We start from the raw sequence: 57,671 nt of genomic DNA on the forward strand, positions 1-57,671 counted from the left end.
CTCCAGCCCTTACCTCACGATAAGTACCTTGCGCTTCCTTAGTGGTTAGTCGATGTGTACCCCCACAGCGGACTTTCACCGCCTAGATAGTTGCCATGCCTGGCACACTAACAAAAAAGAGCTGTTCACAGCCCTTTGTATCAAAGTAAAGCTCCTGATAGAGAAAATACATTGAATCATCACTTAAGTAATATCCAATCTTCGAAGACCGCATTATCTTCTAAATCAAAATGATACTTCGCAAACCGGACAAATCCTTCTGAATCCACTTCTTTATATTGATAATACTCATAATAAAGGTCTGCCTTATCCTCGAATCCATGGGTGTTGTTTTTATAATTGACAAAAATCGCCCAAATGACCACCATTCTTTTCCCTAAAATTTCACAGTTGAAAAACTATATAATCCCTTCGTATTATAGATACGGAAATTAAATAATAAATATAAATCGTACTAGAAGGTGATAAAAATAGTATGAAAAAAACTAAACATTTGTGCTTGAATACGAAGTTTGACAAAAGCATTAAACTAAAGTCTTCATTAATCATTATAATATCTATTTTACTTATTACATTTACATATGGTATATTAGGCGACTTTTATTTATACTCACTAGAAAATCAAATGAAAAAATCTGTTACTAATATACTAATAGACATTGAAAATAATTATAGCTCTTTAGAAGAAATAAGATATTGGACAGAGAGGAATTTGAACTTAAATATTTATACTCTTGATAGCATAGAAACTCTGCTAGATAAGATACCGCCAAGTATAAATAAAAATAAAGTTCTCTCCACTAGTGATTTAGAGATGTTGAATAGTGGTAATACGGTCATCAATAAAGTAGATTCTTTAGATCAATCTCAATATCTTAAATTATTTATATTTATTCACCCAATCATAAAAAATGATCAACTGGAAAATCTTTTATTTGTTCATGTTCCGTACAGCTATTTGGAAAGAGAAAAAGTTATTTTTACAAGGGTGAAATTCCTTTTTGCTATTTTAGCTGTCGGAATAACGATTCTTACATTCTGGATGATATTCGGAAAGTCATATCGGCAATTACAAGACATTAAGTTGGCAGTCATTGAAGTTTCAAAAGGGAACTTTGACGCAAAGATTATAGGAAACAGCAGAGATGAAGTTGGTGAAATTTCGGAAGCGTTTAATGTGATGTCCACAAAATTAAAAGGTGAACAAAATCGAACAAAGGAGTTCATGGAGGACTTCTCCCATGAAATAAAATCCCCCCTCACTCTTGTTAAAAGCTACAATCAAGCTTTGATGGATAATATGATGCAAGACCCAGAAGAACTACAAAAATGCTATCAGTTGATCGACCGAGAGATGAACAGAATGCAGAAACTACTCCAGAACTTTTTGGATTTTACAAAGCTAGATGCACAGTCAATAGAGTTGGTAAAACACCCAATTGTCTTTGCACAAACCATAGAAGATATCATGTCGATATACGAGCTTGGCTTCAAAGACAATAATGTTAAGCTGGATATGAAGTTAGATTACGATGTCATTATTTCTGCTGATGAAGATAGACTAGAACAAATCATCCAGAATATCATTAATAATGCCATTAAATATTCAAAGGAAGCTCCTCATATTCAAATGACATTGGAACGTAACGAAACCTCTTGTATATTAACGATTTCTGATAATGGTGTAGGCATAAGTGAAGAGCACTTAGCCATAATTACTAATCGATTTGTACGTGTGAATAAAGTACGTTCACGCCAAGAAGGCGGGACTGGTTTAGGCTTGTCTATTGTCGAGAAACTAATGGAATTACATGAAGGAAAGATGATTATTGAAAGTCAATTAGGCGTAGGAACGACAGTTAAATTAGAGTTTCCTATTTTAATTGATTAACAAAACAAATGCGCAAAAGTCCATGCTTTCTTGTCATTCTGTCCATTCCTATGTATATAAACAAGTGATAAAATAACTAACAGAAATGATAATCATTATCAATTATATTTTAGGAGTGGAATACATGAAGAAACATTGGGGATTTGCTGCAGCAGCTCTTTTAACATTTGCTTTAACAGGCTGCGGTTCAACGAAAGAGACAGAAAAAGCGGACGTTAAAGAGCAGACAGCTTCCGAGACCGAAACAAAAAATGAAACACAAACAATTTCTTACTTAGGTGTTGATTATACAGTACCAGGTGAAGTAAACAACATCGTAGCGGCAAGCTTGGAGGCAATGGAAGACGCAGCAATGCTAGGCATTAAACCAGTCGGTGCTCTAGCAATAGCCGGTGCCCTGCCTGAATACTTGGCAAAAGACTTAGAAGGCGCTGCATTAATCGGCGACAAAAAAGAACCGAATGCCGAGGCGATTTTAGCGCTTAATCCGGATGTAATTGTCGGCACATCTAAATGGGATGAAGTAACAATGGAAAAACTGAACAAAATCCAAACAACAATACCATACTCCCACATCTCAACAAACTGGAAAGACAATCTGATTGCACTTGGACAGCTTGCAGACAAAGAAGTGGATGCTGAAAAAATCATCGCTGACTACGAAGCGAAAGTGGCTGAATCGCAAGTCAAAGCGGCCGAACAATTAAAAGATAAAACCATTTTAATTATCCGTGTTCGTGGTGGCTTGATGAACATCTATCCTGCCGGAGTTTACTTAAACCCTGTCCTATATGAAGATTTAGGCGCTCCTGTACCAGATGTGGTGGCAAAAGCAGAAGCTCAAGCAGAACTTTCACTAGAAGCATTAGCTGAAGTTAATCCTGATGCCATCTTCCTACAATTCGAAACATCTGAAAATGCCGATGCTCCAAAAGCTTTAGAGGAACTGCAAAACAATGCAATTTTCCAAAGTTTAAATGCTGTGAAAAACAATCAAGTATTCATCAATGCCATAGACCCGCTTGCCCAAGGCGGTACAGCTTGGTCTAAAGTTAAGTTCTTAGATGCAGCAGCTGAACAATTATTGAAGTAATGACCCTTAGGGCTTTCTCCACATGGAGGAGCCCTTCTCTTTTGTGAGGTGGAACTTTTGAAAAATTCAGTCTGGATACCGTCTGCTATTTTGACGCTATCTCCTTTTTTTATCTTGGCTATTGCGTTTCTTTCTATTTTATATGGCGCAAAGGACATTCATTGGCTGACGATTTGGGAAGCAATCAGCACTTTTGAAAAAACTAATGTCGACCATCAAATCATCTGGACATCACGGATTCCTCGCATCGCCGCTGTTCTGCTTGTCGGCGCCTTTTTAGCAGTTGCGGGAGCCATCATGCAAGGGATTACCCGCAACTATTTGGCTTCCCCATCCTTGATGGGCGTCAATGATGGTTCGGCATTCGTCATTACCATTGCGCTCGTATTTTTCCCGGGATTGCCGAATTATCAATTGATATTACTGTCAATGCTCGGCTCAGCACTTGGAGCAGGCATCGTGTTCGGCTTCGGCTCCTTGATCAAAAATGGTCTTTCACCAGTGCGTCTTGCCATTATCGGTACTGTCATCGGTACGTTCTTAAGCAGTATCGCTACCGCCATTGCGATGTATTTTCAAGTATCACAAACAGTCAGCGCTTGGTATAACACGAAGGTGCACACCGTTGATCCGGACATGCTGATGCTCTCCATCCCATTCGGCATTATAGGGCTTGTGCTCGCCCTTCTATCAGCACGCGCGATAACGATTACTTCGCTCGGTGAGGATATCGCAATCGGTCTCGGACAGAAAACAAAAGCAGTGCGTATCACCAGCATGCTCTCCGTTGTCTGCCTAACCGGAACAGCAGTCGCGCTCGTCGGGAAAATTGCCTTTGTCGGCTTAGTCATTCCGCATATTACCCGGATGATTGTCGGAGCGGATTATCGCTTTATCATTCCGTGCGCTGCGGTCATCGGCGCCTTTTTCTTAGCGTTGTGCGATGTTATCAGCCGGTTCATCAACTTTCCGTTTGAAACACCGATTGGCGTCGTGACTGCTTTGATTGGCGTGCCGTTCTTCTTATATTTGATTCGCAAGCATGGAGGTGAAAAGCATGCGTAACGTGACTCGAATGAGCGTCATTATGCTGTCGCTTTTCCTGTTATTACTCATTGCCGCCTATTTGCATCTAACGAATGGCATGTTTGATATCAAGGTGCCAGACGTTGTGAAAACGTTGCTGCGAATGGATGTAAATGAACAGTTTGACCTTGTCATCTTTGAATTCCGTCTTCCTAGGATTGTCATTGCCGCTCTTGTCGGAATCGGACTTGCGATGGCAGGTGTTGTGCTTCAGGGCATTACCCGCAACGGTCTCGCTGACCCAGGCATTTTAGGCATCAACTCCGGTGCCGGAGCAGCAATCGTATTGTTTATGTTCATTTTCCATATGCAAATCATGAATGCTGACCTTTCTAGCTGGGCTTCGATTTTAATGATGCCGCTCTTCGGTTTTGTCGGAGGCACGATTGCCGCAGCGCTGATTTTCTTTTTTGCGATGAAAAATGGCCACCTTGACATGCAGCGCCTTATTTTAACCGGTATTGCCATTAACAGTGGTTTCGGTGCCCTATCAATGTACATATCGTTAAAGATGAACGAAAAAGATTTCGAATCGGCTGCCGTTTGGATGAACGGCTCGATCTATAACGCCAACTGGATTTTTATACTGGCGATGCTCCCTTGGCTTCTTACGCTCGGCTTTTATGTATATAAAAAAGCCTATTTGCTCGATTATTTCCAGCTCGAGGAGTCAAGCATCACAAGTCTTGGCATTGCGGTAGAAAAAGAGAAAATCAAGTTGTTGCTCGCAAGCGTCGGCTTGGTCAGCGCCTGCGTATCCGTATCCGGCAGCATCGGTTTCATCGGATTGATGGCGCCGCACATTGCCCGCCAGCTAGTCGGCATACAGCACCGGCTCATCATGCCTGTCAGTGCCCTCATCGGTGCTGCTTTGCTCGTATTTTCGGACTTCATCGCCAAATCGATTTTTGCTCCGTCCGAGTTGTCCGTCGGTATTGTCGTTTCAATTATCGGCATCCCTTATTTCTTATATTTGCTCGTCAAATCGAAAGTATAGGAGGAACATTACATGACAACCGCATTCCGCGTGGAAAACTTAACAGCCGGTTATGAAAAGGTGACAATTTTTGAAAATTTAAACATCGCGATTCCGAAGGGGAAAATTACAACCATCATCGGTCCGAACGGCTGCGGCAAATCAACCTTACTGAAAACGATTGGCCGCATTTTAAAGAAGGAGCACGGTGACATTTACTTGCAGGAACAAAATATGCAAAACATGTCGACTAAAGAAATTGCCAAACATCTCGCTATTCTTTCACAGTCGCCTTCTGCCCCACTTCAGCTCAAAGTGGAAGAACTGATTTCTTACGGACGCTACCCGCACCGTAAAAACGTCACGCGACTTTCTCCAAAGGATCAGGAAATGATTGAATGGGCGATGGAAGTCACACATACAACTGAATTCCGCAGCCGAGAACTCGCACAGCTATCCGGCGGTCAACGCCAACGTGTCTGGCTCGCCATGGCACTCGCCCAGGAAACCGACATGCTCCTGCTCGATGAACCGACTACTTATTTGGACATGGCTCATCAGCTTGAGGTGCTTCACATCGTCCGCGACCTGAACGAGAATCACGGCTGCACCATCGTCATGGTACTGCACGATATCAACCACGCCGCTCGCTTCTCCCACGAACTCATCGCGATGCGAGCTGGCAAAGTTGTCGAATGCGGTACCCCTTTGGAAATCATCACGCCAAGCATTCTAAAGGCTGTCTTCCAAATCGACGCCAAAATTTTGCATGACGAGGAACTGGAATCGCCTGTTTGTTATACGTATGATGTGTTTTAAGCGGGGCAGGTTTTCTGTCCCGCTTCTTTTTCTTTTACAACCAAGTTCGCAAATGAGGTAATATATGTAATATCAAGAGATTAAGAGGAGAATCTGATGTCTAAAGTCACCTTAACAAACATGTGCATGATTTATAATGAAGAAACGAATCAAGTATTAGTTCAAAACAGATTGAAATCTTGGAAAGGCATCGCATTTCCCGGAGGAAAAGTCGAGGATGGTGAAAGCTTAATAGATTCGGCAATCCGAGAAATAAAAGAAGAAACCGGTTTAACCGTATCACATTTAGAACCATGCGGTGTAATAAACTGGTTTAACAATGAAACCGGTGAAAGATATTTTGTGTTCAACTATAGAACGGATGTATATAGCGGAGAGCTGCTCGAGCATACCGATGAAGGCACTGTATTTTGGGTAAATAGAGAGGATCTGCCGAAACTTAATCTCGCCGAAGGAATGCAGGAAAGATTGCCGATGTTCCTAGATAAAGCTTATTCGGAAGGCTTCGCTGTCTGGAACAATCATGAACCTGGTCATATAAAATGGCAATAAAACTTTGTCTTCAAAAGAAAACCTATCCGCGGATTAGCGAATAGGTATATAAGTTGCGATTCTCTACATCTACTTATTATCTCGGGCCGCTTACTTTTCTGTTATCGGTCCGACATGCGTTACATACAACCCTCGAAGAATATACGTCCTAAACGACTCCAGCTTGCGGCCTTCGTGCTTAATATAGCCCACCTCTTTCAACTTCGAAACATACCAACCTTTAGAATGAGCAAATGCCATAACAAATCCCCCCAAAGTTATAGTTGTATTCTTTGAAAGAATTCTAGATTTATTGACAAAATCCTCCAAACCTTTAAAAATATTTAAACCAAACCCGCCACACAATATTCATCCTCCCCACTCAATAAAGCAGTACAATATAATTGCGTGAATATTAAAAAAAGAATGGGAGTTGACGAAATGAAAACAAGTGAAACTGTCTTTGTAAATGAGTTTACGAATGGTATTTTAGATCCCGCGAAGCCAATGCTCGGACCTGTGAAAAACGGCAGCCATATCGTTGCTAACACAACGCCAGGTTGCTGGGGACCGATGATTACACCTTGTCTAAAGGGCGGCCATGAAGTGACAAAGCCAGTTATGGTAGAAGGAGCGGAAATCGGCGATGCCATCGCAATTCGCATTAAATCAATTCAAGTCACATCAATTGCGACAGCTTCCGGTAACGATAAGCCGATGGAAGGTCGTTTTCTAGGCGATCCTTTTGTGGCGCCAGTTTGCCCGAACTGCGGTACGATAAATGAAAATACCATCATTGAAGGCATCGGACCGACAGCCGTGCGCTGTGCCAACTGTGGTGCTGACGTTACGCCATTTACGTTTACGAATGGTTACTCGATTACTTTCGATCATCACCATCAAGTCGGTGTCACATTACATAAAGAAGCGGCCGAAACGATTGCGCGTGACGGCCGCTCCTATATGAATACACCAGAACATTCAATTCAAAATCCGATTGTGACGTTTGCTCCGCATGACTTGGTGGGTACTGTTGCCCGCATGCGTCCGTTCCTTGGCCAGCTCGGCACAACACCATCAAGACCTTTGCCTGATTCGCATAATGCCGGCGACTTCGGTCAATTTCTGATTGGCGCACCGCACGATTACAGTGTGACAAAAGAACAACTGAACGAAGCAAAAACAGATGGCCATATGGACATTAACCGCGCTCGTGCTGGAGCAGTTGTCATTTGCCCGGTAAAAGTGCCTGGCGGCGGCGTCTACTTAGGCGACATGCACGCTATGCAAGGCAACGGTGAAATTGCCGGCCACACAACTGATGTTTCTGGTATTGCGACACTGCAGGTAAGCGTCATTAAAGGACTGAAGCTCGACGGCCCGATTATCCTGCCGGTTCCGGAAGATCTGCCTTATTTGGCTAAACCGTTATCTGCCGCTGAAAAACAAGCCGCTCTTCAGCTTGCGGAACAATGGGGTGTAAGTACGCTCGAGGAATCACTGCCACTTTCCTTCGTTGGAACAGGAGCGAACTTGAACGAAGCAACCGACAATGGCTTGCAGCGTGCTGCTGACGTGCTCGGCATCACCGTTCCGGAAGTGATGAACAGAGCAACTATCACCGGCTCCATCGACATTGGACGTAATCCGGGTGTCATCACCGTGACGATCCTTGTGCCAGTCAATTACTTGGAAAAAGCGGGTCTGTTGGAGCTAGCCAAAGAGCAGTATTTATAGAACTATTTGATGAGCGCTCCCATTTTGGATGAGCGCTCATTTTTTATTTCAATCGATCATAGAAAAGTCGGGAACGCTCTTAAATATGTTGCGACGACTCTCAAATATTCCGCCACCGCTCTCAAATTTCACGCGACGACTCTCAAATGTTCTCCCACCGCTCTCAAATTTCGCGCGACGACTCTCAAATCTCTTGCCACCGCTCTCAAACTCCGCGCGACGACTCTCAAATTCCAAATCACCCACATTCCAACCCACAAAACCCCCTCTATTTAACAAAAAGCCAACCTATTTACAAAAAAACTCCTAAATTTAGAAGGAATTCGCCATTAAATGTGGAATTTTTCTGTAGCAAAAACAGAAGAGGTGAAAAAATGAATTTCAAAGAACCAAATTATCCAATCAGGGCAAAAAAGCTGGAGGCCATAAGGCGAAGACTCACTCCCAATCATGAAAAAACCCTCAAAATTGAACAAGAATATATGAGAGTAATAGCCGGTTATAGAGGAGAAACCTCTCTCAAATATCACTTGTCCTTCCTATCTGAAAAGCAATATCACATTCTACACGGAATGCGGCTACCCTCCGCACAAAACGAGTACTTTTTCCAAATAGACATGATGATCCTTTCGAAATACTTCTTTCTATTAATAGAAGTAAAAAACTTATCCGGCTCCATTACCTACGACCCGACATTCCAGCAAATCATCCAACTGAACAACGGTAAAGAAAAAATTTATCAAGATCCTATTCTCCAAGTCGAGAGGCAGAAATCACAATTCCTATTGTGGCTGACCAAACATAAAATTACCGCTCTCCCCCCAATTCATACACTCGTCATTTTAAGCAACTCTCAAGCACATATAAAAGCAACCTCTTCACATAAAGATACAGCAAAAATTATACGTCCCGAAAAGCTCCCCATTAAAATTTCCGAATATGAAAACATGTACAGGCGCCAAGTAATAACCGACAGAGAACTGAACAAATTAAACCGTTTAATCCATAAGAACCATACTCCCTAAGAATATGATGCCATACAACATTTCGAATTAACACCGGCCGACCTCATCGCTGGCGTGCATTGCCCGCGATGCGAGTACTTGCCTATGTTAAAAAATCGATATACTTGGTGCTGCCCAAATTGCCATTTTTCCGGTAAAGATGCATATATCCACAGTTTGCATGATTACTATTACTTATTCGGCCCGTTCATCTCCAATTCCCAACTCCGAAACTTCCTCGGAATTCCTTCCCGCCATTCCGCACAACGATTACTTCACTATATTGAGACCGGCAGAACCGGCAATCGCAAAAGCACACAATACCGTTTACCATTCACCGACTAAAAAACAGAGCATGAATTCGTGCCCACCAAAAAAGGTGCCTGACTTCAATGAAATCAAGCACCTTTAACATCTAATTATCCAATAATCATCCCTGCAATAGCTGCACTTAAGCAAGAAGCTAAGGCACCGGCAATGATTGCTTTCACACCTAAACGAGCGATGTCCGGTCTGCGTTTTGGCGATAACTTTCCAAGTCCTCCAAGCAAGATACCTAAAGAAGAAATGTTCGCAAAGCCGCATAACGCAAAGCTGATGATCACAACCGCTTTTTCAGATAAAGCCTCAATGTATGGAGCGAAGTTACTGTATGCAACAAACTCATTGATGACTAGCTTTTGTCCGATAAAACTTCCTGCCTGTAACGCTTCGTCCCAAGGAACACCGATTGCAAATGCTAATGGAGCAAAAATGTAGCTTAAAATTAATTCAATAGACAGTTGATCGAACCCGAATAAACCGCCGACAAAACCTAAAATACCATTTAATAATGCGATTAAGGCAATAAACGCAAGTAGCATTGCTCCTACATTAAGCGCTAATTGAAGACCTGTTGACGCACCATTTGCCGCTGCATCAATTACGTTTGTAGATTCTTCATCTTTTGCCATCTCGAAGTTTTCCGCATCTTCTTGGCTTTGTTCCGTCTCAGGAATCATAATTTTAGCAAGTACCAGTCCTGCCGGTGCCGACATAACACTTGCAGCAAGTAAATACTCCAACGGAACACCCATTAAAGAATAACCTACCAAAACACTACCCGATACAGAAGCTAAACCACAAACCATAACAGCGAATAACTCTGAGTGAGTCAACTTATCTATGTACGGTTTGATCACTAGAGGAGCTTCCGTTAAACCGACGAAGATATTTGCAGTTGCAGAAAAGGATTCAGCCCTCTTCGTACCTAATAGCTTTGCAAGGCCACCGCCGACATATTTAATGACAATCTGCATAATCCCTAAGTAGTATAAAACAGAAATTAATGCAGAAAAGAATACAATAATAAGTAAAACATTAAAGATGAAAACATGGGTTATACCTGATTCTGGTGTATAAATACCCCCAACAAGGAAGTTAATTCCTTCGTTCGCATAACCAATTACAGCGTTAACACCATCAGTTATCTTTTGAAAAGCGGCACGTCCCAACGGCCACTTTAAAACAATAAAAGCAAATGAAATTTGAATTGCCAGTGCCACCAACACAGTACGAATGTTGATTTTCCGCCTATTATTAGAGAACAGAAAGGCAATACCTAAAACACATATAATACCTAATAAACCCCATAAATAATTCATTATGTCACCTCATGATATTATTTCACACATAAGCAGTCTATATTCTGCTCTATATGGAAAATTAATATATCAATATAATTTTAAAATAACAAGATAATAACACAAAAAAGACATACAATCTTCACATTCACCCTATTATTATTCGTTTTTTTACCACTTCAGTTGTAATAAAGACAGAAAAAAACAGCCCTTCGATAACTCTATTTCAGAAAAATAAATTATCGGAATGATTTAGACAATTCACCAAAATAACACATAAATGTCGAATTTTTTTCGTATAAATCTCTTGAAAGTCAAATAAGGTCAAACTATAATAAAGTTAAGGTCAAATATAGTCAAAGTCAAAAGACAAATGATCTGGTATGGGGAAATTAAAGGAGGAGTATTATATGTTATGTGAAAAATGTAGACAAAGAGAAGCTAACATTCAATTACAACTTCGTGTAAATGGTCAACAAGAAAATCACTTTCTATGCTCTTCTTGCTATAAAGAAGAGAAAAATAAATTAGGGGCATTAAGCGGACAATTAGGCGGATTGGGACAATTCTCGCCGCAATCCTTTTTCGGCGGAGGAAACATCCCTCCATTCATGCCGGAGCAAGCGATGAATCCGCAGCAAATGACAACAACACGCGAACCGGAGCAAAAAGGATTGCTTGACCAATTCGGCCGCAACCTGACTAACAATGCGAAAGCCGGCTTGATTGATCCGGTCATCGGACGCGAAAATGAAGTGAAACGTGTAATTGAAATTTTAAATAGAAGAACAAAAAATAACCCGGTATTAATCGGGGAACCTGGTGTCGGTAAAACGGCAATTGCAGAAGGCTTAGCGTTGAAAATTGCGGAAGGCAGCGTACCTGCAAAACTGCAAACGAAAGAAGTCTACTTGCTGGATGTCGCTTCCCTCGTTGCCAACACTGGTATCCGTGGACAATTCGAAGAACGTATGAAACAATTAATCGCTGAATTACAAGCGCGCAAAAACGTCATCCTGTTCATCGATGAAATCCATCAACTAGTCGGTGCCGGTTCAGCAGAAGGCTCTATGGATGCCGGCAACATTTTGAAACCGGCATTAGCGCGCGGCGAGCTGCAATTAATCGGGGCTACAACGCTTACTGAATACCGTCAAATCGAAAAAGACGGAGCGCTTGAACGACGTTTCCAACCGGTTATCGTCAACGAGCCGACAACTGAAGAAACATTAGCTATTTTAAAAGGACTAAAGGATCGCTACGAGGGCTATCACAACGTATCCTACAGAGACGATGCACTTGTCGCAGCCGTTGAGTTATCACACCGTTACGTCCAAGATCGATTCCTGCCAGATAAAGCGATTGACTTAATGGACGAAGCTGGTTCTAAACTAAATTTGACCATCGAAACAAAAGGCGAAAAAGAAATTCAAGCACAATTAGTGCAAATTCATAAAGATAAAGAAGCCGCTCTTAAAAACGAAGAGTATGAAAAAGCGGCAAAATTGCGAGACGAAGAACAAAAACTAGAAAAAATGCTTGAATCAGGCGCTCCTGAAGACAAACCAGTCGTCACTGTGGCGCACATTCAAGAAATCATCTCTACGAAAACTGGTATCCCAGTCGGCAAGATGCAAGAAGACGAAGCAACCCGCATGAGAAACATCCAAGCCGAACTTGAGAAAAAAGTCATCGGCCAAGATGAAGCGGTGAAAAAAGTTGCGAAAGCGATCCGTCGTAGTCGTGCCGGTCTGAAAGCCAAAAACCGCCCTATCGGATCCTTCCTATTCGTCGGACCTACCGGTGTCGGTAAAACTGAGTTATCTAAAGCATTAGCTGAAGAATTATTCGGCACAAAAGATTCAATGGTCCGCCTAGACATGAGTGAGTACATGGAAAAACATAGCGTCTCTAAATTAATCGGTTCACCTCCTGGCTACATCGGTCATGACGAAGCCGGTCAATTGACTGAAAAAGTGCGCCGCAACCCTTATTGCATCGTATTGCTTGATGAAATCGAAAAAGCGCACCCGGACGTTATGCACATGTTCTTGCAAATCATGGAGGACGGCCGTTTAACAGACAGCCAAGGTCACACAGTCAACTTCAAAAACACTGTATTGATCATGACAAGCAACGCCGGCACTGGCGACAAACGTGCAACAGTCGGCTTCAACAAAGAAGGATTCCAACAAGAAGTGTCCATCCTGCAAGCTCTTAGCGACTACTTCAAACCGGAATTCCTGAACCGTTTCGACAGCATCATCGAATTCAACAGCTTAACAGAAGAAAATCTAATTAAGATTGTCGACATTATGCTTGTTGAACTGCACGACATGCTTGCCGAAGAAGGCATCACTCTTGAAGTGCCGACAGAGGTAAAAGAAAAACTAGCTGCAATCGGCTACGACCCTAAATTCGGTGCCCGCCCATTGCGCAGAGCCATCCAAGAGCATTTAGAAGACAACATCGCCGACCACATGTACGAAGAACCGGAAGCAAAAGAGCTGAAAGCCGTACTGGAAGACGATACTATCAAAATCACAAAGAAGTAAGATAACACGGGGAGCAGAATTTCTGCTCCCTTTTTTTAGGTGTCTAACCTTATACCTGCCATGCTCGGAGGCCAACAGGATGTTGGTCATATCGGCGTTGCCACAGGACGTGGCGGTTTTAGCCGATGTTCCCCTCCTGCCTCCCACAAGAAACCAAAGGCAGGTTTCTTGTCGCCCCGTCTTAGTCCTCCCGCATGGCTCCTTTTGATTTGTAATATTTCATAAGATGGTAGTCATCTGAAGTTTGCTGTAAATCTTGAGTACGTGTCTCACCATAAAGGACCGGTAACGGTTTTTCTTGTTACAAACTAATACTATAATGAGATTTGCTTCATAAGCATAAGTAAGAAAGGAGTGATCATCATTCAACTTCAAAAATCCAATCCAATTGTGCGCCTTATTTTAGTCATCATCTTTTATTTTTTTATCATGTATTGCTTTCTCGGCATTCTTCTATTAGCAGGCGGTGTCGAAAAAACACGGACAGATTATGCTTTTCTAGCATCTATGAATATACTGATTGGCCTTCTTTTAACAGCCGGTACCCTACTCTTTTATAAATTTGTCGATCGAGGCAATCCATATAAGCTCGTCTTCACGTTTCGTTTCAAAGACTTAATATTCTCCTTCTTTGTCTGCCTAATATCCTTGTTAATCATCATGATTTTCTTAGCGGTAAAAAGTAATGATAATAGCATCGGAATGACGCTTCATCTTGAAAAGCTTACGAGCATGTCTTATTTGTCATTGTTGGCATTCGCTTGCATCGCTTGGATGTTCGGTGTTTTGCAGGAAGAAGTTTTAGCAAGAGGCTATTTTTTCGCGAACTTGCATCGTATTGGAATCATCGGCATGCTCATTGTCTCCGGCATTCTATTTTCTTTAATTCATATCCCTACAAAAGGCTTTCATCCTAGCGAACTGCTGATTCACTTTATCGGTGGACTGGCCTACGGCTATATTTATTTAAAAAGCGGCTCGCTATTCTTATCTGCCATTGTCCATGGATTTCATAATTTTTTGCTTGATATTCTCTTCAATGCCGATTATGACGCAACATTAATCACTCTTAATAATGCCTTTACCGATATCGATAAGCTCCTACTACAGACTGCAACCATGGTGTTTTTATTAATAGCCACGTATCTAACATATGGAATACGAAATGGCATACTCACCCCTGCTGAACATCTTCAAAAACTTTGGCAAAACAGCAAAGAACAAAAGCGCAATCGCCCTCTAAAAAGCACCGTATGAACTGGAGGCCGCCGACCGAGATATAGGAAACACGAAGAACGACAGTGATTCGATGTGTCTAGTTGCATCGGCCAGCCAGTTTTCATCATAGAAAAGCTTCCTCGATTATCTTGTAAAAATCATGACTGCCAAGTGATGATTTTTACAGCTCGGATTATAAGCCATCTCTCCTCCGGAAATCAAAACCGGATTTCCTCCTGAGATCTGTCTTATGCTGGTCGGGGGCTCTCAGGATGAGAGTCACAGCGACGTTGCTACAGGACGTAGCGTCCTTAGTCGCTGTTCCTTACTTGCGGGTCGATTCCACATTTCAGCGTTGACATATCGAAGGGAGATTGCTCAAAGGGCAATAGGTGCTGGGCGCTGGAGCTGGACGTCGATACACTTGTTTTAACTTATACACAATGTGAAATTTTTATAATTTCCTAAACAATAAGAAAACCGCAACATTTCAGCTGCGGTTTTTTGCTTTATTTAAATACTAATATCTCTCTTCTTGAACGTGATGAACGTAATCGCCATGAAAATCGCATAATAGACCGCCAAAATCGCTAATGAAATCGGCAAAGTGATGTCATCCATAATCTCATCCTGCAAAGCATAGATCGTTAAATCCAAGTGCGGGAAAATCAAGAATTTCATCCATGCATAGTTCTCCGCAAACAGCATAATGATTCCGCCCAAAGTTTGTGAAGAAAACAAAATAAAGATTGCCACTCCAACAGCGAGCGCATTACTTTTCATAAGCGTCGATAACATGAAAGAAAGCGTCACAATGATCAGCAAGTTCGGAATCGTGTACAGCATTTTAATGAAAAATTGATCGCCAGCTACGCCTTCCTTCACTTCGCCCATAAAGTTTGGTTCACTTACCGGCGTATTATATCCGGACGGACCGAAGAACAGCAGCCCTAAAATGTATCCTGTTACAATCAATGTCGTTAGCAGTATTAAGGAATACGTCAAAACAACAATGTATTTCGCTAATAAAATTTTCACCCTGCTATGAGGTCGAATCAGCAATTGCTTAATGGTGCCATCGGAAAACTCTGCCGCTACATTTCCGCTGCCGACAATGACTGTGAAAAGCGTCACGAACATAGATAAACCATACACAACGGAATTCATATACCTCCATGTGTTTGTATCGTCGATAAAATGATTATTTAAAATAACGCCGAGAAGCAGCGACAACATAAGGAAAATGATATAAATCCAGCTTGATTTTTTTCCAAATACTTTCATCCATTCAATTCTTATTAAAGAAGTCATGATGTCACCCCTTCCTTCTCATGTGAAGTAATTTCTAAGAAGCGATCTTCTAGCGATGCTTTGATTGTGTAGAATCCGTACACAATAATGTTGCTGTTAACCAATAATTTGTTCAGTTCTGCGGCTTCATTGATATTGCACTGTACAGTTAATTTTGTATCATCATAATTCGTAACAAAATTTGTTTTGCCTTCAGCCTGCAATAATGAAAATGCTGCATTTCCGTCGCTCACGATAAATTCGAATTCCTGCACATCAGTCTCAGTTTTCTCAAATTCCTCAGAAATCGTTGATATATGGGTCAGCTTCCCTTTTTCAATAATTGCAAAACGGTCACACATCAATTCCATCTCAGACAATAAATGTGAAGAAACTAACACAGAAATGCCCTCACTTGCCAATTGACGAAGATAATCCCTGAAATCTCTTATCCCTTGAGGATCAAGACCATTTGTCGGTTCATCCAAAATCAAAAGCGAAGGACTATGCAGCAACGCCTGCGCCACACCAAGCCGCTGTCTCATCCCTAACGAATACGTTTTGACTTTGTTATGAATCGCGTCTTCTAAGTTGACTAATCTAATGACTTCTTCAATGCGCTCTTTGCTAATCTTTTTCGTCGACATATGCGCATAATGAAGCAAATTTTTATAACCGGACAAATACTTGTAAAACTCCGGATTCTCAACGATTGCTCCGATTTCCTCCATTGCTTCCTTAAAAGAACTATCTATGCTGTGTTGTTTAACAATTACCTGTCCGGAAGTCCTGTTGATCAAGCTGACAATCATTCGAATAATCGTCGTTTTGCCGGCCCCATTCGGACCAAGCAGACCAAAAACCTCGCCTTTTTTCACCTGGAAGCTCACATCATCAACAATTTTCTTACCCTTAATCTGTTTTGTTAATGATTTTACTTCTAATATCCATTCGCTCATTTATTTCCTCCTTTACGTACAATCCAAATCACCTCCATATTTTAACATAAAATGCTATACTATATTCAGAAAAATAAGATAATTAATATTTTTTGTAAAATATACCCAATTTATAAGCGACTTCTACGTTCCAAAAAATTATAATCATAGCAACCGGCCTTTCGTTCACTAGGCTTTCCAGCATAATTAATCCGCATCTCATCAGAATTCTGCCACATTTCCAATTAATTCTGCTGCATCTCTAAATAATTCGTCCTACTTCACTACAATTCTTCCGCTTTTCAAATTTATTCTGCCACTTTCAAAATTAATTCGTCCTTCCATAAGAAAACTGTCACCGGTACTTTTTCAAATGAAGTAAAAAAAGCCGCAACACCAAGTTACGGCCTCTTATCTATGCTTTTATTTTCTCTACCTTCGCTACCGTTTCAGCGACAAACTGCTGAATTGCTTCCTCATCTTCCGGCTCTGGATCAAACTCGATTCGCAGCGATTCGCCAACTGTAACACCGCCTTGACCTTCAATCAAATCTTTAAGCAGATCCAGTGCTCCGCAAAATTCAGGGTAAGCTGTGTCACCTGATCCGAACAGCGCAAACGGATGCTTCTTCAAATCCATTTGCTCAAGCTCATCGGTCACATCCAAGCACTCATCGGGATATTCGCCGTCACCCCATGTATACATGCCGACATATGTCAAATCATAATCCAGCAACTCAGCTGCAGAATCGACATCGACAAGATTCTTCACCTCAACCTCGTGATTTTGTTTCTTTAACTCTTCTATAATTAAATCGGCAATTGCTTCCGTATTGAATGTCATGCTTGCATAAAATACACCAATTTTCAATTTTGTCACTCCTATTAATGTGATACCGTTACAAATAACTTTGCCCCGTTACACAAGCTTATTTTTATACTAATTGATAATGATTCTCTATGTCAATTATAGTTTTTGCCAATTTCACAGTTTCAGATTAATATCTAAGCTGAATTTATTTTCAATAAACCTCTGAAGAATACTTTTAGGAAATTCAAGACTTAAATAAGCTTTATTTTTCTAGTATAATAAATACATGTTTTATGAGTGAACGTTCTTTCCCGACAAACCCACTCATATTCAGTAATATCAGGTACTATAATATAGCAATGCATCTTCACTTTTTAGATGTAAAGAAAAAAGTACCATACGCATCACCGAAATTTTTCTAACATAATAAAAGGAGTAGAGATGCAAATGACAACAAACACTAATCAATCAGCTTTAGCTTATGTTCGCGTAGTAGTAGGAAATGAAGGTAAAGTTGTTCACATTTGTCCAAATACGTTGTACCACCCAAGTTTAGAAGAAAAAACAGAACTTCAACATATTTTAGATAATGGCGCTCTGCAGCAATTAGATCCAAAATATAATGATGTTCAAGTGCTTGTTTTGTTCCAGAAAGATAAAGAACAGCCTGGAATCCAAATCGTGAATACAATTCTAGTGCAAGAAGGCTTCAAAGAATTCTGGCGCGAGCGCATCACTCAAAAATTAGAAGGCAGCTCAAACTCTCTTCGCGATGAAGTCTATATCAATGACCGAATCAACCATTGGGAAGAATGCTATAACGAAAACTTTGTTCCGACAAGAAAAATCTCAAACCTATAAGAATTGAAAAATTTGTTTAACAAAAAGAAACCATCAGAGATTCTCTGTTGGTTTCTTTTTGTATTAATGGCGAATCTAATAACCCTACAAGGCAAATAACTTGAAAGGCAAAATAAGCGATTTTATAATATAATTAAGGTCAAATATAGTCAAAATTTACTAGTTATTTGCACATCCAAGGAGGCGTCATTTTATGTTATGCGAGAAATGTGAAAAGAGCCCTGCGAATATCCAGTTGCAGCTTAACGTTGATGGTAAATTAGAAAAGCACTACTTATGTTCATCCTGCTATAAAGAAGAACAAAAGAAACTTGGAAGCCTACCTACTGTCGGAAGCAAGCATTTCGGCTTCGATCCGTTCATGGCAGAATCTTTTTTTGACGAAGCTGAAGAGAAAAAAGCGAGCGTCAATGATAAACAACAAATTCCGATCAAACATAATGAAAAAAAAGCTTCTAGTAGCAAAAGCTTGCTCGACCAATTCGGTCGCAATCTGACTAACAATGCAAAAGCAGGACTGATTGACCCCGTAATCGGACGTGAAAAAGAAGTACGACGTGTAATAGAAATTTTAAATAGAAGAACAAAAAACAACCCGGTATTAATTGGGGAGGCCGGTGTCGGTAAAACAGCGATTGCTGAAGGTTTAGCAATCAAAATTGTCGAACACGGCGTTCCAAGCAAGCTACAAGCAAAAGAAGTATACTTACTTGACGTTGCCTCCCTCGTATCCAATACTGGGATTCGCGGTCAATTCGAGGACCGTATGAAAAAACTAATCGCTGAACTGCAAGCGCGTAAAAACGTGATTTTGTTCATAGATGAAATTCATCAGTTAGTCGGTGCTGGCGGCGGCGACAACTCAATGGACGCCGGAAACATCTTGAAACCGGCATTAGCACGTGGCGAGTTGCAGCTTATCGGGGCGACAACACTTGCCGAATACCGTCTCATCGAACATGACGGAGCACTCGAACGACGCTTCCAGCCTGTTATCGTCAACGAGCCGTCTGTTGAGGAATCAATTGAAATTTTAGTGGGGCTGAAAGAACGCTACGAATCATTCCATAGCGTCACTTACACAGATGAAGCGATTGTCGCTGCTGTTGAATTATCCCATCGTTATATCCATGAACGCTTCTTGCCTGACAAAGCGATTGACTTAATGGACGAAGCAGGTTCGAAATTGAACTTAACAATTGAAACAGCTGATGATGAAGAACTACAAAAACAGCTGACAGCTATTCATCATGAAAAAGAAGAAGCTCTGAAAACCGAAAACTATGAAAAAGCAGCTAAGCTGCGCGATAAAGAAGAAAAACTTGAAAAAGCACTAGAAAGTGGCTCACGCGATTTATCGCCAGTCGTAACGGTTGAACATATTCAAGAAATCGTTGCCGAAAAAACCGGCATCCCGGTCGGTAAAATGGAAGAAAACGAAGTTACGAAAATGCAAAACTTGCAAGCCGAGCTTGAGAAAAAAGTCATCGGACAAGATGAAGCCGTGCAAAAAGTCGCCAAAGCGATCCGCAGAAGTCGTGCCGGCATGAAAGCGAAAAAACGCCCAATCGGTTCGTTCCTATTCGTCGGACCAACAGGTGTTGGTAAAACTGAATTGACAAAAGCTTTGGCAGAAGAATTATTTGGAACAAGAGAATCGATGATCCGTTTGGATATGAGTGAATATATGGAACCGCACAGCGTATCGAAATTGATTGGCTCCCCTCCTGGCTATGTCGGCCATGAAGAAGCCGGACAATTGACCGAAAAAGTGCGCCGCAGTCCGTACAGCATTGTACTGCTTGATGAAATCGAGAAAGCGCATCCGGACGTTATGCATATGTTCCTGCAAATTCTTGAAGATGGCCGTCTGACTGACAGCCAAGGCCGAACAATCAGTTTCACCGAAACAGTCATCATTATGACGAGCAACGCCGGTGTCGGCGATAAACGTAAAGCAGTCGGATTCAGCAGTCACGATACGGATGAAGAATCAAGCATCATCCAATCTTTAAGCAGCTACTTCAAACCTGAATTCTTGAACCGCTTCGACAGCATCATTGAATTCAATAGTCTGACAAAGAAAAATCTCGTACACATCGTCGACATTATGCTTGAAGAACTATACGATATGCTCGGAGCAGAAGGCGTTCATATCGAAGTAACCGAAGACGCAAAAGGCAAATTGGCCGAACTCGGCTACAATCCTACATTCGGCGCAAGACCACTGCGTAGAGCCATCCAAGACCATTTAGAAGACAAAATCGCCGACCATCTTTACACTGAACCGGAACAAAAAAATCTGATGGCGATTTTAGAAGGAAAAACAATTAAAATTGTCAGTAAATAATCATGAAGGGCCTCTCACGCTAGAGGTCCTTTTTCTGTCTATATAACGCTTAAGTTTCAGGTTCTTGAATATGATGATACTGTTAACATCTTACAAGCCTCTTTTGCCTGCTTGGATTTATTGGCTTTATTGAAGGTTCAGCTTATTTTTCAATTAGGTATGACCTTTACTATCACAATCGGAACCACCTTTACTGCCCTTATATTTAAAAGAAATCCTGAAAAAGTCAACATTTAAAGCCCTATTCAGCAATTTTCCGCTGCGTAGGGCTTTATTTTACGAAAGGCCACTTTTATTTGCATGTTTAACCAAGTAACCGGCAATGCTTCCAGACATAATTCAGCTGCTTTTCAACGGAATTCTTCCAAATTTACGATTAATTCGTCCGACCATCTTAACATTTCTTCCACTTTCTCCAACTATTCTTCCGCTTTTAAAATTAATTCTTCCCAATCTGCAATTAATTCGTCCACATTAGTCGGCGCATACAATCATCCCTTAACGTCCGGCAACGACACGACCTCCCAGCCCTACTATTTCCCTATTTATCTTCAAAACTCTGCATAAACTTTGCATCCAGAAATTAAATCGTGTACGATTCAATTAAGAAACAAAGGGGGTTTTTATATGGAAACAGTTTATGACTTTCAAGTAAAAAAGCCGAACGGCACAACGCAATCTCTTCAGGACTATAAAGGCAAAACATTGCTCATCGTCAACACGGCGAGCAAATGCGGTCTGACGCCACAATTCGAGGGACTGCAAAAACTATACGACAAGTATAACGAGAAGGGTCTGATAATACTCGGCTTTCCTTGCGATCAGTTCAACAATCAAGAGTTTGATAATATCGAAGAAACGACGCAATTTTGCCAGCTCAACTATGGTGTTACCTTTCCGATGTTTGCCAAAATTGATGTAAACGGCGACAATGCCGATCCGCTCTTCAAATTCTTAAAGCAGCAGAAAAAAGGATTGCTCTCGAAAAATATTAAATGGAATTTCACGAAGTTTCTTGTCGACAGCAATGGTCAAGTCATTGAGCGATATGCCCCGACTACTGAACCCGCAAAAATTGAAGCTGATCTGCAAAAACTGCTCTCTTAAGGCATAAAAACAAGCTCTGTCCAGCCATCTACTTGCTGAACAGAGCTCATTTTGTGAGGAGCCAACGACAATCGGTCCAACCCACAACTTATTGAACAAAAGCCACTTTTACTATAAACCTTAAATTGGCGACTACGTCGAATCTTCCACCTTGTTGCCAATTTATATACTTATATAGTACAAGCTTACCGTTCCAAGAACGCCAAACCAGTAACCGGCCTTTCGTTCACTATGGCTTATCACCGGAATTCGTCCGCTTTTACCATTAATTCATCCACTTTTCATCAGAATTCTTCCACATTTACCATTAATTCGTCCGACTTTGCACTAATTCATCCAAATTCGAAATTAATTCTTCCACATTTGAAAATAATTCGTCCGCTGCCGACCAAACCAAAACAGCCCAAGCCCTGTCTTCCCCACCTTAATACAAATGGCACGCCACAAAATGGTTCGGCTTGACTTCCTGCCACTCTGGAGCCACTGTCGAGCAAATCTCGAGCGCTTTCGGACAGCGCGTGCAGAAGACGCATCCGCTCGGCGGGTTGATTGGACTTGGCACATCGCCTTTTAGCACAATTCGTTCCCTCTTGACGGTCGGGTCAGGAATCGGCACCGCCGACAGCAGTGCCTGCGAGTATGGATGCAGCGGATTGTTGGATAATTCTTCGCTATCCGCCAGTTCCATCATTTTCCCTAAATACATGACAAGAATACGATCCGATATGTATTTGACCATCGACAAATCATGGGCAATGAATAAATATGTCAGATCCAATTTATTTTGCAGTTCCTTCAATAAATTAACGATTTGTGCCTGAATTGAAACGTCCAATGCTGAGATTGGCTCATCGCAGACGATAAACTTCGGATTCAATGCAAGAGCGCGCGCTATCCCGATACGCTGGCGCTGTCCGCCGGAAAACTCGTGGGGGAAGCGATTCATATGGTCTGTACGCAAGCCGACAATATTGAGCAGTTCCTGCACTCTCTCTGTCTTTGCCTTCCCCTTCATCAAACCATTGATTGTGAGCGGCTCAGCAATGATATCACCTACCGTCATTCTCGGATTCAACGAAGCATACGGATCTTGAAAAATAAACTGGATATCTTTTCTGATGTCCTGCATTTTCCGCTCCGAGTATCTGTATATATTTTTCCCTTCAAACAATACTTCACCGTCAGTCGGTTCGTGAAGGCGAATAATCGTCTTGCCGGCGGTCGATTTGCCGCAGCCCGATTCGCCGACAAGTCCGACTGTTTCCCCTTCATATATATTTAAATTCAGTCCGTCCACTGCTTTTAAATCTACGCCACCGACAGGAAAATATTTTTTCAGATTTTTAATTTGCACGAGGGGTATTTTCTGGTTCGATACTAATTCTTGCTTATTGCTGCTAGCGGTTTTCATCATTCATCTCCCCCTTCATGATTTTATAATTGGCTTCCGAGCTTTTGCCATCGGATGGTTTAGCCAGCACGCCGATGTACGGTTGTCACCGACCTTCTCCAGCTCCGGATCATAATCTTTGCAAATTCGCATAGCCCGGCTGCATCTTGAGTAAAAAGAACAACCTTTCGGAGGGGAGAATAAATCAGGAGGAGAGCCTATAATCGGAACTAACGGAACCGTTCGATCCATATTTAGACGAGGTACAGAATTTAATAGTCCTTGCGTATACGGATGCACTGGCTTCTGGAAAATTTCCTGAACCGTGCCTGTTTCAACAATCTTGCCCGCATACATGACGACTACATAATCGCACATTTCCGCGACAACACCGAGATCATGCGTGATCAATATAATCGATGTGTTCGATTCTTCTTGTATTTCCTTCATTAATTCTAAAATTTGCGCCTGAATGGTCACATCTAAAGCGGTTGTCGGTTCATCTGCTATGATCAGCTTCGGCTTGCACGCTAGCGCCATTGCAATCATCGCTCTTTGGCGCATGCCGCCGGAAAATTCAAACGGATATTGCTTCATGCGCTTTTCTGCTTGAGGAATCCCAACTTTAACAAGCATTTGCATCGCCCGCTCATAAGCATCTTTACGCGACATTTTCTGATGCTTCAAAATTACTTCCATGATTTGATTGCCGACCTTTGCAGAAGGATTCAAAGATGTCATCGGATCTTGAAAGATCATCGATATATCTCTCCCCCGAATTCTCTCCATCTCCCTTTCCGTTGCAGAAAACAAATTATTCCCTTGAAAAACAATGCTGCCTGAGCGGTAAATAGCCGGCGGTTGCGGGAGCAATTTCATAATACTTTTAGCGGTCACACTTTTCCCGCACCCGGATTCCCCTACAATCCCGACCGTCTGTCCCTGTTTGACCGAAAAGCTGACTCCGCGAACGGCCTGGACCAATCCGCCGTACGTTCGAAAATCAATGCTCAAATCCCTTACTTCCAATAAGATGTTCATACGCTATCCCTCATCTTCTCTTAATCTCTTAATTTCGGATCAAGTGCATCCTGCAATCCATCTCCAAACACGTTAAACGCAAACATCGTCAAAGATATCAAAAATGCCGGAATTGCCAGCTGATAAAAGTTGCCAATCAAAATGCTTCCCAACGCATCATTCGCCAATGAACCCCAGCTTGCATTAGGAGGCTGAACGCCAAGACCAAGGAAGCTCAATGTCGCCTCCGCAAAAATCGCAACCGGTACTGTCAGCGTCATATTGACTAAAATCGGTCCCATTGAATTCGGCAGCAAATGCTTACGCAATGTCCACCCTGTCTTTGCTCCAGCTACTTTCGCCGCATGAACATATTCATTTTCTTTCAGCTGCAAAATTTGCCCCCTGACAAGTCGCGCCATCGGAATCCAGCCGGTAATCGTCATCGCGACAATGATTGGCCAAATACCCGGTTTCATCACAACCATCATTAAGATGACCATCAACAAGTAAGGAATCGAGTATAAAACTTCGGCAATCCTCATCAGCACATTATCCACACGACCGCCGCGTATACCGGAAATGCCTCCATAAACGACCCCAATCGCAAAATCAATCAACGCTGCCATTACACCGATAAACAAGGAAATGCGCGCACCCTCCCAGGCACGAGTAAACAAATCGCGTCCTGACGAGTCCGTCCCGAACCAATGCTCACTATTCGGTGGCATATTCATTTTTTCATAGTTTTGTTCATAGGAGGTGAAGCCGTTTATATACGGTCCAACAATGGCCATAATCGTCAACAATACGATGATTATCAGACCCGTCATCGCCAATTTATTTTTCAGAAGCCTCCGCCATACATCCCTCCAATATGTCACCGAGGGGCGGACAATCTGTTCTGCTTCCTTAAAATTATTTTCAGCCGGTAAAAACATCTCTTCTTTAAATTCAAGTTTTGCAGACATTATTTGCCCCTCCCTCCTGACAGCTTAATTCTCGGGTCAATCAGCGTATATAAAACATCGACGATAAAAATCAAAAAGATCAATATCGCGCTATAAACAATCGTCGAACCAAGAATAACCGGGTAATCGCGGTTCAATATACTCTTCACAAACATTTCTCCCATTCCCGGAATCCCGAAAATACTTTCAACAATGAAGCTGCCTGTGACTAAATTGGCTGTCAAAATCCCCAGCATCGTCACAACCGGTAAAATCGCATTCCGAATCGCATGCTTAATAATAATTGCACTCTTTTTCAACCCTTTAGATTTTGCAGTTAAAATATAATCTTGGTTCATGACCTCAATCATACTTGTCCTCATTAACCGTGCAATATACGCAAGCGGCATCATCGCAAGCGCCATCGACGGCAGCACCGTATGCTTCCATGTCTTCCATGTCGCCACCGGAAAAATGCGCCATTCAACAGCTAAATAATTAATAAACAAAGTTGCCAAAATAAAACTCGGGACAGAAATACCGATAATTGCGATAATCATTGATATATAATCCGGCCAACGATTGCGGTAAAGCGCAGCAATTACACCTAAAATAAGTCCGAAGCAAACGGCAATCACCATTGATTGGAGACCAAGATGAAAACTGACAGGAAGTCCCTTTTCGATATATTCATTGACCGTAATCGTTTTCGATTTTAATGAAGGCCCTAAATCAAACTGAAGTACTGACTTTAAATAGTGGAAATACTGTTCGAGCTTCGTTCCCTCCATGTTGTAATACCTCATTAAGTTCTCATACACAGCAGGTGTCAGCACACCTTCTCGTGCGAACGGATCTCCCGGTATGCTATGCATAATCACGAATGTCAGCGTAATTGTAGCCCATAACGTAATAATCGCCCACATAAAGCGATTCAGCGTATACTTCAACATAACTGCTCACCTCAGTTCCTCTTTTGCATGCTGTTCTTTATTCGAAAATGTGGCATGCCCAACAAGGACATACCACTTTCAGAAAAACCGTCACCGGTCCTTTTTCATTTTTGATTTTCCTTCTCGATATCACTTCAATGAAAAAGGAGCCATGCGGCAGGCTCGAAAAGCGAAAGCGGCTCGCAAGTAAGGAACAGCGACTAAGGACGCTACGTCCGCATATCTTCGTCGCTGTAACTCTCGTCCTGAGAGCCTCCGACCAGCATAAGACAAGCTTGCCGGAAGGTTGCTTTTCACCTTCCGGACGGATTGACTTATGACCTCGAGGGGCTAGCCGCTGTAGCTAGACATAAATTTAGACGGGACGGATTGGAAATCCGCTCTTTGATTTCCTAGCCGGCACGGCTTTAGAGGAACATCGGCTAAAATCGCCACGTCCGCATGTCTTCTCCGATGTGACTATCCTTTAGGCCTCATGGCAGGTGTAAGGTTAGACACCACTCTTATTTCAAAGATATATACTTATCTTTGAAAAACCTTACTTCTTGCTCATATCGATATCAGCATAAATGAACTGCGGGTATCGATTAAGCGGCGTATAAACACCTGTTACATAATCTTTCACAGCATATGTTTCTGTGTAGAAGTAGACTGGGATGATCGGCATTTCAGAGATTAAAAGCTCCTCTGCTTCATGTAAGGTTGTCATACGTTCAGCCGGATCCAGTACTTCTTTTGATTTTTGAATCAATTCATCATACTTTGGATTTGAATATTTCGCATCATTATAAGCGCCATCTGTTACCCATAGCTCTAGGAACGTCATAGGGTCAATATAGTCGCCAATCCAACCAGCTCTTGAAATGTCATATTCACCGGCTTTTTCACGGTCAAGCTTCACTTGGAACTCAACATTTTCTAGCTGTACAGTAAATCCGAATGCTTTTCGCCACATATCTTGAACAGCTTCAGCAATCTTCTTATGACCTTCAGATGTATTGTAAAGAATCGTGAATTCCGGCATTTCTGCTAATCCTTCTTCTTTCAATCCTTCTTCTAACAGCTTCTTCGCTTCATCGATATTCTCTTCAAACAACTGACCAGAATTTTCAGAGAAGTCACCTTCTGTATCCGGTACCCCAGGAGGAATAACTGAATAAGCAGGAGGCTGTCCGCCCTGTGCTACGTTTTCCGTAATAACTTTACGGTCAATCGCCATTGCTAATGCTTTTCTGACCTTAGCGTTGTTAAACGGTTTTTTCTTAGAGTTCAAGTTGTAATAATAAACAGAAAGCTGCAGGTCACTGCTCACTTCAGGATTTTTCTCTTTGATTAACTTTCCTTCCACATCAGTAGGAAGATTGTTTGCTAAATCCAATTCGCCTGTTTGATACATTTGCCACTCAGTGTTTTGCTCTTCTATAATGACGAAGTTTACTTCATCTAGCTTGATTTTATCCGCTTCGTGATAATATTCATTTTTCTCTAGCTTCATGCTTTCTTTATGCTTCCATTCTGTCAGCTTAAACGCACCATTCGATACATAAGTGTCTGCTTCTTGATACCATTCCGGGTCCGCTTCTTGAACTGCCTTACTTACCGGGTAGTACGTATAAAAAGTGAGCAGGTCAAGGAAGAACAATGTCGGTTGCTCCAGCTGCACTTCAAGCGTGTAATCATCCAAAGCCTTCACTCCAACGTCTTCTGCTTTTGCTTCACCGGCATTATAAGCGGCACCATTTTTCAAATAGTACATTTGATATGCATAGTCAGCTGCCGCCTCAGGGCTTAACGTATACTTCCAAGCAAATTCGAAATCATGCGCCGTCACAGGCTCACCATTTGACCATTTGGCATCCTCACGCAAATTGAATGTCCACGTAATTCCGTCATCGCTTACCGTATGCTCAGTCGCTATTCCAGGTACAATATTGCCTTCAGGGTCCTTTTTGTATAGCCCTTCAAACGCATGCTCAAGCACCCATGAATCATGCGTACCTTGCGCTAATCCCGGATGCAGCGCACCGGGCTCGGAACCATTATTCAAGTTCAAAACCTTGCGCTCAGCAACTTCCTCTTCCTTGTTGCCATCATCAGCAGGTTCGTCGTCTGATTCTTCGCTACAGCCAGCAACAATCAACACAAGCACCAACAGCAATGCCCAAAATGAAAATTTTAGTTTTTTCAAATGATTACCCCCATATTTTTATTCACTTGTCCTTATTATGAATATTAGCCTGTGAGGAACTTCATTCCTTAAAACCAAATAAGTTATGCCATAAAAATCTGCAACCAAAGTTAAAAACAAAAAACTCCCTTAGAGGCGCCAGTCAGTTAGCGCTTCTTAGGAAGTTTACTTTTATTATAATTCTGCGATTTCCGTCCACATTCATCGCAAAACTTATAAACCTATTATTTCATTTCGTAAAATTCAATTGCCTTCAACATCTCTTCTTTCACCTTATCGCGAATCGCCTTAGGTCCGATGACGCGGACACCACTTCCCATACCGAGGATCCATTTGACAATTGATTCCCGCCCAAACATTCTTGCCTGAAAAGTTACGCTGCCATCACTGTTTTCTTTAATTCTCTGGTCCTCACCCCATATCATCTCGTCAATCATATGCGAATACGGAGGAAATACTATCATTTCTATCTCATATTCATCATCGCAAATACCCATTTTATCCTCGCGAATATTGAAGCTTTCGTCCGGCTCAAAATACTCCTCTGTCTCCTGCAACTGGTGAATCCGGAACAGCTTAAACGTCCGCTGCTCGCCTCTCATTTCGCAAAATGCCCGGCAATACCAGCTGCTGTCGTAATTAATCAGTCCATACGGATGAATAGTCCGCGTACCAAGCTTCCCTTTCCAGCCCTGATAAGTAATAACCACTTTACGTTTCTCGACAATCGCGCCTCTCAGCTGCAAAAATAACTCCTTATCCTTTGTCAAAGTATCGCGCGGCTTAGATTTATGAATAAAATATACATATTGATCAATCTCTTCCTTTGAAATCGACATCGAAGAAATATGATGATACAGTAGTTTAAAGTTTGGCTTCTCAGGGAATGACTTGCTATTTTGGACATATTCATATGCCAAATCAAGTGCTTCCATTTCCTTCTGATCAAAGTCGACAATCGGCAACAAACTCTTTTTCTCCAAATAGTAGCCGCCGTAACGGCCAGGCTTTGTGCCAATATGTAAGCCTGCCATCTCCAAGTCCTGCTTATACTTTCGGATCATCCGCTCTTTCACATCAAGCAGCTCAGCAAGCTCCTTTGCTTTCACCAAACCTTTAGAGTTCAATACCATCCACATTTTCAAGCAATTACTTGCGTGACTCATTTTCGTTCACCTATCTCACTTTAATCTCTTCAACTACCATATCATGCCCCCGCTAATCAGCCAAAGTTTTTATCTTTTCTGAAACATGTTATACTTATCCTTTACTCAGGAGGTTATGCAATGGATATGAATAACAATGATATCTTAATCCGATTAAGATATGCGTTAAATATAAAAGATGAAGAAATGGTCGAGATTTTCAAGCTGGGAGACATTGATGTATCGCTTGATGATGTTACTCGACTTTTGAAAAAAACGAACGAATTTTACGAAGATGAAATCGACGAAGACGCGATTTACTGCGATAACTTCATGCTCGAGAGCTTCTTGAACGGCTTGATCATCTATAAACGCGGAAGACAAGAGCCAAAGCCGGGTCAACCGGCAAAAGCACCGATGATGATGAAGAATGCCCGTAGCGTCAATAATGTTTTGCTGAAAAAAGTAAAGATCGCTCTAGCATTAACGAGCGATGACGTGATGGATATTTTAGAAGAAGTCGGCGTTATTGTCTCTAAAGGAGAACTGACGGCGATTTTCAGAAAAGAAGGCCACAAGCACTACATGGAATGTGGAGACAGATATGCCCGCAACTTCTTAAAAGGATTAGCATTGAGATATCGAGATTAAAAGCTGTCATCAAGGCAGCTTTTTTTTGTCCAACCTTTCACCTGCCATGTTAGGTCCTAAGCATGGCTCCTTTTTCATCGATGTAAATTTAGGAGGTATATTCATGATAAAAAAGGACCAGTGACGGTTTTTCTTATTGCAAAAAAAAGGTCTTATCTGCTATAGCCTGTACATAAAATGATGTATATCGCGTGCAGGGAGGTCGAAGCAAATTAGCATCAATATATTAGCAGGCTATATATTACTCGGCTTAAGCTTAGCGGCGCCGATCGGGCCGGTGAACTCAGCAAGGATTGATAAGGGTATTAAAAACGGCTTTTGGCATGCGTGGATTGTCGGTGCCGGTTCTCGATGATCGCAGACGGCATTTTCATGCTCATCGTCTATCTTGGATTGTCGCAATTCATGAATGTTCCGATCATTCAAGTGTTTCTCTGGCTGTTCGGCGCATTTGTTTTATTGTATACAGGCGTTGAAAGCATCGTGAAGTTGGACAAAATGTCACTTTCTTACAACCGCAATAAAGATTCATTGCTGCGCTGTTTTTTTGTCGGCTTCTTCATGTCGATCACCAGTCCGCTGTCAATTTTATTTTGGCTCGGCATTTACGGGTCCGTTCTCGCTCAAACCGTGCAAACACAAGGAGCCGGCTCGCTTCTTCTCTACAGCTGTATGATTTTTATCGGGCTGACACTATGGGATGTTTTCATGGCCGGATTAACAAGCGGCTTTCGCAAGTTTCTCGACATGCGCATGTTAAAAGCCATCTCCGTCATTTCTGGGCTGTCATTAATCGGATTTGGGCTTTATTTTGGTAAAAAAGGCATCTCCATGCTGCTTTCTCTCGGTTAAAACGGTTGGGAGTGATTACAATGAGCATTAACATTTTAGCAAGTTATTTATTGCTCGGTTTAAGCTTGGCGGCGCCAATCGGGCCAGTCAATTCAGCCGTCATTGACAAAGGTATTAAAAATGGTTTTTGGCATGCATGGGTTGTTGGTATCGGTTCCGTCGCTGCAGACGGCATTTTCATGCTTCTCGTCTATCTCGGGCTGTCGCAATTTCTCAACGTCCCGATGATCCAAATCTTCCTCTGGCTGTTCGGCGCTTTCGTATTACTTTACACAGGGGTTGAGAGCATTCTGAAATTGGACAAAGTATCATTATCTTATAGTCGAAAAAAAGATTCGTTACTGAGCTGCTTCTCAGTCGGCTTCCTTATGTCGATCACAAGCCCATTGTCGATTTTATTTTGGATTGGCATTTACGGTTCCGTTCTCGCCCAAACCGCACAAACGCAAGGAACAGGCTCATTGCTTCTATACAGCGCAATGATTTTCCTCGGATTGACGACATGGGATTTATTTATGGCAACACTGACGAGCGGCTTTCGAAAATTTTTGAATACGAAGATACTGAAAGCGATTTCTGTTCTATCCGGATTATCGCTGCTCGGCTTCGGCTTATACTTCGGACAGAAAGGGATCGTCATGCTGCTCTCACTTAACTGAATATTTATCTCCTTTTATCAAACAATAGGAAAAAAAGGAGAACACCATGGCACACAAGAAAAAGAAGAAGCCGAAGAAAAATAAAGGCACGATGAAGTGGTCGCAGTTATCGATGATTGGCGTCGGATGCACAATCGGAACCGGTTATTTTCTCGGTTCAGCAATCGGCATTAAGCAAACCGGCTCCTCGATTGCGATTTCCTTTATCTTAGCAGCAATCGGTACATATATTGTCTTTAACCTTCTCGCGAAAATGACCTCCGATGACCCGCATACTGGTTCCTTTTGCTATTATGCCCGCAAAGCATACGGAGACTGGGCCGGATTCAGTTCCGGCTGGAATTATTGGTGCAGCAATATTTTGATTATGGGAAGCCAGTTAACGGCGCTTTCGACGTTATCTCAGTTTTGGTTCCCTAAAGTGCCCTTATGGATATTCGCATCAGGCTATGCGGTGTTAGCCATTGGGGTTGTTCTGCTTGGCACAAAAGGCTTTGACAAGGCTGAGAACTTTTTTGCTGTGATCAAACTGGCGGCGATTGTCATGTTTATCATTATTGCTCTTTGCGCTGTTGCTGGATGGATTAAAGGAACTGGACAAAGTCCGAAGCTTGAAATCGAGGTAAGCAAAATTTTCGAAAAAGGCTTTCGCGGCTTTTGGGCATCGCTTATTTATGCCTTCTATGCCTATGGCGGCATCGAGGTCATCGGTTTAATGGCGATGCAGCTGAAGAAAAAAGAAGATGCGCCGAAATCGGGTACCGTCATGCTCATCGTCTTGACGATCATTTACGTCGCATCGCTAATTTTAGCGGTCAGCCTTGTCGGCTACAGTGCCTTCAACGAAAAAGAGAGCCCGTTCGTGACCGCCTTGAAAGATTACAAATTAGCCTTCTTCCCGCATGTCTTTAATGCCTGCATCATTATCGGCGGCTTCTCGACAATGACTGCTTCCTTATTTGGCGTCACCAACTTATTAGTCACCATGTCAGACAGCGGAGATGCACCTAAAGCTTTCGCGAAAAAAATCAAAAAGATGAGAAACCTGCCTCTACCGTCACTTGGCTTAGCGACAGCAGGGCTCATCCTCTCAATTGTGACAGCGCTATTGCTACCAGGGAAAATTTACGAATACATCACGACCGCGGCTGGGATTTTGATTCTATATAATTGGATTTTTATTATTTTGTCTTCATTCAAGCTGCTGACCGAAAAGAAGCTGGATAAAGTATTCGGCATCTTCGGTTTACTGCTGCTCGTTGCTGCAGTCACCGGCACCCTCGCCGAAAAAGAAATCATGCCAGGCTTCTTTGCCAGCCTTGCCCTTGTCGCCATCATCGCGATTGTGACAATCAAGGTGACAAAGCAACGGAAAGATGCAACTGAAAGCACATAAATAATATTAGGCCAGTATCCCTCCATTATCTTGTTAATTGAAGTTGATTAAAACTTTTAATATGACACCTATATTGCCGCATTGTCTGTTAGGATAGATGAAAGAAAGGTTGGAGTTGTAATGGGATTATTCAACACGAAAAGCAAAAAAGGTTTTCCAATTGTTATTTTGAAATTAGTGGATGGCATTCCTTTACCTATAGATGCAATGATTAAACTAGAGGCAGATGATGACCAGGAGAAGATCCGTTTTACAGTTCCATTTATGAAGAAAGAGCCAGTTACGTTAGCATATGACCAAATTACCGATATTGAGGCTTTTACAGAAGAACAAATAAAAGAGAAGGATAAATCAGTCGTCGGCAGAGCGGTGGTTGGTGGTCTTTTAATTGGTCCGCTCGGGGCGATTGTGGGTGGAATAAGTGGAATAGGATCCAAAAAGAAAAAGAAATCCAAATTATTTGTAGTGATCAATTACATATCAAAAGATGGTGAAACAAAAAGCATTAGCTTTGAGGATACACGAATGTATTTTACAAATCAATTCATTAGTCACATCAAAAGTAAAATACAAAAAGCAGATGTAAATTCAGATTCATCTGGGATAGAGTTATAAAACAGGCCGGAAAATATCCCGGCTTGTTTTATGGTATAGAGGTGAAATGATGAAATCTTTAAAACCATCGGACATCCTTTTTCTAATGACCCTTACACTCTTCATCATAAATGACTACTTCCTGTCACTACCACTTGCAGACGCTATTCCAAATGGCTTCTTGCTCGCACTCAACATTGTTTTTAATAGCATAATCTCTTGCTACCTCGGATTCTGCATATTCAGCATCCTTGCCCTTGCCACCAGTAAAGATCATTTTTTCTACATAATCGTTCTCATAAGTTTTAACTAATTGATTTTTGTTACCAAAAGACCAAATGCGAATAGATAACTTAACGAGAAAATAAGCACAAAGAGAAGGAATCAACATACTACTATTGATTGGCGTTCTCCAATCTCCGTAAATCCTTCCTAATTGCTGCTTCCTTCAACCTCTTTGTTTTCAGCAAATGCTGAATATCAGAGCGATTATCATAGGATAATTGAATATGATAATAGTTGATATACTCCAAGACCGCAAAGACATAAATAAATATGGATAGAGAAAATCCGCCTTCTGGTATAGCCGGGCGCCACTTATAAAAATCGATAACGAAACTTAGCAAGCCGATTACAAGCAAAAGAACATTGACTTTTTGCAGGCGTCTAAACCACTTAATGACAACGACCGGTGTGGATAATCTATTCTCCTTTCTTAAGCGGCTCCACTTTATGTACCAATAAATCACACCCTGCAGCAAGATAAATTCCAGCAGAAAAAAGGATATCCAAAAAGAAAACAGTCCGTACAATTGAAGATTTGGATATGTATGGTCAATCAAATAACCGAGAGGGATGAAACTGATCAGTGCAACCCCCTCACCACTAAAAAGATACTTAAATCGCTTTTCTAATTGAGCCTTCACCTAACCACCTCACCAAATATGATTACATTAGGATAATTATACCATTTATTAACCTTTTTCTCTTTTAAAATAAAAAACTGCACTCTATTCCGACACAATTGTCGAATTAGAGCACAGTGAAACCTTTTATTGCATCAAACGACTTCCAAACCAGAATCTTTGCCAGTCCCCATCAGCCCGGTGCATCACAAGGAACGTATAGAAACAAATCGTAAATGAACCAAACACAATAATGAGCAGTAAAATCACCATCGACTTCACATTAAACCCTTCGCGAAAAAACATCCAGCCCGCAAATACGAAAAACGCCAAATAAATATCGATGAGCGTGATTTTCCCCCATAACAATTCAAGCATCGCCGAACCATCACCGAGAAAATCGCCTGCCGCAAAGCCATACACAATCGAGCCGCCCATTAAGATCGCCCCTAGCAGAAACACATACTTGGCGACCTTCATCCGTCCATCCCTCTTGATTTCGGAAACCATGGGAAGAATTTCGGCGTTACTTGCCTATACTGCTGATATTCCGGATGATTAGCTTTTTTCTTCTCCAAAAGCGGCACACCTGATACAAAAAGCAAGAACAATGTCATCGTAAGCGGACTAAAGAATGTCAGCCAGCCTCCTGATGTAATCGCCAGCAAATAGATCCCCCACCACATCGTCGCATTGCCAAAATAATTCGGATGGCGCGTATATTTCCATAAGCCGCTTCGTATAATGCGCCCTTTATTTTCCGGCTTGCTTTTAAACGTTTTCAACTGATAATCACCGACTGCCTCAAACAAGAACCCGATGATCCAAATAGCGATTGCGACATAATCGAGCCAAATCAATCCGCTCGTCTCGCTGCTAAAAATATAAATAAAAGAAAGGGAAACGATATAGAGCACAACCCCTTGCAGCACATACACATTTACAAATGCCTTCAAACGCGCCCACTTATTGCCCCAGCGCTTACGCAAATTCACATAACGGTAATCTTCCGGACGTCCGGCGTTACGCATAAACAAATAAATCGACAATCGCAAACCCCATAATGCCACTAACACGAGCACAACTAAACCTTTCGTATTCTGAAAGTCATCTCTGACTGCGAGCGCCGCTGCCAAAACGACAAACCCAAGTCCCCATCCGATATCGACAATTGAATTATCGCGAAGCAACTGACCGATGATGAAAAAAATAAAGAAATAAATTCCGACAACAAGCGCCGCATACAAATAAATATTCTCCATAATCCTAGCCTCCTATTCTTTTAAAAGCGCAACCGCAATTGTATTTTCTCCCGCACTGCTGGCAACAATCGACGACACTTCTTCTATAAAACTCGCAGGCTTGCCTATTATTCTCGTCAGTTCAATCTCAAATGCCTTAAGCCTCCCTTGCGCTTTTCCATGAACAATCGCATATCGTTCAATTCCGTCTTTTTCTTGAATCTGCTTCACCATTTTCAAAATTTGTTCGGTATTGCTTTTCGTGCTGAATGCTTTTCCAAGCAACACACCTTGACCTTTCTCATCAATCGACACAATCGGCTTAAAATTAACGAGCTTGCCGATCACACCGACCGTTTTACTAATTCTGCCCGATGCAATCATCCCTTCTAACCGGTCAACTGATACAAAAATCGCTGCCTTCTCAATTGTTTCCTCAATGACCGCAACCACTTCTTCATGTGTCTTGCCGGTATCAATCGCCTCTGCCGCCTTCATGACGACTAACCCTTGCGCCGCCGAATTCACTTTCGAGTTAATGACGGTAATCGGCACATCCTTCTCAGCAAAGCTGTCCGCCACCTTTTGAAACGCATTATATGTCCCGCTCATTTCCTTTGAAACAGTGACAACAATAATCGACTCATAATAGGTCGCCAAATACGAATACAAGCTTTCGATGCTCTTTCGGTTCGGCTGCGAGGAGGAAATCTTCTGCCCGCCTTCCTTCAACAATTCATACACACCATCTGCTTTAATCGTAATTTTATCCAAATATGCACTTTCATCAATATGCATATTAAGCGGAAATTGCTGAATTTGATAATGATCAACCAAGCTTTTCGGCAAATCGGCAATAGTGTCGGTTATGAGCGCGATAGGGTATTTTTTCTTTGTAACGACCATATTTTGCATCACCATATCTTCTGCCTTCTGCTCAATAATTTGCCCGTACTTCCGCAAATCGCGAAAACAGTTCGCCGGCTCATTCGTATGAATGTGGAGTTTCACCTTATCAGCTGTACCCGCAACAACGAGCGAATCACCGTACATCCTCATATCCCGCTTCAGCTCTTCTAATTCAATATCAGCACCGGCGATCAATGCTTCCGTACAATAACGATACTTTATCTCCTGCTCGTCACCGTCATGGACGTGCTGAAATGCTTCTTCCCAATCCTCTTCTTCATCCGTCAAAAATAAATCATCAAACTTCCCTGTCTGCAAATAACGCATAAATCCATGCAGAAAAATGACAAACCCCTTTGCGCCCGAATCGACAACGCCCCGCTCCTTCAAAACTTGAAGCTTCTCCGGTGTCCTATTCAGCGACTTCACCGCTACATGCAACGCCTCTGACAACACTTCAATAATTTCATCGGACTTTAATCTGGCTGCATCAATCGCATCGACCCAATCGCGCATCACCGAAATGATTGTGCCCTCAACCGGATTCTCAATCGACTCATAGGCTGCCCGAACACCGCTCCGCAAGCTGATTGCCACTTCCTCAAGCGTCACCGTCTTCCGCATCGGCAACTCACCTGCAATTCCGCTAATAAACTGTGCAAAAATTGTCCCTGAATTCCCTCGAGCTGACCAAAGCACCGCATCTGCGATGTGCTGAAACGTCTCCCTCACAAACGGCAGCAGCTTCGCCGACTTGCGGATGCCATTCATCGTAATTGCCAAATTCGTCCCTGTATCCCCATCAGCTACTGGAAACACATTTATCGTATTCAAATCTGTTTTGTGCCTCATCAACTCGTGAGTCCCCGATAAAAACGCCAAATACAAGCTCTCATTATCAATTTGATAAAGCTTCCTTGCCTTTATAGCGCCCAAACCCATCTCCCCTTTATTCAAAAATTTGCATCCAAATATTATATCGTGTACGATTAAATCATACACAATTTAATTGACGATTTCAATTTAAAAGGAGTAATTTATTAGAATTTAAATTATAATTCTAATATAAAGACCACTTTAGAAAAGGTGATTTTCATTGGACGACTTCCTGACATTAGACAAACAACTATGCTTCGCGATCTATGAAACCGCGAGCGAATTCAATAAACTGTATACAAACATCCTGCAGCCATTTGGCCTGACTTACCCTCAATACTTGGTGCTGCTTGCCCTCTGGGAAGAAGACGGCATTACCGCCAAAGAACTCGGGGCCAAACTGAAACTCGGCACGGGCACCTTGACGCCAATGGTCGCACGCATGGAAGCAAACGGCTGGCTACAAAAACAACGCTCAACAGAAGACGAACGCAAAGTCCACATCTACCTGCAGCCAAAAGCATACGAGCAAAAACCGCTCATTACAGCGAGAACGCTAGAAGCAATCAAAGCATGTAACCTCACTTTTGAAGAATATGAAGAAGCGATGGAAGTGCTGCAGAGATTAAATGCGAAGTTGAAGGGTCGGACCATATAATAAGAAAACTCCTCCGTTTTTAGAATGAAGGAGTTTTCTTATTGCAAATTGTTTATTATATGGCGTTACTTTTTGAAACAAACCTGCCCATTTATTGAACTAGCAATGAAATTCATGTACTGTTTATGGTATATGAATAGAAAGCAAAACAGAGCTAAGTAAAAGGAGCCAGGTAAAATGACACTGCCACATATAGAAGAAGGCGTCTATACGCATTACATCCCTCCAAAGGGAGAATACATTACCTTTCTCGACGATGCACATTATGAAGAAAAGGTGCGTGAATGGGGATTATCTAAATCTAAGGATGTAAAGAAAGAGTTTTGGTATAAAACATCAGACTACAAGCGGATCATTACCATTGCTGGATATGAGCAATATGGTGTCACAGGGAATACGATTGTTGTTCAGTTCAAAAGCGGGGAGCTATCATGTATTCACCCTGATTACTTAAAAGAGATGCAAAGCCCAAGTTTCGAGAAGAAAGGGCGAAGCGCAGAAGTAAAACCGGAGCAAACGGAAGAGACGGTCGAGTTAAAGACCGTTAAATCCGTACAAGAACCTTCTGCAACCAAGCCAAAAGTGGAAGCGAAAAAAGAAAAGAAAGCGACGGCGCCGAAGATTGATTTGCCACTTGAGAAGGTCCACTTCACAGCGAAAATTAAACAATTTGCTTCCAGTTGGAATCACTTCGCAGAAAAGAATGATACGGTCATTATTTTTGAAGATGTAAAGATCGAGAGCGAAACGGAAACCGAAGTTGGCCTGGCATGGTGCAGTTACAGCAAGACGCTAGAGAAACAGGAGCTTTCAGTTGGCGACGAGCTCTCTTTTGACGGCAAAATCGTCAAGAAAACTGTTCCAAAAGGGAAAGACGTGGAAGACGAAACAATGCTTTTAGAAGTGCCTGTTTATTTCAAAATCAACAATCCTTCCAAAATCAAAAAGCAATAAAGGTTCGGGACTGTATAAATGCCCGATAAAAAGGGATGCTTGTAAGGCATCCCTTTTCTTTGCTGTTCTGAAGTTTGTTTCCCTTTCATTCAAACCAAAATAATCTAATAAGATTTGCCTTATCATTTTCAACAAACCTTCTTGCTAGTATGAAGAATTTATACTTTATCTTTCTATTACGAAACAGTTTTGATCTTGATACTTTTCATGTTTTGAATCATATAGTTGTATCAGATGATTTAGAGACAATTCTTCATAACTACATCTAATATACGGTATATTCTGTTCATACTCTTCATCACCAATCCATACAATCCATAGCTCTACTATCTGGCCTTCTCTTATATTTTCTTTTAAATACTCTAGTAATTGCTTTGCTCTCGGTTCAGAATAAATAAAACTTACTTCATAAACAAATGGATAGCTTGTATACTCACTTACATCATAGTAACCGTCCTTTTGAATGATCAGCTCATTTAAATCTTCTTCATTTTCCACAAATAATATTTGAGTATTAAGGTCCATCTGCTCCCAAGGTACCAACTCATTTGGTTTTACTCCTAATTCCATAGCTTCCTTAACAGTCATATACTTTGCTTTTAGTTCTACTTCTGGCATTGCATAATTGGTTGCTAGAAAAGTATAATAACTCATTTAACACCCTCCTAAATCTAATACAGAATACCGTTTGCTTTCCTCATAACTTAGTTATCATGTAAAATTTCCAATATTCAAACTACAACTTTAACACAAATATCTCTAAAAAGAGATACAAACTTACATAAATTCATTTCAATCTTGGATCTTACCTTTGGAGTGAGAAGTTGAAGGGGCGTATAAACTTAAAAAGCTCTTCAGCAGAAGAAACTTCTTCTCTGAGAGCACTTCCAATAAGCTATCCAAAGGATGCTTCAGGGGTTGGTTGAGAGGTTTTTGAGTGAACAAATTAAACAAAGCTCTATTCAACAGAAGATGTCAATTCACTAAAGAAGCTCCCCGCCATTCTCTGACTGGGAGCTTTCACATTCTGAAAAGATGGTGCATCAGCCGAAAATTTGGCCGCCTGCACAGTTCACAATGGAACCGTTCAATGTTTTTGCATTATTCATCGCAAAAATGACTACATCTGCTATCTCCTCAGCAGTCGCTGGGATGTTCGGCGGTGTCGTCGCATGGATTTTCGCGCCGATTTCCGGTGTGAATGTAACAGCAGCTGCAGCGGAAATGTTCGTTTGCATATTATTTGGCGCTACGCCAACCGCAAAGATATTCATATCTTGATAATCTTGACCGATTGATTTAGTCATACCAGCTAATGCATGTTTAGTAGCGGAATACACGCCATTATACGCAGTCGGTTTGAAGGAATTGGACGAAACGGTATTGACGATAGCACCGCCGCCATTTGCAAGCATAACCGGAATCACATATTTAAGGCCTAAAAAAGCACCCTTCACATTAATGTTCATGATACGGTCGTATTCAGCAACAGAATACTCATGAAGTAAACGGAACGGAATCATAATACCAGCATTATTGTGGAAGTAATCAATCGTTCCGAAGGCTTCCACTGTTTTGTCGACATAATTTTTGACAGCCTCTTCATCCGATACATCCGCTTTCACGAAAATCACTTCCGCACCTAATACTTTCGCGCGTTCAGCTGTTTCCAATCCATCTTTTTCGTTAAAATCTACTAAACTCAAACGATAGCCTTGCTCAGCCAACTTCAGCGCAACAGCTCTCCCAAGCCCTGTCGCAGCCCCTGTGATCAATACAACTTTACTCATACGATTCCCTCCAACAGAAAAAATGTTCTATTCTTATCTTCGGTTGCAGAGTACAATTGTTGAACAACCTTATTAAACATTACCCTTTGGAGGAACTTCTTATTCCAGTACTTTTTATCATATTATTGAAAGTAAAAAATCAAGAGACTGAATATCAGCCTCTTGATTCCTTACAACTGCGCAACTTTCTCTTTAATCTCTTCACTCTTTAAAAGCTGCCTTATTCTTTGATCAATCCGTTCGATTTCTTTCGCAGGATCTTTCCACCAGTTTCGGCTCCATATTCTTTCGATGGTCCATCCGCGGTTTTCTAGAAATCTTTGACGATATAAGTCTCGCTCTTTTGCATTAGCCGAGCTGTGATACATCGCTCCATCACATTCAATTCCCATTATATATTTAGAAGAATCTTTTGGATGGACAATCGCCAAGTCGATTCGATATCCTGACATGCCTACTTGTGTCGCTACTTCATAGCCTAAACTGCGCAGTTGCGCATACACTTGTTCTTCAAAAGGTGAATCGAAATGCAAGGCGTGATCTTTTACGTGAGTATGAACATTTTCATTAATCTCGCTAATCACTGCTTGTATTTGGTCTTTATTCATATGAGATACAGCTTTTACATATTTTAAATACGATTTAAGAAGCTTCGGACCGATTTGCGCTGTATTCGCCACGTTCAATTCTTCTGGCTCAATACTTGATACGACGACGATCCCTTCCCTCGCCCTTGATATCGCTACATTTAATCGATTTTCTCCGCCTTGTTGATTTAACATGCCAAAGCGATTGTACACCTTTCCTTCTTCATTCTTGGCATAGCCGATTGAGAAAATTATGATGTCTCGCTCATCACCTTGAACATTTTCAATATTTTTTACAAAAAGGCGTTCATCTAGTTCTTTTGCCATCACTTGATTATATACAGCATTAAATTCTTGATCGTCCGCTGCTGCTTTCTCAATCAAATCTAATATTTTGCTTTGCTGCTTCACATTAAACGTGATGATACCAACTGTTTTGTCTGGTTGAGAAATCATCATCTCTTTTAATGTGCTGACTACTTCGATTGCTTCTACTTCATTACATTGATTGATCCATCGACCGTCTACTTTTTTCCAACGTATAGATGGAGGGTTTTGTAATGGTGCAACGTTCGGCGCAATTTGCACATGGCCATTATAAAAAGCATGATTGGAGAAATTAATCAGTTCTTCATATTTCGAACGATAATGCCACTGAAGAATTTTTTCCGGGAATCTTCTTTTTGCTAAATTCAATAAGCTTTGCGATTCATCGATCTCATATTCCTCTTCATCCTCGTCATTGACAAAAGAAGACTGAAACATACTAAATGGCGGTAACTGCTTTTCGTCTCCTGCAACAATTAATTGTTTCGCTCTATAGATGGCCGGAATACCGCTTTCCACTGTACATTGTGATGCTTCATCAAAAATGACCATATCAAACAAATCATCTGTTAACGGAAAGACAGATGAAACCATTTCAGGTGACACGAGCCAAACGGGAATCAAATTGATCAAGCCTTTATTCACAAATTCATTAACTAGTTTTCGTAAAGGCCATATCATTCGCTTCTTCCCAGTCTGATGTTTCAAATCTCGTAAAACTCTCGGAGATGCTTTCAGTAATGTATCTACTGATTCTGTTAATTGATGAATTATATACTGATTGGCAATCTTTTTCTTTTGTTCAACTAATGATGCAAAATTCTCCCTAACTCTTTCAAATTCACTCGTTGACACTTTCTTTACTTCTGGATATTTGTTTTCTGTTTGATCAATCCAATGAATATAAGTCGAATTCTTAAATAAATGCACCCAATAAGCAGGTAAAGCCATGTCAGAATCCGGTTTCTTCGTCATTAATTCTTGTATGATCTTTTTCGTTAGCTCAGAGCATTCTTCCCAATAAGCATCCATCTGTTGTACGTCTTCAAAATCTTGATGAACGTATTCTAAGATTTTTTCTAACTCTTGTAACGGAAGATCCCCATCGGCAATTCTGCTTTGATAATCTGCAATCAATTTATCATCAAAGTATTTATTTAATTGCTGTATTTCAGCCGACATCTTCTTCGTCTCTTTGCCCAATTGGTTCATCAAAATCAGTGATTGCTTGATTTTCAGCCACTCTGTAGAGTTAGTCCCTTTGAACTTCTCGCCTTCTAGCAGCTCTTCTATAATCGTTTTCCCAGCAAATGAAGTCCACCACCATATTCTTAAACCTTGTAGTGTTTTCTTATTGCCCTCTTCTAAATCAGGCGTAATTTTTTCTAGTTTATTTTCGATGAGCCAAGTATAAGCCGGCGTAATCTTTTTATAATCAAGAGAGTTCAAGTATTCCGCGGAATTTTTCGCTTTCTCAATGATATCATTCAGTAATTCGACTAATTCCAGCTTGTCCTTCATCGAAAAATGAGCAAAGCTCTTACGTCTTTTCAACTCATAATTCTCACTGCCAAAGCGTTCATACCATTCAGCATAACTATATATTTTTTCTCCTATATCATCTAACACATCTTTGTGCAGCTCGCTTAACATAGGCTTTAGATTGATCAATTGTTGAACAGTGTCTAAAGAGGTTGCTTTCCCATATAAATCATATAATCGATAGCCGAAATCTTGATACTCATACAGTGCTTTCGCAATATCGTTCAACAGCTTTTCATGAGTCGCTAACCTGTTTGAAGTTGCTTGTAATTCTTGGAGCGACTGTTCAAATAATACTTTATTATGTTCCAGTAGCGTACCGATTTTTTGATACAAAGGCTTTCGGTCATTTTTTTCGTCATGAACTAAAGCGATATGATTCGTTAGCCCTAATCCATCTAATCGTTGATAGACAACATCAAGAGCCGCTCTCTTCTGACAAACAACTAACACTTTCTTGTTTCTATTCAGTGCATCGGTGATTAAATTGACAATCACCTGCGATTTCCCCGTTCCGGGAGGTCCGTGAACAACAAGCCCTTTTTTATATCTTGCTTCTTTTAAAATTTCTTCTTGCGACCCATCGGTATCGAGCAGATTCAAGATTTCCGGTTCTTCACGAGTCGGATCATTTTCTTGCTCATAATCACTTTCTTCTCCCGATTCAAATGCATCAGGATCGATCAATTCATCGACTAATGATGAATTAAATTCCTGTTCAATGAGTGCATCATAATCTTTCACAAGAGAAGAGTTACCTTGTGGGAAATTCCCGATAATCGCATGCTCTAGCATCATCATGCCATTCACTTCAGGAATTTCATCTCGCTTATATTCTTTTAACTTTATTAATCCAGTTGGAGAAAACGAAAGATGGATTTCATGTTCTTCAAAAAAAGAGCGCCATCCTTCCAGATCATATGTCTTCGCAATTTCTCCAGCTTCTTCAAAAAATTCTTCCGTGAAATCAATATTATTTAACTTCTTAAAAGCTAAAAACAACGTACGATTAAGCTGTGGTCCTGTATCTTCTACTTGAACAACCCAGTTTCGCGTATTGACTTTACTTTTTTCTAAACGAATCGGATATAAAAACAACGGAGCTTGAAAAAATGTTCCATCTGCCAGACTTCCAGCAATAAAAGGATAACCTAAGTAAAAATCATGAATACCTGATTCTTCTTCAATCCCCTTTATATTTCGATACAAATCTGTCAGCTTCTTAGATAACACCATAGAATCTTCATTGTCTATGGCAGGCTTTAATAATGTAATGTCCTGCTTCGATTGCGTAACAATCTTCTTCACAATCGATTCACTGACCTGAGATATGTGATCCAATTGCGTTAAATCAAAACTCCATTTATTATACAATTTCAATAATCGAATAGAGCGGTTGCGCCTACTAATATCATTTAATTTATCTCGCATGTGTATGAGCTTTTCTCTCAACGTTGTACCTACTTTCTAATGATTATTCATACAAAAACCAAAAGGACTGGTTGCGCTTACAAAATAACCTAGAAGTGAACGCCAAGTCGAGTCTTCTGCTTTATAACCACTTACATACTTCCCAATAGCTCAAAAAAGGAAGAGCTTACGCTCCTCCTGATAAATCTTATCTATTACCTAATGCAATCTTCCGAGACTCTTACTGATTCACTACTACATATCTCAAATAACATTTGTTTGTTAAAAACAGTATGATTATACTCTGTTTATGACTGAATTTGTAATGTAAGTAACTTCCATTAGATATCGGGGAGACTATCAATACATAAAGGTCGAATCATACCATCATTACCAGACCTAACAAACCCAATCTCTTCAAGTAGGTTTACAACATTCTTGTTTTTAATTTCTTCTGAAAAAGCGAATTCATCAGTCAAGAAGTAATCAACATCAAATATTTTTCCCACCTTTTGAACGATTTGATCTAATATATCTCTTAAATCTTCTGCTGCAGGTATTTTACTGTCGGTTATGCGAAAATCCTCCAAGACAGCAATTTTCCCATCCACATCTATTCCGGTATCTTCCCCGTTAAATTCATACAGAATATGATCTGTTTCTAACTTTACATTAGAAATCATATCAGCAAGCCTTTGAGAATGGGCATCTGCAGAGTCAAAAATATCATTTTCATGTTCATTAAAAATATAAATGAGATATTCACCTATACTTTTAACTAAGATATCCCCCTCCTCAGGATAACAAACAAACAATAATTCCCCGACTATTTTCGTACCTATTAAATCCGCATGATCATCTTTACCATCAACAATTAAGTTTCCTAATTCATATTCTACAAAGAAATCCATATAACATCTCCTCTATTAATCAAGCAAGAATCGATTGACTAACTGCTTTAAAAGCCTTTAAGTGTGTTTGATGTAAACCCTCAAATTGTTTAAGATTTTCATCCACCTCATACGTAAAATGAGCAGGTCTAAGCAAGCTTTTTCTTTTCGCTACATAACCATTACTAATATAAAAGTTACTTGTCATAAAGAGACAATCTTTTCTTAAAACATATTCAATAACCTTAAATAATTTATCTATATTTCGCGTTAACATTTTGAAACAATCCGTATAAAAAACCGGCTGCACATCTACTGATAGACTACTTAATACATTCAACAAATCTATATCTATCTTTTCATCCATACCACTTTGTACAATAACCTTACTCATTTTCCTTGGTTCCTTAATGGAAGTCCCTTGTAACTCTGCAATTTTTAATGGTTCATATTCAAGTTTCTCAAAAACCTGTGCTTTATTAGACCACTTACTCAGTTCCGCTAAAGCATTCCAGGCCACAGGATATTTATCCTTTAAATCACGGAAAACATCCTTACTCTCATCCCAAACTAAATTGTCACATATCTCTTCAAAGTCTGTACCTTTGAAATGATTAATTACTTGTTGAGTAAAAACTTTCACATCATCTCCAGGAATAGGAGATTTATTTAGACCCAGTGTCATCGCTGCTTTTCGATTACTAACAAGATTTTCAAACAAACTATTTCTAATCGCAACAACAACAAAACAGCTTAATTCTATATTTACTTTCGGTTCATAAAAAGAAGCTTCTTCAAATCCCGTTGTTAACAAAACCCTTCTGAACTCCATATCATTCCAATGAGAGACACATGAATAAATCCTAGTTTCTATGTCATGTGTCACAAGTTCGATAACTTCAAATGGTATATCGTACGTATTAAAAAAAGCAGGTAGTACTTCCTGTATATAGGTGTCTATGCTGTTACTCATGTTAGTTCCCCCATCAAGTATTACGAATTTATTATCCCATCATTCTAATGTAAGATCCTACTCATATGCCCTTTGCAATAGCCTCAGAAACATAGCTGGAGCATAAATAGTTTTTCCCCGCCAAATGTTTAATAAAACGTCTAACTTCAAAATAGTCAGGGTATGCATGCAAATGTAAATTGTCTCGAATATAAGTAATGAGTGCAAATAAAAGTTTATCTGTCACTATTGTAGTTTTAACATTTCTAGATACATTATTTCCGCTCTTTCCGTTTTTAATAAACGTAAAAATCGGTATAGCCCGTGCATCTTTTAAATCTATAAAAATTGTATATTCATGCCAAGTTTGTCCCTTTTTATAATCCAATTTACAAGCATAACTATTAGAAAAGAAATCGACATCAAGAATAGTCACTTCTTCTTCACTTGACCATTTAATTGATTCAATCACTTTACGAATATCCTCTGCTGTGATCATCTCAACTAATTGTTCTGTGGAAATCGGTTGTTTTTTCGACATTCCTTGCTCTTCTATAACCTTATTCATTTTGAACTGTTCAATAGCTACGTATAAAACAGACGCTACCCATAACCGTTCTCCTTTATCTAAAATCCAATTATTTAAAGGATTATCTTTAGATTCTTCACTATCATACTTCTGTCCCATCATCACGCTATAAGCATCTAATGCTTGCTGGGGTGTAAGCTTAATTTCTTTCCAACCAATATCCAATCCTGAAAAAACAAGAGAATTTTTTTGGATTGAAGCAATCCATTGTTCACCATGTACATTCTCATAATACCAAAGCGCCTCCTTTGCCCACTTAGGAGGATTATCTTGAAGTTTAAAAGTCAAAAGTTGCATATTATCACCTAGTTCGTATTTTTTTATGTTGCAAAAATTTTATTAGCCTAACCCTTACTATTTTCCAGCTAAAAAGAAATCTGTATTCCTCTTTGTCCTACGCATTCAATGGTTATATATTAACAAGGAACGTGGAACTATATAGGTCACATTAAAAACTTTTTAAAAATGGTTAAGATCCTTTGCTTTAGATCACTGTTCACCCTATTAACAATTTACTACTTATACGGCTAATAAAAAAACTCCTCCGAATGTTTACCTTTTAGTTGGAGAACTAAAAGGTAAACATTGGGGGGGAGTTTTTAAAATAAGATGATTTACCCACTATCTTTATCTACGTTTTTACCTTTATTTAAAATTTGTCATTTCATTGATTAAACTTCTTCAAAATATCGGGTTCAATCGGTTTCAATTATATTCTTCATTAGATTCAGCTACATTGCTAATTGATTTAAAGAATTCATTCTTTTCATAGGAAACATGTACTTCATTTAATCTATCTAAAAAGTACTTTTCCAATTCCTTATTAGTACAATAAACGAAGCATCCTTTTTGTCCCCTTGTCATCAACGTTCTATACGTATTGCGAATGATTTCATCAGAGACTTGTAATGCCTGTTCCGGATTTTCCTTAGCCATTTTCTTAATTCCTTTTAAAGAAGAATCTGTTTTGGCTCTTTTCGTATAATCAGTTTTGACTTGTCCATCTTCGGCATACATGTCATCCCCAATAATAACACCAACGTAATCAAATTCTAATCCTTGTGACGTATGAATGCATCCCACTTCATTGACAGAGTCTTCATCAATGGCCCAGCTATCTGAGTTTCCAAGGTTCCAGCTCATACCGAAATCATATTCAGGAATGACGATATCATGGATATTCGTATCATTCTTACCTTCCTTCAGCCAATCCCAACAGTACCCCGCCAATAACCGTGACTTGTTTTTAACTTTATTTAACTTAAATATTTCTTCTTTCATATCATTCGGATTTGAAAAGACGCGAAAATCATAATTTCCACCCATAAAGTTTTCATTCGCTGTTTGTCTTATTTGCAGGGCATCATCCAACCAGGCTAAATAACCATCTGAACCATTGCAACGAAACTGAGAATCTAAATAAGTTATGGTTATGCTAGCACCAAGTTGTTCAGCAAACTGATTAATAGCCGCTATACTTCCCGCATCCTTTAATGTGACACGTTGTCTTTCATCAATAAAAAAGATGGAGAGTTTTGAAGCATTAATAATTTCCTTCATTTGATTTTCTCCAAGATTACTGAACATCCCAGACTTTTCATTCAGACGATGTGCTTCATCCACAATCAGAACATCAAACTCATTAGCAGGAGCATTAACGTAGCTTCCCGAACCTGTAAATAAATTGTCGATATGTCCTTTTCGAAAATCTCCCTTTAGCTTTCTGGCATAAATCGCTCTTGGCGCAGCATTTTTCGTCACATATTGGCAAACCATACTCTTAGCCGTCAATTCAACCAGTAAGTTAATGGCTAATACCGATTTTCCGGTACCTGGCCCTCCCTTAACAATCAAAACCTGCTTCTCATTGGTTCTCATTGCCTGATGCGCCAATGTTTTCGCTGTCTCATACACCACTTTTTGATCGTCAATCATGACAAATTCCTGATTACCTTTTAACATATTCACCAAGGAATCTTGCAGAGATTTAGAAGGACGAATTCTGCCATTCTCAATTTTATATAAGTTCTCTTTATCATCACCGAACTTGATGTACCTTTTAATGAAGTCTCGCAATTTCCCGGCATCACCCTTTAAAAATACCGGAGCTTTCTCTAAATAATAGTCATAATAATCATCTGTAATCGGGTCGCTTTCACCTAACCTGATATAATTATGCAAATACGCACAAGGATGCAATTGCATTTGATATTCTTGAGCGCTCTCATTATAATCCTCAATCAAAGCAGCATAAGACCACGCTTGATAGGATGGGTGTGTCGTCTCCCGCAATCCCCCGCCAAGCACTGTTTTTACGATTGCCTCTTTCCCTTCAACCTTTTCAATCTTTTCCCACTGTTTCAATTCCACAATCACAATCGAGCTATTCTCTTCATCACTACCTGAAATAAGAAAATCTACTCTTTTAGACGTATACGGAATTTTAAACTCTATAGCAACCCCAGCATTATCCGGGATTTCAGCGTCACTCAACACTCGAAACATATATTGCATGGAATTATCCCAAGAGCGCAACTCACTTTTATTAATACGACCAATTTTCGCATTATAATTTCTTGTAATATTATCAATCAGATGATCTTCAAAGACGTCCTTTAAGAATTCGCTTTTGTTTGCTTCGTATACGATCATGTAGTGTGTTCACCTTTTTTCTTAGATTAATACAATATCGTGAGTTTATGATAACATGAATAGATGCTTTTTTCTCGAATTCTTCTCTGAGGTTAAGATACAAGATATTAAATGGAGCAGTGATACAAATCAATCACTGCTCCGTTTAATATTTAATTGCCCATTGATAGCATTCTCTTCGACTATCCTACCGTCTTTTACAACATAAATAAAAAGTTTATCCAAAACCTCTTGTAAATCTTCCAAATAAAAATCATTAGGAACATAATTTTCTTTTTCTGTTAAAATAATAAATCGTTCTTCACCATTAAATCGTTCACTTGAAAAATCAACTAAACCAAGGTTTCTATATCGCTTAACATTTAATCGTCCATTTTGTTTTTCATAATTTAATACGACATCAATATAATCCGCCGCCAACACTCGCTCACTCTTTCCTTCCGGGACAATATTTAATGAAATAACCTTTTTAGGAGGTTTCATTGAAATATTCTTCTGTCGATTAATCAATGTTAATCGTTCTTCTTTCTTCAAATCTAAATCAATAAGCTTCGCATTCATTTGATTAATAAGTATTGTATTACGATTATCAAAATTACCAAGTTGATATTCATTTAGTTTATTCAATGTTTCATTGTATTGCTGATTAAAGGTTTTTTCTAGAAACATCGAAAGCTTCTCTAACTGCTTTTCACGTTTTGCATAAACATGCTTTCGCATTGCCTCATACTCCTGCATCATTTCCTTTGTACATTTATAATGCACTTCCTTCTGGGCTGCGAAATCATTCTCTTTAAACTCACTCATAAAAATCCAGTACGGATCTAATTCAATTACCTCTCCGTTCAACCTTTTTGCTAAGTGAATAAACTGGTTATCCAGCTCTTTACCGGTCCCGTCAACAATACTCACAAAATATATTTCAATATGCAATTGTTCTGGAACATTACCTGTAATTGTATATTCATACCACGATTGACCTTCAATTTCACGTTTCATCAATTCTAAACTAACATCGAATAAGGGATGCTCTTCATTGATAATCGGAACATCTTCTGCCTCATATTCAATAGAATTCGTAAAACGATAGCTTTCGCCTTGATAGTCTTGAAATTCTGGCATATAATCACGGATAAATTTCGGCAACCTTTCAATTCTCATCACTTTTAAATCTTTTGATTTAATAATTCGTACTTTCTTTTTCTCTAAAGCATAGGCAGTAAAATCCGTATAAATACGTCTTGGAATTTTTTGAACGATCATATCATTCTTCTCACGCTTCAAAGCAGGCAAGTTCACTTGATCATCAATCATTCTTTCTTCCTGCATTAAAGTTAAAAGCTTTTTATGCTCGTCAGTTAGTGTTTTTTCCATATTGGCAATAATGTCATCTAAATGCTCCCGACCAATAATGGCCTTCTCCATTAAATCAGATAAGCTATCAAAATGTTCTTCAATTACTTCTCCAATGAAATCATATACCAGATCAGAACCTAAATCTGTCTTCATTTGTTCCATTTTCTCTAACAGCCTATACATGACACTGCCTTCTCGAGTATTTTGTGCCACTAAATTAAAGACGAATACTTCGTTTTTCTGGCCAATTCGATGTATACGCCCCATTCTTTGCTCAAGTTTATTGGGGTTCCATGGAATATCGTAATTAATCATTTGATTACAGAATTGGAGATTAATTGACTCTCCTCCAGCATCGGTAGCAATCATAATTTGACAACTATTACGGAATAATTCCACTTGCTTCCTTCTTTGCTCCATCGAAAATGTGCCTACTATTTTCGATACTTGTGGAACTCTTTGCAATAATTTTTTTTCTAAGTAATTTAGAGTATCTGCAGATTCTGTAAAAATAAGAATTTTTTCTCCATGATTGATTAGCCCTTTTTCACCAAATAATGTATCCTCTAATTCTTGGTATTTCTTCTCTATTGAATATAGTTTGATATTTTTTGCTTTTTCAATTAATTTTCGAAGGACAATAATCTCTTTTTTAAGTTCTTTTATGTCTATAATATCAACAGCTTCTTCCATTTGAAATTCTAGTTTTTCTTGCTCTGCATTCTCTTCTTCTAAATAATGTTCTGTCTCCAAGGATTTAATTTTTTTTAAATGCTTCTTCCTTTCAGATTCCGTTTCTTTATACAATGCCAATAGCTTATTATGTCTGCGTTTTAACGACTTATAAATGGCATCAATAGAAGAACTTAATCTACGTTGCAGTAGCATCATCGCAAAAGCGGTTGAATTACTCCCGTTATTAATTGCTCTATTAAAATATGTTCGTACATATTCAGTTACAGCATCATATAATGCTAATTCTTCATCTGTTAAGTTAAACTGGAGAGTCTTAGTTGTTCGTTTTGGGAACAATGGAGTATTATCAAAATTCTTTAAGTTCTCTTTTAATCTTCTAATTATAAACGGATTTGATTTTTCCTTTAAACTTTCATTTACAGCACTGCTTGAGAAAATATCCTCGTCAATGAGTTTCATTAAGTGCCTAAAGTTTTCGGAATCACCTTTATGCGGTGTAGCCGTTAGTAACAAACAATGCTCCGTTTTTCTAAGCAAAGATTCACCTAATTGATATAGCTTTGTTCGAAACGTTTTTCTTTTTACAGTTCCGTATGTATAGGCAGCCATTTTATGTGCTTCATCGATGATAATAAAATCAAATTGTGCCTCTTGAATAAGAGCCTTTACATCATCTCTAACAGCCCAGTACATGGAAGCCAAACATAACTTATTTTGTACGAATGGATTTTTCTCTCCGTATTCTCTTAGCGTTGCTCTATTAATAATATGGAACTGTTCATCAAACTTTTCATTTAATTCTTCTTGCCATTGTTTCAATACTAACGGAGGAACCAAAATCAGGACTCTTTCCACACTCATCCTTGCCTGCAACTCTTTCATGATCATTCCAGCCATTATTGTTTTACCAGCACCAGGATCATCCGCTAATAAAAAGCGAACTTGCGGCACTTGTAACATTCGACCATAAACAGCTTCGATTTGGTGAGGCAATGGCAGTAAGTTTTTATTGCCAAGAGCTCTTGTATGCGAATAATTTTTCTCATTTTTCAGCAATAAATATTGGATATATCTTTGGACATCAATCGCTCTAATTCGTGTTAACTCTTTTACTTCTTTTTGCTTACTAAACTCATCCATTCTATCTTTTTCGACCATTAACTCATAATATTTACTTGATTCTTGACCAATCGCTTCTATCACATAGTAATCGCCAAGTTCGTCACATTTTTTAATTTCAACACTTTCAGGAAAATGATTACTCGATATAATCTCGCCAACAGATAGCATATTTTCTCCCTCCCCTATAAAAATAACCTTACCCCACTATGGAATAAGGTTATTTAGACGTTTTTTCAACAACCAATTTGTCTAACCCTTGTCGATGAAATGCTAGCCCTTCCTTTTCTCTTAATTCAAACATATTAAATTCATAATTAAAAGGGAAGAATACTGAATGATTTTGAATAATATCAAGTTGTGCAGCTTTACTATCCAAAACCTTTAACATTACTTGAATGATAAAAGCCTGAAGCAAAGGATTCGTAATATTTATTTTTTGCGTCAAAGAGTAATTTCTGTTTTTTTCGGGGCAAACAACCCCCCATGATTTCATACTCATTAATACCGCACTTGTTGCTACTTCAACACGTCTTCTATCCCCGTAATATTCCTTCATACGTTTGTTAATGAATGTACTAGGCACATTCTCTTGCAATTGAGATAATCGGCCTATTTCTCCTGCTACATCTTTAAAAAACGGATAGGCTACAAGCATCATCCCCCAATGTGCAACAAGACGCTCTTCTTTTGTTAACTCAGTAAACACCTCAAGTATTTTATTTCTAGAGGTAACTATTTCATCATCTACTAAATACCAAATTTTCATTAGCATAGTAATTGCATGTTTCCGCGACATAGTACCTTTTATATCTTCGCGTAAAAAACCATCTAAAATTTCATACATTTCTTTCCGAGTTGTCTTCCTACTGTAGGAAGCGACATAATCTAAATGTTGCATTGATACTTTTTGATCAAAACCAACAGGCTTTACCATCTAATTCGCTCCTTGATTTGGCAATACTTTAATAAAGGGAACAATCGTTTCTTCAATACTTATCCCACCATGAGTGACTATTTGTTCACCTTTTTTTGTAAAGGATTCACCATATTTGGCTAATAAGACGTGATAGTGATCCGGCAATCCTACACCAACCCATGGAATACCATCGATTTTCTTACAAGATTCTTCGTATATGACCGAATCATCATAAATTCTTACTCTCTCACCCTTTTGTTCAACTAGTACTCCTTCTGTTATTTTACCAGTTCCTATACAAGTTGTATTACCATGATCTGACGTTATATAAACATTAAATCCTTCTTGATGAAGCGTGTCTAATAATTCCAGTAAAAAGTTTGTTTCTAACCAAAGGTTTAATTGAGAATATAGGCTTTTCTCACCTAAAATTGTATTATGGGTTAATTTATCGAGTACATCTATAACAGCACCATAAACTTTTAATGATGGCCGTTTTATAGGTAGAATTCTTTGTTTATCATATAGTTCTGAACCAAGTGCTTTCTGATAGCCTACATACTGTTTAACTACACCTTGATTCGCCCAAAATCCCTTCCATTCTGCTTCTTCTTTTGAAGTAGTTGCTAAGCTTGTACTGAATGTAATAGGAATGTTCCCTGAAAAAATAGCTTGTCTAGAAATAGATGTTAGTGTAGGAACCCAAGCAAATACACCTTCTTCTTCAAAGTCTAAATGGTGTTTTTCTAGATACTTTTTAACTGTCTTCCATTGAACATAACTCATGCCATCCATGACCAACAATGCAACTTTTTCTGAAGATTTAGTTTCCATTTCCTCTTTTAAAATATAAGGAATGTGATGGACCATTTTAGGTTTTGGATATGGCGCTAAACTAACCAATGTATGGTAGTTCAGTAACATCCATTGCTGAAACTTCTCATTAATACTCTTCATTATATCTTGTGTATCTGTAGAGATCTTCTCATTATCTACATTTAAAACTAGCGATTTTAGCTCTGCTAACCAATCGATAATCGTAAACCAATCTTTATATGAATCAATATTCTCTAATTTCTCATTTATTTTTCTAGTCAAGTACTCGTTTCGTTCTGTTAATAACTCTTTTGAGTTTAAATCAACTGCATAGTTTAGCCAATCTGGTAAGGTATTGACTAAATTAGTCGGTTTTACTTTTGTAAGTTTTCCTTCTAAAAATAAATCATTCATCAACCTGCGAACATCATCATTTTTAAATGGATGAGTAAAATATATCAAATCATTCTCTAAAATCTCATTTGTTTTATTTAACGTAAATGCTTTTATTACATTTTCCCATTCGGATTCAATATACTCATAGAAAAAAGGTGTATCTGTAATCATCGATTGTAATGGCAGGCTATTAAACGCAGGTTTATCTTTCCACTTCGTGTATAGGAACTCTTTAACGATGGGTGGTATCAATACTTTTCTATAATGAATAGACAGCAATACTTTGTACAATTCTTCCTGATTATCGACAATATCATACGGTATTTTATAGTAATGCTTAATTAAATAAACTAACGTCTCTTTTGTAGAGGAAGAGCCCTGATACTGCGCGTGCACAGTATACAAGGCGTCTAAGTCATCTATATTTAATTTTCTAAGTAGTGGAACAGAGAAATTCGGAAAAATCGTCGATATATCAATTTGTAAAATTGCTGATTGCTGCTTAATATCAAAAGGAAGCTCGGTTTCATTATTTTTATATACTAGAAACTTCTTATTACTGTAACGGCAATATTTCTCGTAGAAAAATCGAAATTGAATACTATTTTCGTAACGTGTAATAGTGAACTCTAAGTCCTCAATTTTTCGCAAAAGAATTTCATCACTTAGTAAATAATCCGGATCAATAAAAAAAATTAATGACTCAGAACAATACTTCATTTTATTTATAATGATATCTCGCCAATTATTCATAGAATCACCTACTATAATCCCAGTCGTATACAAGCATTATCATAATACATCAATAACTTGTCATCTTCTTGAATAACACTCTCCGGTAAACGGTCTCCTACTTTTACAATTTTCTCAAAATCTTTTTCACTATATGCTTTCTTAAAACCAGCTCGTATTGCTTCTGTACGGAACATTTTAAGTTTTTTCTTATTATTCGCTAATTCTTCAATATAACTATCAAATTCTCGCAATAAAGCCTTTTCACGCAATTTTTCTAAATCGGCTTGTTTATTAGGGTCCGGCACATACCAACGGTTCATTGCTTTTTCTATTATTGCTGGATCTGTTGCTTCTAAACCTCGTAAGTCTTTATAGTTTTTATGCAAATAAGTAACTATTTGATTTGGTACAGAACCATCACCCTCGTAGCGTAAGAAGTTTTGAAATAATAAGTCATCCAACTCTGGAAGCTGCTCATGTTTTGCTATATGCTGTATTTCTTTCATAAAGTTCGGATGAATATCTTGACGCGTTTGTGGTTTCTTTAATAATTGCTGACGTATCCATTCAATCGCACTGTTTTCATCTGATACGAATAAACTCATTTGTGAGAATTCTTTTACTAAAATACGTTTTTTATCATACTCTGCCACTTGGCTTTCTAAAAATGCCATCCCATCTCGCATTGGAAAACGTTGTTCTACTCCATATTGAAATTCTGCAGATGAAACAGGAACGTTCAAACCATTTTGAACATAGTAAGCAACCATACTATCAAAAAGGATACGAGGTGTTCTTTCAATAATAAATTCTGCTTGACCTCTTGAACCTATGAAAATAGGTAACTTTTCTAAGTGTTGTCTTACAAATGTCCAAGCTGATTCAGTTGTATTCTGTTCTTGTATAATCTTTTGCACACTTTCTTGAGTAGGTTTATATGCAGTTATAACTAAATCCTTTTTGACAGCTGTCATAGAAGTAACTGCTTTAAAACTCCCTTGTTTTTTATCTAACGCTGCGACATTCGCTACAACAAAACCAGCTTTTTTCAAAGCTTCCTGAATGGAATTCCAAACACTTGCTTGCGAGTTACTAAATTCAACTGTTATCCAATGACCAGGTTTTAATACTCTATAAAATTCTCTAAAACAATCCTCCATTAGATGTTGATAATCTGCTAAACCTTTCTTTTGTACGTTATTCACTATAGCTTCTTTATCATTATTTGTATAAACCTTAATCCACGATTCCCAAAGAAAATTTAATTCTGAATACATTAAATTGGATCCAAAAGGCGGATCAGTGAATATATAATCTATAGAGTTATCTCTAATACTTAGTTCAGTAGTTGAATTAGTTGATATAATTGTATTTCCTTTAGGTATATAAACATTTTTAATATCATTTAGCTTTCTTCTAAATTGATTAAAGGGATTATTTTCTTGAGGTGTGGAACAAACATATAAAGTACCTGAAGTAGCTCCTCCCTTTCCACTCGTTCTCCATCTATATAAAAAAGTTAAATTAGTTAAACATGCTGTAAATAAAAATTTAGCTAAGTCTTTATTTTCTTTTAGTTCCCTAATTTTCTTGTATATGGCACCTAAAATAATATTATTCCTCATAGACAACAAATGATGAACATGAGTATAACCATGGCTTTTC

The 57,671-nt window shown here is 39.6% G+C and carries 47 protein-coding genes and 1 pseudogene (1 of these 48 running past the window's edge); 20 read left to right on the forward strand and 28 right to left on the reverse strand.

Annotation, left to right across the window (positions count from 1 at the left end; all coding sequences use genetic code 11):
• Positions 1-179: 179 nt before the first annotated feature.
• Positions 180-368: a hypothetical protein gene (locus tag IEO70_RS05820; protein WP_190997425.1), complete on the reverse strand. Its 189-nt coding sequence runs from the start codon at positions 366-368 to the stop codon at positions 180-182.
• A gap of 107 nt (positions 369-475) precedes the next feature.
• Between IEO70_RS05820 and IEO70_RS05825 the strand changes: the two genes are divergently transcribed.
• From IEO70_RS05825 to IEO70_RS05850, 6 genes are all read left to right on the forward strand, one after another.
• Positions 476-1,891 (forward strand): sensor histidine kinase, encoded by a 1,416-nt coding sequence (locus IEO70_RS05825; protein WP_190997426.1) that lies wholly within the window; start codon positions 476-478, stop codon positions 1,889-1,891.
• Between the two features lie 124 nt (positions 1,892-2,015).
• Entirely contained in the window at positions 2,016-2,984 is a 969-nt protein-coding gene (locus IEO70_RS05830) for an ABC transporter substrate-binding protein (RefSeq protein ID WP_190997427.1), read from the forward strand.
• Between the two features lie 57 nt (positions 2,985-3,041).
• Positions 3,042-4,049 carry a FecCD family ABC transporter permease gene (locus tag IEO70_RS05835; protein ID WP_206711509.1) on the forward strand — a complete coding sequence of 336 codons (1,008 nt, stop codon included), beginning with the start codon at positions 3,042-3,044 and terminating at the stop codon, positions 4,047-4,049.
• Between the two features lie 22 nt (positions 4,050-4,071).
• On the forward strand, positions 4,072-5,067 hold the full coding sequence (locus tag IEO70_RS05840; protein ID WP_190997598.1) for a FecCD family ABC transporter permease: 996 nt from the start codon (positions 4,072-4,074) through the stop codon (positions 5,065-5,067).
• Positions 5,068-5,079: 12 nt separating this feature from the next.
• Complete coding sequence (locus IEO70_RS05845; protein WP_190997428.1) at positions 5,080-5,865, forward strand: ABC transporter ATP-binding protein; 786 nt, start codon at positions 5,080-5,082, stop codon at positions 5,863-5,865.
• A 96-nt stretch (positions 5,866-5,961) separates the two neighbouring features.
• Complete coding sequence (locus IEO70_RS05850; protein ID WP_190997429.1) at positions 5,962-6,417, forward strand: 8-oxo-dGTP diphosphatase; 456 nt, start codon at positions 5,962-5,964, stop codon at positions 6,415-6,417.
• A 90-nt stretch (positions 6,418-6,507) separates the two neighbouring features.
• On the opposite strand, the gene IEO70_RS05855 is transcribed toward IEO70_RS05850, so the two are convergent.
• Positions 6,508-6,657 carry a YflJ family protein gene (locus IEO70_RS05855; RefSeq protein WP_190997430.1) on the reverse strand — a complete coding sequence of 50 codons (150 nt, stop codon included), beginning with the start codon at positions 6,655-6,657 and terminating at the stop codon, positions 6,508-6,510.
• 180 nt (positions 6,658-6,837) lie between these two features.
• On the opposite strand from IEO70_RS05855, the gene IEO70_RS05860 reads away from it, so the two are divergent.
• Positions 6,838-8,133, forward strand: a complete 1,296-nt coding sequence (locus IEO70_RS05860; protein WP_190997431.1) for an acetamidase/formamidase family protein — start codon at positions 6,838-6,840, stop codon at positions 8,131-8,133.
• A 48-nt stretch (positions 8,134-8,181) separates the two neighbouring features.
• Here IEO70_RS05860 and IEO70_RS05865 read toward each other — a convergent pair whose 3' ends face one another.
• The gene (locus IEO70_RS05865; protein ID WP_190997432.1) at positions 8,182-8,391 is read right to left on the reverse strand and encodes a hypothetical protein; all 210 of its coding nucleotides are present in this window, start codon (positions 8,389-8,391) and stop codon (positions 8,182-8,184) included.
• Between the two features lie 116 nt (positions 8,392-8,507).
• Between IEO70_RS05865 and IEO70_RS05870 the strand changes: the two genes are divergently transcribed.
• Positions 8,508-9,158: a nuclease-related domain-containing protein gene (locus IEO70_RS05870; protein ID WP_190997433.1), complete on the forward strand. Its 651-nt coding sequence runs from the start codon at positions 8,508-8,510 to the stop codon at positions 9,156-9,158.
• Positions 9,159-9,556: 398 nt separating this feature from the next.
• Here the strand turns inward: IEO70_RS05870 and IEO70_RS05875 are convergent, their stop codons facing one another.
• On the reverse strand, positions 9,557-10,780 hold the full coding sequence (locus tag IEO70_RS05875; protein ID WP_190997434.1) for a NupC/NupG family nucleoside CNT transporter: 1,224 nt from the start codon (positions 10,778-10,780) through the stop codon (positions 9,557-9,559).
• A gap of 389 nt (positions 10,781-11,169) precedes the next feature.
• Here IEO70_RS05875 and IEO70_RS05880 point away from each other — a divergent pair, with 389 nt between their 5' ends.
• Positions 11,170-13,314: an ATP-dependent Clp protease ATP-binding subunit gene (locus IEO70_RS05880; RefSeq protein WP_190997435.1), complete on the forward strand. Its 2,145-nt coding sequence runs from the start codon at positions 11,170-11,172 to the stop codon at positions 13,312-13,314.
• Positions 13,315-13,668: 354 nt separating this feature from the next.
• Entirely contained in the window at positions 13,669-14,571 is a 903-nt protein-coding gene (locus IEO70_RS20340; RefSeq protein ID WP_190997436.1) for a CPBP family intramembrane glutamic endopeptidase, read from the forward strand.
• 474 nt (positions 14,572-15,045) lie between these two features.
• Here the strand turns inward: IEO70_RS20340 and IEO70_RS05890 are convergent, their stop codons facing one another.
• From IEO70_RS05890 to IEO70_RS05900, 3 genes are all read right to left on the reverse strand, one after another.
• Positions 15,046-15,843 carry an ABC transporter permease gene (locus IEO70_RS05890; protein WP_190997437.1) on the reverse strand — a complete coding sequence of 266 codons (798 nt, stop codon included), beginning with the start codon at positions 15,841-15,843 and terminating at the stop codon, positions 15,046-15,048.
• Positions 15,840-16,781, reverse strand: coding sequence for an ABC transporter ATP-binding protein (locus IEO70_RS05895; RefSeq protein ID WP_190997438.1), 942 nt, complete (start codon positions 16,779-16,781; stop codon positions 15,840-15,842). Before IEO70_RS05895 ends, IEO70_RS05890 begins: the two co-directional genes overlap by 4 nt.
• A gap of 394 nt (positions 16,782-17,175) precedes the next feature.
• Positions 17,176-17,631, reverse strand: coding sequence for a flavodoxin domain-containing protein (locus IEO70_RS05900; RefSeq protein WP_190997439.1), 456 nt, complete (start codon positions 17,629-17,631; stop codon positions 17,176-17,178).
• 387 nt (positions 17,632-18,018) lie between these two features.
• Here IEO70_RS05900 and IEO70_RS05905 point away from each other — a divergent pair, with 387 nt between their 5' ends.
• The 3 genes from IEO70_RS05905 (at position 18,019) to IEO70_RS05915 (ending at position 21,889) form a co-directional block, all read left to right on the forward strand.
• A complete protein-coding gene (locus IEO70_RS05905) occupies positions 18,019-18,432 on the forward strand; it encodes a hypothetical protein (protein WP_190997440.1) in 414 nt (137 codons plus the stop codon).
• A 193-nt stretch (positions 18,433-18,625) separates the two neighbouring features.
• On the forward strand, positions 18,626-20,782 hold the full coding sequence (locus IEO70_RS05910) for an ATP-dependent Clp protease ATP-binding subunit (RefSeq protein ID WP_190997441.1): 2,157 nt from the start codon (positions 18,626-18,628) through the stop codon (positions 20,780-20,782).
• A 627-nt stretch (positions 20,783-21,409) separates the two neighbouring features.
• Entirely contained in the window at positions 21,410-21,889 is a 480-nt protein-coding gene (locus IEO70_RS05915; protein ID WP_190997442.1) for a glutathione peroxidase, read from the forward strand.
• Between the two features lie 424 nt (positions 21,890-22,313).
• On the opposite strand, the gene IEO70_RS05920 is transcribed toward IEO70_RS05915, so the two are convergent.
• The 6 genes from IEO70_RS05920 to IEO70_RS05945 all read right to left on the reverse strand — a co-directional run bounded on the left by IEO70_RS05920 (position 22,314) and on the right by IEO70_RS05945 (position 29,556).
• On the reverse strand, positions 22,314-23,303 hold the full coding sequence (locus tag IEO70_RS05920; RefSeq protein WP_328820877.1) for an ABC transporter ATP-binding protein: 990 nt from the start codon (positions 23,301-23,303) through the stop codon (positions 22,314-22,316).
• Between the two features lie 12 nt (positions 23,304-23,315).
• Positions 23,316-24,320 carry an ABC transporter ATP-binding protein gene (locus IEO70_RS05925; RefSeq protein ID WP_190997443.1) on the reverse strand — a complete coding sequence of 335 codons (1,005 nt, stop codon included), beginning with the start codon at positions 24,318-24,320 and terminating at the stop codon, positions 23,316-23,318.
• Positions 24,321-24,340: 20 nt separating this feature from the next.
• A complete protein-coding gene (locus IEO70_RS05930; protein WP_190997444.1) occupies positions 24,341-25,270 on the reverse strand; it encodes an ABC transporter permease in 930 nt (309 codons plus the stop codon).
• Complete coding sequence (locus IEO70_RS05935; RefSeq protein WP_190997445.1) at positions 25,270-26,202, reverse strand: ABC transporter permease; 933 nt, start codon at positions 26,200-26,202, stop codon at positions 25,270-25,272. Before IEO70_RS05935 ends, IEO70_RS05930 begins: the two co-directional genes overlap by 1 nt.
• Positions 26,203-26,740: 538 nt before the next feature.
• A complete protein-coding gene (locus IEO70_RS05940; protein ID WP_190997446.1) occupies positions 26,741-28,390 on the reverse strand; it encodes a peptide ABC transporter substrate-binding protein in 1,650 nt (549 codons plus the stop codon).
• Positions 28,391-28,614: 224 nt separating this feature from the next.
• Positions 28,615-29,556: a helix-turn-helix transcriptional regulator gene (locus IEO70_RS05945; protein ID WP_190997447.1), complete on the reverse strand. Its 942-nt coding sequence runs from the start codon at positions 29,554-29,556 to the stop codon at positions 28,615-28,617.
• A gap of 120 nt (positions 29,557-29,676) precedes the next feature.
• Here IEO70_RS05945 and IEO70_RS05950 point away from each other — a divergent pair, with 120 nt between their 5' ends.
• The 5 genes and pseudogenes from IEO70_RS05950 (at position 29,677) to IEO70_RS05970 (ending at position 33,708) form a co-directional block, all read left to right on the forward strand.
• Positions 29,677-30,186 (forward strand): YehS family protein, encoded by a 510-nt coding sequence (locus tag IEO70_RS05950; RefSeq protein WP_190997448.1) that lies wholly within the window; start codon positions 29,677-29,679, stop codon positions 30,184-30,186.
• A 217-nt stretch (positions 30,187-30,403) separates the two neighbouring features.
• Positions 30,404-31,038, forward strand: a pseudogene (locus tag IEO70_RS05955) (LysE family transporter).
• Between the two features lie 20 nt (positions 31,039-31,058).
• On the forward strand, positions 31,059-31,697 hold the full coding sequence (locus IEO70_RS05960; RefSeq protein ID WP_190997449.1) for a LysE family transporter: 639 nt from the start codon (positions 31,059-31,061) through the stop codon (positions 31,695-31,697).
• Between the two features lie 46 nt (positions 31,698-31,743).
• Positions 31,744-33,093 (forward strand): amino acid permease, encoded by a 1,350-nt coding sequence (locus IEO70_RS05965; protein WP_190997450.1) that lies wholly within the window; start codon positions 31,744-31,746, stop codon positions 33,091-33,093.
• Positions 33,094-33,213: 120 nt separating this feature from the next.
• Positions 33,214-33,708 carry a hypothetical protein gene (locus IEO70_RS05970; RefSeq protein ID WP_190997451.1) on the forward strand — a complete coding sequence of 165 codons (495 nt, stop codon included), beginning with the start codon at positions 33,214-33,216 and terminating at the stop codon, positions 33,706-33,708.
• A gap of 374 nt (positions 33,709-34,082) precedes the next feature.
• Here the strand turns inward: IEO70_RS05970 and IEO70_RS05975 are convergent, their stop codons facing one another.
• The 4 genes from IEO70_RS05975 to IEO70_RS05990 all read right to left on the reverse strand — a co-directional run bounded on the left by IEO70_RS05975 (position 34,083) and on the right by IEO70_RS05990 (position 37,678).
• Positions 34,083-34,613, reverse strand: a complete 531-nt coding sequence (locus IEO70_RS05975) for a general stress protein (RefSeq protein ID WP_190997452.1) — start codon at positions 34,611-34,613, stop codon at positions 34,083-34,085.
• 126 nt (positions 34,614-34,739) lie between these two features.
• Positions 34,740-35,072, reverse strand: a complete 333-nt coding sequence (locus tag IEO70_RS05980) for a DUF1475 family protein (RefSeq protein ID WP_190997453.1) — start codon at positions 35,070-35,072, stop codon at positions 34,740-34,742.
• Positions 35,069-35,854 (reverse strand): DUF1295 domain-containing protein, encoded by a 786-nt coding sequence (locus tag IEO70_RS05985; protein ID WP_190997454.1) that lies wholly within the window; start codon positions 35,852-35,854, stop codon positions 35,069-35,071. Before IEO70_RS05985 ends, IEO70_RS05980 begins: the two co-directional genes overlap by 4 nt.
• 12 nt (positions 35,855-35,866) lie before the next feature.
• Positions 35,867-37,678, reverse strand: coding sequence for a DAK2 domain-containing protein (locus IEO70_RS05990; protein ID WP_190997455.1), 1,812 nt, complete (start codon positions 37,676-37,678; stop codon positions 35,867-35,869).
• Positions 37,679-37,838: 160 nt separating this feature from the next.
• Between IEO70_RS05990 and IEO70_RS05995 the strand changes: the two genes are divergently transcribed.
• Together IEO70_RS05995 and IEO70_RS06000 are read left to right on the forward strand one after the other, a co-directional pair.
• The gene (locus tag IEO70_RS05995; protein ID WP_190997456.1) at positions 37,839-38,276 is read left to right on the forward strand and encodes a MarR family winged helix-turn-helix transcriptional regulator; all 438 of its coding nucleotides are present in this window, start codon (positions 37,839-37,841) and stop codon (positions 38,274-38,276) included.
• A 177-nt stretch (positions 38,277-38,453) separates the two neighbouring features.
• Positions 38,454-39,230 carry a hypothetical protein gene (locus tag IEO70_RS06000; RefSeq protein WP_190997457.1) on the forward strand — a complete coding sequence of 259 codons (777 nt, stop codon included), beginning with the start codon at positions 38,454-38,456 and terminating at the stop codon, positions 39,228-39,230.
• 165 nt (positions 39,231-39,395) lie between these two features.
• Here the strand turns inward: IEO70_RS06000 and IEO70_RS06005 are convergent, their stop codons facing one another.
• From IEO70_RS06005 to IEO70_RS06055, 11 genes are all read right to left on the reverse strand, one after another.
• Entirely contained in the window at positions 39,396-39,884 is a 489-nt protein-coding gene (locus IEO70_RS06005; protein ID WP_190997458.1) for a magnesium transporter, read from the reverse strand.
• 389 nt (positions 39,885-40,273) lie between these two features.
• A complete protein-coding gene (locus tag IEO70_RS06010) occupies positions 40,274-41,020 on the reverse strand; it encodes an SDR family NAD(P)-dependent oxidoreductase (RefSeq protein WP_190997459.1) in 747 nt (248 codons plus the stop codon).
• Positions 41,021-41,190: 170 nt separating this feature from the next.
• Positions 41,191-44,928: an AAA domain-containing protein gene (locus tag IEO70_RS06015; RefSeq protein ID WP_190997460.1), complete on the reverse strand. Its 3,738-nt coding sequence runs from the start codon at positions 44,926-44,928 to the stop codon at positions 41,191-41,193.
• 299 nt (positions 44,929-45,227) lie between these two features.
• On the reverse strand, positions 45,228-45,797 hold the full coding sequence (locus IEO70_RS06020; RefSeq protein WP_190997461.1) for a hypothetical protein: 570 nt from the start codon (positions 45,795-45,797) through the stop codon (positions 45,228-45,230).
• Positions 45,798-45,816: 19 nt separating this feature from the next.
• A complete protein-coding gene (locus tag IEO70_RS06025) occupies positions 45,817-46,749 on the reverse strand; it encodes a hypothetical protein (protein ID WP_190997462.1) in 933 nt (310 codons plus the stop codon).
• 61 nt (positions 46,750-46,810) lie between these two features.
• Positions 46,811-47,614 carry a hypothetical protein gene (locus tag IEO70_RS06030; RefSeq protein ID WP_190997463.1) on the reverse strand — a complete coding sequence of 268 codons (804 nt, stop codon included), beginning with the start codon at positions 47,612-47,614 and terminating at the stop codon, positions 46,811-46,813.
• A gap of 408 nt (positions 47,615-48,022) precedes the next feature.
• Positions 48,023-49,969: a DUF2075 domain-containing protein gene (locus IEO70_RS06035; RefSeq protein ID WP_190997464.1), complete on the reverse strand. Its 1,947-nt coding sequence runs from the start codon at positions 49,967-49,969 to the stop codon at positions 48,023-48,025.
• Positions 49,970-50,098: 129 nt separating this feature from the next.
• Positions 50,099-53,311, reverse strand: a complete 3,213-nt coding sequence (locus tag IEO70_RS06040) for a DEAD/DEAH box helicase (protein ID WP_190997465.1) — start codon at positions 53,309-53,311, stop codon at positions 50,099-50,101.
• 49 nt (positions 53,312-53,360) lie between these two features.
• Entirely contained in the window at positions 53,361-54,077 is a 717-nt protein-coding gene (locus tag IEO70_RS06045) for a hypothetical protein (RefSeq protein ID WP_190997466.1), read from the reverse strand.
• Positions 54,078-56,024: a BREX-3 system phosphatase PglZ gene (gene pglZ / locus IEO70_RS06050; RefSeq protein WP_190997467.1), complete on the reverse strand. Its 1,947-nt coding sequence runs from the start codon at positions 56,022-56,024 to the stop codon at positions 54,078-54,080.
• An 11-nt stretch (positions 56,025-56,035) separates the two neighbouring features.
• A protein-coding gene (locus IEO70_RS06055; protein WP_190997468.1) for a DNA methyltransferase crosses the window boundary here: on the reverse strand, positions 56,036-57,671 show its 3' portion. Its footprint extends 1,139 nt past the window's final position; only the last 1,636 of its 2,775 coding nucleotides appear in the window; its start codon lies beyond the right edge, outside the window; the stop codon is at positions 56,036-56,038.

This window comes from Peribacillus faecalis (assembly GCF_014712675.1).
Taxonomy (GTDB): Bacteria; Bacillota; Bacilli; order Bacillales; family DSM-1321; genus Bacillus_AD; species Bacillus_AD faecalis.

Coding starts and splice junctions, on each gene's coding strand:
- IEO70_RS05820 (WP_190997425.1), bottom strand. CDS start 368: ATGGTGGTCATTTGGGCGATTTTTGTCAATTATAAAAACAACACCCAT.
- IEO70_RS05825 (WP_190997426.1), top strand. CDS start 476: ATGAAAAAAACTAAACATTTGTGCTTGAATACGAAGTTTGACAAAAGC.
- IEO70_RS05830 (WP_190997427.1), top strand. CDS start 2,016: ATGAAGAAACATTGGGGATTTGCTGCAGCAGCTCTTTTAACATTTGCT.
- IEO70_RS05840 (WP_190997598.1), top strand. CDS start 4,072: ATGCTGTCGCTTTTCCTGTTATTACTCATTGCCGCCTATTTGCATCTA.
- IEO70_RS05845 (WP_190997428.1), top strand. CDS start 5,080: ATGACAACCGCATTCCGCGTGGAAAACTTAACAGCCGGTTATGAAAAG.
- IEO70_RS05850 (WP_190997429.1), top strand. CDS start 5,962: ATGTCTAAAGTCACCTTAACAAACATGTGCATGATTTATAATGAAGAA.
- IEO70_RS05855 (WP_190997430.1), bottom strand. CDS start 6,657: ATGGCATTTGCTCATTCTAAAGGTTGGTATGTTTCGAAGTTGAAAGAG.
- IEO70_RS05860 (WP_190997431.1), top strand. CDS start 6,838: ATGAAAACAAGTGAAACTGTCTTTGTAAATGAGTTTACGAATGGTATT.
- IEO70_RS05870 (WP_190997433.1), top strand. CDS start 8,508: ATGAATTTCAAAGAACCAAATTATCCAATCAGGGCAAAAAAGCTGGAG.
- IEO70_RS05875 (WP_190997434.1), bottom strand. CDS start 10,780: ATGAATTATTTATGGGGTTTATTAGGTATTATATGTGTTTTAGGTATT.
- IEO70_RS05880 (WP_190997435.1), top strand. CDS start 11,170: ATGTTATGTGAAAAATGTAGACAAAGAGAAGCTAACATTCAATTACAA.
- IEO70_RS05890 (WP_190997437.1), bottom strand. CDS start 15,843: ATGACTTCTTTAATAAGAATTGAATGGATGAAAGTATTTGGAAAAAAA.
- IEO70_RS05895 (WP_190997438.1), bottom strand. CDS start 16,781: ATGAGCGAATGGATATTAGAAGTAAAATCATTAACAAAACAGATTAAG.
- IEO70_RS05905 (WP_190997440.1), top strand. CDS start 18,019: ATGACAACAAACACTAATCAATCAGCTTTAGCTTATGTTCGCGTAGTA.
- IEO70_RS05910 (WP_190997441.1), top strand. CDS start 18,626: ATGTTATGCGAGAAATGTGAAAAGAGCCCTGCGAATATCCAGTTGCAG.
- IEO70_RS05915 (WP_190997442.1), top strand. CDS start 21,410: ATGGAAACAGTTTATGACTTTCAAGTAAAAAAGCCGAACGGCACAACG.
- IEO70_RS05920 (WP_328820877.1), bottom strand. CDS start 23,303: ATGATGAAAACCGCTAGCAGCAATAAGCAAGAATTAGTATCGAACCAG.
- IEO70_RS05925 (WP_190997443.1), bottom strand. CDS start 24,320: ATGAACATCTTATTGGAAGTAAGGGATTTGAGCATTGATTTTCGAACG.
- IEO70_RS05930 (WP_190997444.1), bottom strand. CDS start 25,270: ATGTCTGCAAAACTTGAATTTAAAGAAGAGATGTTTTTACCGGCTGAA.
- IEO70_RS05935 (WP_190997445.1), bottom strand. CDS start 26,202: ATGTTGAAGTATACGCTGAATCGCTTTATGTGGGCGATTATTACGTTA.
- IEO70_RS05945 (WP_190997447.1), bottom strand. CDS start 29,556: ATGAGTCACGCAAGTAATTGCTTGAAAATGTGGATGGTATTGAACTCT.
- IEO70_RS05950 (WP_190997448.1), top strand. CDS start 29,677: ATGGATATGAATAACAATGATATCTTAATCCGATTAAGATATGCGTTA.
- IEO70_RS05960 (WP_190997449.1), top strand. CDS start 31,059: ATGAGCATTAACATTTTAGCAAGTTATTTATTGCTCGGTTTAAGCTTG.
- IEO70_RS05965 (WP_190997450.1), top strand. CDS start 31,744: ATGGCACACAAGAAAAAGAAGAAGCCGAAGAAAAATAAAGGCACGATG.
- IEO70_RS05970 (WP_190997451.1), top strand. CDS start 33,214: ATGGGATTATTCAACACGAAAAGCAAAAAAGGTTTTCCAATTGTTATT.
- IEO70_RS05980 (WP_190997453.1), bottom strand. CDS start 35,072: ATGAAGGTCGCCAAGTATGTGTTTCTGCTAGGGGCGATCTTAATGGGC.
- IEO70_RS05985 (WP_190997454.1), bottom strand. CDS start 35,854: ATGGAGAATATTTATTTGTATGCGGCGCTTGTTGTCGGAATTTATTTC.
- IEO70_RS06000 (WP_190997457.1), top strand. CDS start 38,454: ATGACACTGCCACATATAGAAGAAGGCGTCTATACGCATTACATCCCT.
- IEO70_RS06005 (WP_190997458.1), bottom strand. CDS start 39,884: ATGAGTTATTATACTTTTCTAGCAACCAATTATGCAATGCCAGAAGTA.
- IEO70_RS06010 (WP_190997459.1), bottom strand. CDS start 41,020: ATGAGTAAAGTTGTATTGATCACAGGGGCTGCGACAGGGCTTGGGAGA.
- IEO70_RS06020 (WP_190997461.1), bottom strand. CDS start 45,797: ATGGATTTCTTTGTAGAATATGAATTAGGAAACTTAATTGTTGATGGT.
- IEO70_RS06025 (WP_190997462.1), bottom strand. CDS start 46,749: ATGAGTAACAGCATAGACACCTATATACAGGAAGTACTACCTGCTTTT.
- IEO70_RS06030 (WP_190997463.1), bottom strand. CDS start 47,614: ATGCAACTTTTGACTTTTAAACTTCAAGATAATCCTCCTAAGTGGGCA.
- IEO70_RS06035 (WP_190997464.1), bottom strand. CDS start 49,969: ATGATCGTATACGAAGCAAACAAAAGCGAATTCTTAAAGGACGTCTTT.
- IEO70_RS06040 (WP_190997465.1), bottom strand. CDS start 53,311: ATGCTATCTGTTGGCGAGATTATATCGAGTAATCATTTTCCTGAAAGT.
- IEO70_RS06045 (WP_190997466.1), bottom strand. CDS start 54,077: ATGGTAAAGCCTGTTGGTTTTGATCAAAAAGTATCAATGCAACATTTA.
- pglZ (WP_190997467.1), bottom strand. CDS start 56,024: ATGAATAATTGGCGAGATATCATTATAAATAAAATGAAGTATTGTTCT.